60 protein-coding genes and 1 pseudogene (1 of these 61 cut by a window edge) are annotated in these 54,301 nt (G+C 53.7%); 38 read left to right on the top strand and 23 right to left on the bottom strand.

Annotated elements, in window-relative coordinates; genetic code table 11:
* The first annotated feature begins 76 nt into the window (after positions 1-76).
* Positions 77-1,129, top strand: a complete 1,053-nt coding sequence (locus ACFQ0F_RS09525) for a helix-turn-helix domain-containing protein (protein ID WP_379071509.1) — start codon at positions 77-79, stop codon at positions 1,127-1,129.
* Positions 1,130-1,612, top strand: coding sequence for a PIN domain-containing protein (locus ACFQ0F_RS09520; protein WP_379071506.1), 483 nt, complete (start codon positions 1,130-1,132; stop codon positions 1,610-1,612).
* 3 nt (positions 1,613-1,615) lie between these two features.
* Here ACFQ0F_RS09520 and ACFQ0F_RS09515 read toward each other — a convergent pair whose 3' ends face one another.
* Complete coding sequence (locus ACFQ0F_RS09515) at positions 1,616-2,494, bottom strand: YicC/YloC family endoribonuclease (RefSeq protein WP_379071503.1); 879 nt, start codon at positions 2,492-2,494, stop codon at positions 1,616-1,618.
* A 58-nt stretch (positions 2,495-2,552) separates the two neighbouring features.
* On the opposite strand from ACFQ0F_RS09515, the gene rph reads away from it, so the two are divergent.
* Positions 2,553-3,269: a ribonuclease PH gene (gene rph, locus ACFQ0F_RS09510; protein ID WP_340675925.1), complete on the top strand. Its 717-nt coding sequence runs from the start codon at positions 2,553-2,555 to the stop codon at positions 3,267-3,269.
* Positions 3,270-3,352: 83 nt separating this feature from the next.
* Positions 3,353-3,736, top strand: a complete 384-nt coding sequence (locus tag ACFQ0F_RS09505; RefSeq protein WP_340675926.1) for an MAPEG family protein — start codon at positions 3,353-3,355, stop codon at positions 3,734-3,736.
* 30 nt (positions 3,737-3,766) lie between these two features.
* Here ACFQ0F_RS09505 and ACFQ0F_RS09500 read toward each other — a convergent pair whose 3' ends face one another.
* Complete coding sequence (locus ACFQ0F_RS09500; RefSeq protein ID WP_340675927.1) at positions 3,767-4,363, bottom strand: class I SAM-dependent methyltransferase; 597 nt, start codon at positions 4,361-4,363, stop codon at positions 3,767-3,769.
* 7 nt (positions 4,364-4,370) lie between these two features.
* Complete coding sequence (locus tag ACFQ0F_RS09495; RefSeq protein ID WP_379071498.1) at positions 4,371-5,141, bottom strand: exodeoxyribonuclease III; 771 nt, start codon at positions 5,139-5,141, stop codon at positions 4,371-4,373.
* 101 nt (positions 5,142-5,242) lie between these two features.
* Here ACFQ0F_RS09495 and ACFQ0F_RS09490 point away from each other — a divergent pair, with 101 nt between their 5' ends.
* Positions 5,243-6,139, top strand: coding sequence for a haloalkane dehalogenase (locus ACFQ0F_RS09490; protein WP_379071495.1), 897 nt, complete (start codon positions 5,243-5,245; stop codon positions 6,137-6,139).
* 4 nt (positions 6,140-6,143) lie between these two features.
* On the opposite strand, the gene ACFQ0F_RS09485 is transcribed toward ACFQ0F_RS09490, so the two are convergent.
* The gene (locus ACFQ0F_RS09485) at positions 6,144-7,409 is read right to left on the bottom strand and encodes an MFS transporter (protein WP_379071492.1); all 1,266 of its coding nucleotides are present in this window, start codon (positions 7,407-7,409) and stop codon (positions 6,144-6,146) included.
* Between the two features lie 72 nt (positions 7,410-7,481).
* Between ACFQ0F_RS09485 and pyrE the strand changes: the two genes are divergently transcribed.
* From pyrE to ACFQ0F_RS09455, 6 genes are all read left to right on the top strand, one after another.
* Positions 7,482-8,129, top strand: coding sequence for an orotate phosphoribosyltransferase (gene pyrE / locus ACFQ0F_RS09480; protein ID WP_379071489.1), 648 nt, complete (start codon positions 7,482-7,484; stop codon positions 8,127-8,129).
* A gap of 61 nt (positions 8,130-8,190) precedes the next feature.
* Positions 8,191-9,171, top strand: a complete 981-nt coding sequence (gshB, locus tag ACFQ0F_RS09475; RefSeq protein WP_379071486.1) for a glutathione synthase — start codon at positions 8,191-8,193, stop codon at positions 9,169-9,171.
* Positions 9,168-10,028, top strand: a complete 861-nt coding sequence (locus ACFQ0F_RS09470) for an energy transducer TonB (RefSeq protein WP_379071484.1) — start codon at positions 9,168-9,170, stop codon at positions 10,026-10,028. Before gshB ends, ACFQ0F_RS09470 begins: the two co-directional genes overlap by 4 nt.
* A gap of 43 nt (positions 10,029-10,071) precedes the next feature.
* On the top strand, positions 10,072-10,641 hold the full coding sequence (locus ACFQ0F_RS09465) for a YqgE/AlgH family protein (RefSeq protein WP_379071481.1): 570 nt from the start codon (positions 10,072-10,074) through the stop codon (positions 10,639-10,641).
* The gene (ruvX, locus tag ACFQ0F_RS09460) at positions 10,634-11,122 is read left to right on the top strand and encodes a Holliday junction resolvase RuvX (RefSeq protein WP_379071478.1); all 489 of its coding nucleotides are present in this window, start codon (positions 10,634-10,636) and stop codon (positions 11,120-11,122) included. The genes ACFQ0F_RS09465 and ruvX overlap by 8 nt, the downstream gene beginning before the upstream one ends.
* The gene (locus ACFQ0F_RS09455; RefSeq protein ID WP_379071475.1) at positions 11,119-11,508 is read left to right on the top strand and encodes a hypothetical protein; all 390 of its coding nucleotides are present in this window, start codon (positions 11,119-11,121) and stop codon (positions 11,506-11,508) included. The genes ruvX and ACFQ0F_RS09455 overlap by 4 nt, the downstream gene beginning before the upstream one ends.
* 30 nt (positions 11,509-11,538) lie before the next feature.
* On the opposite strand, the gene ACFQ0F_RS09450 is transcribed toward ACFQ0F_RS09455, so the two are convergent.
* A complete protein-coding gene (locus ACFQ0F_RS09450) occupies positions 11,539-13,143 on the bottom strand; it encodes a hypothetical protein (RefSeq protein ID WP_379071472.1) in 1,605 nt (534 codons plus the stop codon).
* A 106-nt stretch (positions 13,144-13,249) separates the two neighbouring features.
* Positions 13,250-14,020 (bottom strand): helix-turn-helix transcriptional regulator, encoded by a 771-nt coding sequence (locus ACFQ0F_RS09445; protein ID WP_379071469.1) that lies wholly within the window; start codon positions 14,018-14,020, stop codon positions 13,250-13,252.
* A gap of 233 nt (positions 14,021-14,253) precedes the next feature.
* On the opposite strand from ACFQ0F_RS09445, the gene ACFQ0F_RS09440 reads away from it, so the two are divergent.
* The 5 genes from ACFQ0F_RS09440 (at position 14,254) to ACFQ0F_RS09420 (ending at position 21,468) form a co-directional block, all read left to right on the top strand.
* Positions 14,254-14,877, top strand: a complete 624-nt coding sequence (locus ACFQ0F_RS09440; RefSeq protein ID WP_379071466.1) for an OmpW/AlkL family protein — start codon at positions 14,254-14,256, stop codon at positions 14,875-14,877.
* Between the two features lie 93 nt (positions 14,878-14,970).
* Entirely contained in the window at positions 14,971-15,972 is a 1,002-nt protein-coding gene (locus tag ACFQ0F_RS09435; protein ID WP_379071463.1) for an aspartate carbamoyltransferase catalytic subunit, read from the top strand.
* Entirely contained in the window at positions 15,969-17,213 is a 1,245-nt protein-coding gene (locus ACFQ0F_RS09430) for a dihydroorotase (RefSeq protein ID WP_379071460.1), read from the top strand. The genes ACFQ0F_RS09435 and ACFQ0F_RS09430 overlap by 4 nt, the downstream gene beginning before the upstream one ends.
* Positions 17,214-17,305: 92 nt before the next feature.
* Positions 17,306-19,147: an alkaline phosphatase D family protein gene (locus ACFQ0F_RS09425; RefSeq protein WP_379071457.1), complete on the top strand. Its 1,842-nt coding sequence runs from the start codon at positions 17,306-17,308 to the stop codon at positions 19,145-19,147.
* The gene (locus ACFQ0F_RS09420) at positions 19,147-21,468 is read left to right on the top strand and encodes a metallophosphoesterase (protein ID WP_379071454.1); all 2,322 of its coding nucleotides are present in this window, start codon (positions 19,147-19,149) and stop codon (positions 21,466-21,468) included. The genes ACFQ0F_RS09425 and ACFQ0F_RS09420 overlap by 1 nt, the downstream gene beginning before the upstream one ends.
* Here ACFQ0F_RS09420 and ACFQ0F_RS09415 read toward each other — a convergent pair.
* Positions 21,457-22,497 carry a type IV pilus twitching motility protein PilT gene (locus tag ACFQ0F_RS09415; RefSeq protein ID WP_379071451.1) on the bottom strand — a complete coding sequence of 347 codons (1,041 nt, stop codon included), beginning with the start codon at positions 22,495-22,497 and terminating at the stop codon, positions 21,457-21,459. The two genes, ACFQ0F_RS09420 and ACFQ0F_RS09415, sit on opposite strands and share 12 nt — an antisense overlap.
* 57 nt (positions 22,498-22,554) lie before the next feature.
* Between ACFQ0F_RS09415 and ACFQ0F_RS09410 the strand changes: the two genes are divergently transcribed.
* The 10 genes from ACFQ0F_RS09410 (at position 22,555) to ACFQ0F_RS09365 (ending at position 30,404) form a co-directional block, all read left to right on the top strand.
* Positions 22,555-23,289 carry a YggS family pyridoxal phosphate-dependent enzyme gene (locus ACFQ0F_RS09410; RefSeq protein ID WP_379071448.1) on the top strand — a complete coding sequence of 245 codons (735 nt, stop codon included), beginning with the start codon at positions 22,555-22,557 and terminating at the stop codon, positions 23,287-23,289.
* Positions 23,286-24,110 (top strand): pyrroline-5-carboxylate reductase, encoded by an 825-nt coding sequence (gene proC, locus ACFQ0F_RS09405; RefSeq protein ID WP_340675946.1) that lies wholly within the window; start codon positions 23,286-23,288, stop codon positions 24,108-24,110. Before ACFQ0F_RS09410 ends, proC begins: the two co-directional genes overlap by 4 nt.
* Before the next feature lie 65 nt (positions 24,111-24,175).
* Entirely contained in the window at positions 24,176-24,754 is a 579-nt protein-coding gene (locus ACFQ0F_RS09400; RefSeq protein ID WP_340675947.1) for a YggT family protein, read from the top strand.
* An 11-nt stretch (positions 24,755-24,765) separates the two neighbouring features.
* Entirely contained in the window at positions 24,766-25,944 is a 1,179-nt protein-coding gene (gene metX, locus ACFQ0F_RS09395) for a homoserine O-succinyltransferase MetX (protein WP_340675948.1), read from the top strand.
* Positions 25,934-26,533, top strand: a complete 600-nt coding sequence (metW, locus tag ACFQ0F_RS09390) for a methionine biosynthesis protein MetW (protein ID WP_340675949.1) — start codon at positions 25,934-25,936, stop codon at positions 26,531-26,533. Before metX ends, metW begins: the two co-directional genes overlap by 11 nt.
* On the top strand, positions 26,533-27,189 hold the full coding sequence (rdgB, locus tag ACFQ0F_RS09385) for an RdgB/HAM1 family non-canonical purine NTP pyrophosphatase (protein WP_379071442.1): 657 nt from the start codon (positions 26,533-26,535) through the stop codon (positions 27,187-27,189). The genes metW and rdgB overlap by 1 nt, the downstream gene beginning before the upstream one ends.
* Positions 27,186-28,448, top strand: a complete 1,263-nt coding sequence (gene hemW / locus ACFQ0F_RS09380) for a radical SAM family heme chaperone HemW (protein ID WP_379071439.1) — start codon at positions 27,186-27,188, stop codon at positions 28,446-28,448. The genes rdgB and hemW overlap by 4 nt, the downstream gene beginning before the upstream one ends.
* 34 nt (positions 28,449-28,482) lie before the next feature.
* A complete protein-coding gene (locus tag ACFQ0F_RS09375; RefSeq protein WP_340675952.1) occupies positions 28,483-28,944 on the top strand; it encodes a YaiI/YqxD family protein in 462 nt (153 codons plus the stop codon).
* 3 nt (positions 28,945-28,947) lie between these two features.
* Complete coding sequence (locus ACFQ0F_RS09370) at positions 28,948-29,220, top strand: hypothetical protein (protein WP_340675953.1); 273 nt, start codon at positions 28,948-28,950, stop codon at positions 29,218-29,220.
* A complete protein-coding gene (locus ACFQ0F_RS09365) occupies positions 29,217-30,404 on the top strand; it encodes a hypothetical protein (protein WP_379071435.1) in 1,188 nt (395 codons plus the stop codon). Before ACFQ0F_RS09370 ends, ACFQ0F_RS09365 begins: the two co-directional genes overlap by 4 nt.
* Before the next feature lie 18 nt (positions 30,405-30,422).
* On the opposite strand, the gene ACFQ0F_RS09360 is transcribed toward ACFQ0F_RS09365, so the two are convergent.
* From ACFQ0F_RS09360 to trmB, 3 genes are read right to left on the bottom strand one after another with little or no spacing between them, the layout of a single operon-like run.
* Entirely contained in the window at positions 30,423-32,216 is a 1,794-nt protein-coding gene (locus ACFQ0F_RS09360) for a patatin-like phospholipase family protein (RefSeq protein ID WP_379071432.1), read from the bottom strand.
* A complete protein-coding gene (locus tag ACFQ0F_RS09355) occupies positions 32,213-32,998 on the bottom strand; it encodes an ion transporter (RefSeq protein WP_379071429.1) in 786 nt (261 codons plus the stop codon). Before ACFQ0F_RS09355 ends, ACFQ0F_RS09360 begins: the two co-directional genes overlap by 4 nt.
* Positions 32,982-33,680, bottom strand: coding sequence for a tRNA (guanosine(46)-N7)-methyltransferase TrmB (gene trmB, locus ACFQ0F_RS09350; protein ID WP_340675957.1), 699 nt, complete (start codon positions 33,678-33,680; stop codon positions 32,982-32,984). Before trmB ends, ACFQ0F_RS09355 begins: the two co-directional genes overlap by 17 nt.
* Before the next feature lie 94 nt (positions 33,681-33,774).
* Here trmB and ACFQ0F_RS09345 point away from each other — a divergent pair, with 94 nt between their 5' ends.
* Together ACFQ0F_RS09345 and ACFQ0F_RS09340 are read left to right on the top strand one after the other, a co-directional pair.
* Positions 33,775-34,425, top strand: coding sequence for a YoaK family protein (locus ACFQ0F_RS09345; RefSeq protein ID WP_379071426.1), 651 nt, complete (start codon positions 33,775-33,777; stop codon positions 34,423-34,425).
* A gap of 17 nt (positions 34,426-34,442) precedes the next feature.
* Positions 34,443-35,363 carry a glutathione S-transferase family protein gene (locus tag ACFQ0F_RS09340; protein WP_379071423.1) on the top strand — a complete coding sequence of 307 codons (921 nt, stop codon included), beginning with the start codon at positions 34,443-34,445 and terminating at the stop codon, positions 35,361-35,363.
* A gap of 13 nt (positions 35,364-35,376) precedes the next feature.
* On the opposite strand, the gene ACFQ0F_RS09335 is transcribed toward ACFQ0F_RS09340, so the two are convergent.
* Positions 35,377-36,159 (bottom strand): thiazole synthase, encoded by a 783-nt coding sequence (locus ACFQ0F_RS09335; protein ID WP_379071420.1) that lies wholly within the window; start codon positions 36,157-36,159, stop codon positions 35,377-35,379.
* Between the two features lie 143 nt (positions 36,160-36,302).
* On the opposite strand from ACFQ0F_RS09335, the gene ACFQ0F_RS09330 reads away from it, so the two are divergent.
* Entirely contained in the window at positions 36,303-36,842 is a 540-nt protein-coding gene (locus ACFQ0F_RS09330) for a lipocalin family protein (protein ID WP_379071418.1), read from the top strand.
* 21 nt (positions 36,843-36,863) lie between these two features.
* Here the strand turns inward: ACFQ0F_RS09330 and ACFQ0F_RS09325 are convergent, their stop codons facing one another.
* The 7 genes and pseudogenes from ACFQ0F_RS09325 to ftsY form a co-directional block, all read right to left on the bottom strand.
* Positions 36,864-37,373, bottom strand: a complete 510-nt coding sequence (locus tag ACFQ0F_RS09325) for a DUF456 domain-containing protein (RefSeq protein WP_340675962.1) — start codon at positions 37,371-37,373, stop codon at positions 36,864-36,866.
* The gene (gene thiS, locus ACFQ0F_RS09320; RefSeq protein ID WP_340675963.1) at positions 37,373-37,573 is read right to left on the bottom strand and encodes a sulfur carrier protein ThiS; all 201 of its coding nucleotides are present in this window, start codon (positions 37,571-37,573) and stop codon (positions 37,373-37,375) included. The genes ACFQ0F_RS09325 and thiS overlap by 1 nt, the downstream gene beginning before the upstream one ends.
* Positions 37,570-37,950: a DUF423 domain-containing protein gene (locus tag ACFQ0F_RS09315; RefSeq protein WP_340675964.1), complete on the bottom strand. Its 381-nt coding sequence runs from the start codon at positions 37,948-37,950 to the stop codon at positions 37,570-37,572. Before ACFQ0F_RS09315 ends, thiS begins: the two co-directional genes overlap by 4 nt.
* A gap of 9 nt (positions 37,951-37,959) precedes the next feature.
* A complete protein-coding gene (gene rpoH, locus ACFQ0F_RS09310) occupies positions 37,960-38,820 on the bottom strand; it encodes an RNA polymerase sigma factor RpoH (protein WP_379071413.1) in 861 nt (286 codons plus the stop codon).
* Positions 38,821-38,894: 74 nt separating this feature from the next.
* Positions 38,895-39,890 (bottom strand): permease-like cell division protein FtsX, encoded by a 996-nt coding sequence (gene ftsX / locus ACFQ0F_RS09305; protein ID WP_379071409.1) that lies wholly within the window; start codon positions 39,888-39,890, stop codon positions 38,895-38,897.
* The gene (gene ftsE / locus ACFQ0F_RS09300) at positions 39,887-40,558 is read right to left on the bottom strand and encodes a cell division ATP-binding protein FtsE (protein ID WP_340675967.1); all 672 of its coding nucleotides are present in this window, start codon (positions 40,556-40,558) and stop codon (positions 39,887-39,889) included. Before ftsE ends, ftsX begins: the two co-directional genes overlap by 4 nt.
* 16 nt (positions 40,559-40,574) lie before the next feature.
* Positions 40,575-41,507, bottom strand: a pseudogene (ftsY, locus tag ACFQ0F_RS09295) (signal recognition particle-docking protein FtsY); the annotation flags it as partial.
* Between the two features lie 116 nt (positions 41,508-41,623).
* On the opposite strand from ftsY, the gene ACFQ0F_RS09290 reads away from it, so the two are divergent.
* Genes ACFQ0F_RS09290 through ACFQ0F_RS09275 form a run of 4 tightly spaced genes read left to right on the top strand, consistent with a single transcriptional unit; the run spans position 41,624 to position 46,113 of the window.
* Complete coding sequence (locus ACFQ0F_RS09290) at positions 41,624-42,955, top strand: M16 family metallopeptidase (protein WP_379071404.1); 1,332 nt, start codon at positions 41,624-41,626, stop codon at positions 42,953-42,955.
* Entirely contained in the window at positions 42,952-44,406 is a 1,455-nt protein-coding gene (locus ACFQ0F_RS09285; RefSeq protein WP_340675969.1) for a M16 family metallopeptidase, read from the top strand. The genes ACFQ0F_RS09290 and ACFQ0F_RS09285 overlap by 4 nt, the downstream gene beginning before the upstream one ends.
* Positions 44,403-45,011, top strand: coding sequence for a 16S rRNA (guanine(966)-N(2))-methyltransferase RsmD (rsmD, locus tag ACFQ0F_RS09280; protein ID WP_340675970.1), 609 nt, complete (start codon positions 44,403-44,405; stop codon positions 45,009-45,011). The genes ACFQ0F_RS09285 and rsmD overlap by 4 nt, the downstream gene beginning before the upstream one ends.
* Positions 44,995-46,113 carry a hydrolase gene (locus ACFQ0F_RS09275; protein ID WP_379071401.1) on the top strand — a complete coding sequence of 373 codons (1,119 nt, stop codon included), beginning with the start codon at positions 44,995-44,997 and terminating at the stop codon, positions 46,111-46,113. Before rsmD ends, ACFQ0F_RS09275 begins: the two co-directional genes overlap by 17 nt.
* Here the strand turns inward: ACFQ0F_RS09275 and ACFQ0F_RS09270 are convergent.
* The gene (locus ACFQ0F_RS09270; RefSeq protein ID WP_379071398.1) at positions 46,083-46,775 is read right to left on the bottom strand and encodes a TetR/AcrR family transcriptional regulator; all 693 of its coding nucleotides are present in this window, start codon (positions 46,773-46,775) and stop codon (positions 46,083-46,085) included. The two genes, ACFQ0F_RS09275 and ACFQ0F_RS09270, sit on opposite strands and share 31 nt — an antisense overlap.
* A gap of 103 nt (positions 46,776-46,878) precedes the next feature.
* Between ACFQ0F_RS09270 and ACFQ0F_RS09265 the strand changes: the two genes are divergently transcribed.
* From ACFQ0F_RS09265 to ACFQ0F_RS09255, 3 genes are all read left to right on the top strand, one after another.
* The gene (locus ACFQ0F_RS09265; RefSeq protein WP_379071395.1) at positions 46,879-48,324 is read left to right on the top strand and encodes a coniferyl aldehyde dehydrogenase; all 1,446 of its coding nucleotides are present in this window, start codon (positions 46,879-46,881) and stop codon (positions 48,322-48,324) included.
* Between the two features lie 118 nt (positions 48,325-48,442).
* Complete coding sequence (locus ACFQ0F_RS09260; protein WP_379071392.1) at positions 48,443-49,000, top strand: hypothetical protein; 558 nt, start codon at positions 48,443-48,445, stop codon at positions 48,998-49,000.
* Positions 49,001-49,015: 15 nt separating this feature from the next.
* Positions 49,016-50,671, top strand: a complete 1,656-nt coding sequence (locus tag ACFQ0F_RS09255) for a GMC family oxidoreductase (RefSeq protein WP_379071389.1) — start codon at positions 49,016-49,018, stop codon at positions 50,669-50,671.
* Between the two features lie 25 nt (positions 50,672-50,696).
* Here the strand turns inward: ACFQ0F_RS09255 and ACFQ0F_RS09250 are convergent, their stop codons facing one another.
* The gene (locus tag ACFQ0F_RS09250) at positions 50,697-50,957 is read right to left on the bottom strand and encodes a YfhL family 4Fe-4S dicluster ferredoxin (protein WP_340675976.1); all 261 of its coding nucleotides are present in this window, start codon (positions 50,955-50,957) and stop codon (positions 50,697-50,699) included.
* Between the two features lie 2 nt (positions 50,958-50,959).
* Positions 50,960-51,457, bottom strand: coding sequence for a pantetheine-phosphate adenylyltransferase (gene coaD, locus ACFQ0F_RS09245; RefSeq protein ID WP_340675977.1), 498 nt, complete (start codon positions 51,455-51,457; stop codon positions 50,960-50,962).
* Between the two features lie 323 nt (positions 51,458-51,780).
* On the opposite strand from coaD, the gene ACFQ0F_RS09240 reads away from it, so the two are divergent.
* Positions 51,781-52,398 (top strand): LysE family translocator, encoded by a 618-nt coding sequence (locus ACFQ0F_RS09240; RefSeq protein ID WP_379071385.1) that lies wholly within the window; start codon positions 51,781-51,783, stop codon positions 52,396-52,398.
* A 130-nt stretch (positions 52,399-52,528) separates the two neighbouring features.
* On the opposite strand, the gene ACFQ0F_RS09235 is transcribed toward ACFQ0F_RS09240, so the two are convergent.
* On the bottom strand, positions 52,529-53,029 hold the full coding sequence (locus ACFQ0F_RS09235) for a lactoylglutathione lyase family protein (RefSeq protein ID WP_340675978.1): 501 nt from the start codon (positions 53,027-53,029) through the stop codon (positions 52,529-52,531).
* A 94-nt stretch (positions 53,030-53,123) separates the two neighbouring features.
* Here ACFQ0F_RS09235 and ACFQ0F_RS09230 point away from each other — a divergent pair, with 94 nt between their 5' ends.
* On the top strand, positions 53,124-53,993 hold the full coding sequence (locus ACFQ0F_RS09230; protein WP_379071382.1) for a LysR family transcriptional regulator: 870 nt from the start codon (positions 53,124-53,126) through the stop codon (positions 53,991-53,993).
* A 37-nt stretch (positions 53,994-54,030) separates the two neighbouring features.
* Here ACFQ0F_RS09230 and mutM read toward each other — a convergent pair whose 3' ends face one another.
* Positions 54,031-54,301 carry the final stretch of a bifunctional DNA-formamidopyrimidine glycosylase/DNA-(apurinic or apyrimidinic site) lyase gene (mutM, locus tag ACFQ0F_RS09225; protein WP_340676145.1) on the bottom strand. It continues 590 nt past the right edge of the window, so the window shows 271 of its 861 coding nt (coding positions 591-861); its start codon lies beyond the right edge, outside the window; its stop codon occupies positions 54,031-54,033.

The raw sequence follows: 54,301 nt of genomic DNA, 5'->3' as shown, positions 1-54,301 counted from the left end.
TGAGGCCAGTCGACAAAATGGCCATGTCGGTTTATATTTATAAAGTAATTTTTATTTTTATAAACCGGAGGCCGGCATGATTGGAGAGCGGATAAAGCGAGCACGCGCTGCTGCTGGCCTGTCTATGCAGGCCTTAGGTGATCAGGTTGGTATTAGTGCCAACATGGTTAAAAAATATGAGCACGACCAAAGCATGCCTTCGTCAGGTGTATTACTTAAATTGGCGACGGCTTTGTCAGTTCGTACGGAGTACTTCTTTCGCCCAGCACAAGTCATATTGGGGGAGGTGGAGTATCGTAAGAAAGCCTCAGCTTCAGCTAAGCTGTTGAAAAAAATTGAATCTGATGTGGTTGACCAAGCAGAGCGTTGGTTAGCGCTAAAAAATTTGTGGCCAAACTTCCCTATTGCTGGGTTTGACTATCGTCCTGATGTGCCCGTGGTGAATACATTAGAAGAGATTGAGTTGGTTGCCGCTAAAGTCCGCAATGACTGGCAGCTAGGCATGAATCCGCTTCCTGATTTGATTGATTTACTCGAGTCTAAGGGTATTTTGGTTATCGTCAGTAACGTACCCCAAGCCGATAAATTTGATGGTTTACAAGCTAAAATTTCAGGGCAGCCTATTGTAGTAGTGTCTTCCCATTGGCCTGGTTGTCGTCAGCGATTTACCTTGGCACACGAGCTTGGGCATCTTGTCTTACATGACTTGTTAGATGAGTCTGTTAACGAAGAGATGGCCTCCAATCGCTTTGCTTCTGCGTTTTTATTGCCTGATATTGGTCTTTATCAGCACTTAGGTGAGCGCCGGTCAAATATAGATCCGAAAGAGCTTTATTTTTTGAAGCATGAGTACGGCTTAAGCATGGCTGCTTGTTTGTATCGTAGTGCCGATCTTGGTGTGATCACCGAAGAGAAGAAACGCCAAATATTCATCCAGTTTTCAAAAAACGGCTGGCGCAAGCAAGAGCCAAGTAATCCTTATCCACAGGAGCAGACGCAGCTGTTTGAGCAGTTAGTCTATCGTGCACTGGCTGAGGGGATTCTCAGTGAATCGAAGGCCGCTGAGCTGTTGCAGATGTCGGTAATGACACTGCATAAGCAGCGTCAAATGCTGACTGAGACGATGTAAGTGTATCTGTTGATCAGTGATGCCAATATTCTCATTGACCTGGAAGAAGGGCAGTTACTTGGGCTCTTTTTCAAATTACCTTACCAATTCAAAGTTCCTGACGTGTTATTTCATGAGGAACTTAGTGAGCGGCATGGTTATTTGATTGATTTAGGTTTGCTGCTAGGCGAGCTCACCTCTGACTCTATGATGTACTCCTTTGAGCTTCGACAGAAATACAGTGGACCTAGTATGAATGACTGCTTTGCTCTTGCACTCGCTAGGCAAGAGCAGTGCCCACTATTAACTGGAGATATGGCGCTCAGAAAGGCCGCTGAAAGAGAAGCGATATTGGTTCAAGGTACGATATGGGTCGTAGAGCAGCTTGTAACTCATCGAGTTTTATCTATTGAAGATGCGCTAGTGGCATACGATAGGATGGCTAAAGCGGGGCGTCGCTTGCCTTGGGCACTTGCTAAGCAGCGCTTAGCCCAACCCAAATGAAGACTATTCGACGTTCTGAACCTGCTCCCGCATCTGCTCCACCAACACCTTCAATTCAACGCTAGACCATGCACTATCGGCGGTGCTGGCCTTGCTGCCGAGGGTGTTGGCCTCGCGGTTTAACTCCTGCATCAGAAAGTCCAGACGGCGGCCAATAGCGCCACCGCTATTCAGCACGCGGCGAATTTCAGCGACATGCGCGGTGAGGCGATCTAGCTCTTCGGAGACATCTATCTTTTGCGCAAATAGCACCAGTTCTTGCTCTAGGCGTTCGGGCACTAGCGCCGCTTCGAGCTCGCTTAGGCGCTCGGCGAGCTTGCTGCGGTAGTGCTGCATGATTACTGGCAGGCGAGTTTGCACGGTAGCAATTTCGTTTTCGATGCCCACCAGTCTTGCCTCAATCATTGCTTTTAAAGCCGCACCTTCACGGGCGCGCATGGCCAAAAAGTCCGATAGCGCGGCATTAATTAGCTCGCCGACAATCACGGGAAGCTCACTCAGATCAGGCATGTCGCGCACGATGACGCCGGGCAGGGCAAGAATGTCGGTGGGATTTATCGGGGAGCTGTGACGCGTGAGACCGTCGATGTGCTCGGCGGCGGCGATCAGCTGCTCGGCTAGGGCGGTATTGATGCGAATGCTCGCGGGCGCATCCAAGCCGGCATCGAGGCGCACGGTGAGTTCGACTTTACCACGGCTGATGGTTTTGCGCAGGCGTTCGCGCCAGGCAAATTCATGCTCACGTAGGCTATCGGGCAGCCGCAATGTGGCCTCTAAATGCCGGCTATTGACCGAGCGCAGCTCCACGCTGACTTGGCCAAATGAGCCATTGGCGTCGCCACGGGCAAAGGCGGTCATGCTGAATACGGGCAGATCGGACATGGTAAGGCTCTCGGCAGGTATACTGTGCGCCATCTTATCATCCACTCAGGAATAGCCCATGCGCTCTAGCGGTCGTTTGCCCAACCAACTTCGCCCCATCACCATCACTCGCGATTACACCTGCCATGCTGAAGGTTCGGTGCTGATCGAGTTTGGCAACACCAAAGTGTTGTGCACTGCGTCGGTGGAAACTGGTGTACCGCGCTTTCTGAAAGGCAAAGGTGAGGGCTGGATTACTGCTGAATACAGCATGTTGCCGCGCGCCACACATACCCGTAATGGTCGTGAAGCCAGTCGCGGCAAACAGGGTGGTCGCACACTGGAAATTCAGCGCCTAATTGGCCGCTCGCTGCGCGCCATGGTCGATATGAAGAAACTCGGCGAGCACACCATCACTGTTGATTGCGATGTGATTCAGGCGGATGGCGGCACGCGCACCGCTGCAATTACCGGTGGTGCAGTGGCTTTGGTCGATGCTCTGAGCTGGTTGCTGCGTGAGAAGAAAATTAAGCAAGACCCGCTACAGCATTTGGTTGCCGCGATTTCGGTGGGCATTGTCGACGGCGTGCCATTGCTTGATTTGGAATACACCGAAGACTTTGCCTGCGACACCGATATGAATGTGGTGATGACGCAGCATGGTGGCCTAATCGAGATTCAAGGCACTGCCGAAGGCAAATCATTCAGCCGTGATGAGACGATTGCGCTGCTTGATTTGGCCGATGCTGGTGTGAAAGATTTGTTGGCGGCACAGCAAAAAGCATTGGGCTGGTAAGCACTTTGCGCGGCAGTATGACTACTGGCGCGCAACACTAGCTCTGGCATACTCAAGCAACTTTTCCTGCTTGAGTATGTGCCATGGATAATTTCATCTGGTTTTACGCTTTTGTTGCTTTCAATGCTGCGCTGTTATTACTGCTGGCGATGAACGTCTCGCGCGTGCGTATGCGTGAGCGAGTGGCTCACGGCGATGGTGGCAATATCACCATGAAAGCCGCCATTCGCGCCCATGGCAACGGCATTGAGTTCGTGCCCATTTTTGGCTTGGTGATATTGGCTCTGTGCATGAATCAGACGCCAAATAACTGGGTTGCCGGCCTAGTCATTGCCTTCAGTGTCGGCCGCGTTTTGCATGCGATTGGCATGTTAACGACGGCGATGCAGGCGCGCCGCATGGGCGCTGGCCTGACGTTCTCGCTAATGCTAGCGGCGACGGTGCTGTTGATCGTCGAGCTAGTTTAACTTCTGCTTGATGCGCTAAGCCGCGATGGCTTAGCGCTTTTCCGACACCGCGACGGTGTAGACCTTGCCCTGTTTGAGCTTGTCGTAATCGCCGAAAACTTCTTTCATGGTGCGCGCCATAAACTCGCGTAAGCCATTGATGGTGACAACATAAAAGCGGCCGCCCGGCTTCAGGCGAGCAAGGCTGTCGAAAAGAAATAAGTAGTGCTGCTCTTTGCTGGCTTTGGCCGGTAAGTTCGACACGATGATGTCGAACTTCATGCCTTCGGGCACATGCTGCAAGCCATTCGACAACATGGCTTTAGCGTTGTTGATGCCATTGAGCGCACAGTTTTTATTGGCGTATTCGACCGCCATAAAGTCTTTATCGACCATCAGCGTTTGGCCTTGTGGCGCTAGCTTGGCTAATGTCATGCCGATTGGGCCATAGCCGCAGCCGATATCTAAGCAGTCGGCGTCCGCAGGTACTTCCATATAATCGAGTAATAGCTGCGTGCCAGCGTCGATGCTCTCGGGCGAGAAAATGCCCCAGGTCGTGGTGTAAGTCAGCGTGTGTTCGCGCAACAGGGCATTGAAGCGAATGTCTTGGCGCCAGCGGTTAAGCGTGGTTTTGTCGGGTGCGGGCATGATGAGCTCAGTCGGCGTAGTCGATGATTAGGGGCGCATGATCGGAGAACTTCTCATCCGTGTAAATGTCTACTGCCTGCACGCAGTCGCGCAGGTTTTCACTAATGATGTGATAGTCGATGCGCCATCCTACGTTATTAGCATAGGCTTGGCCGCGATTGCTCCACCAGGTGTAGCGATCGGCGCGTTCGTCGATGAGGCGGAAAGCGTCAACAAAGCCGGTGTCATCAAATAATGTGGTGAGCCAGGCGCGCTCATGCGGCAAAAAGCCCGAATTTTTCAGATTTCCCTTCCAGTTTTTTAAGTCGATCTCTTTGTGCGCAATATTCCAGTCGCCACAAATAATCAGCTTTTCGCCAGCTGACTGGCGAGCTTTCAGCATGGGCATTAGCTCGCCTAAAAAGATGTCTTTGCGCGCTTGCGCATCTTCATTGGCCGAGCCAGAGGGTAAGTACAGCGAAACTACGGTGAGGTCGCCAAACTGCGCCTCGATCCAACGGCCTTGAGTATCGCAAATCTCAAAGCCCAAACCTGTGCGTACGGAATCTGGCTCGCGGCGGCTATAAATAGCGGTGCCGGAGTAGCCTGGCTTCACGGCATCGAAAAAGTAACGGTGCCAGCCATCGGGGTTAAACACAGCGTCATCGAGCTGATGGATTTGTGCTTTAGTTTCTTGAATGCACAAAATATCTGCCCCACTTTTTTCAGTGAGCCAGTCGAAAAAGCCTTTTTTCGCGGCAGAGCGTATGCCATTGAGGTTGGCGGAAATGATGCGCATGCAAACGTCCTACAGGTGAATTCTGCTAAGGTCGGCCATTATGCCGTGCATTGCCGTTGCTTTCACACACACCTTTAATGCTTGAACCTCAGGAGCCACCTATGGCTGCGCTACGTACCCCCGAATCTCGTTTTGCCAATTTGCCTGATTATCCTTTTGCCGAGAATTATTGTGAGCTTAGCCCTGGCGGCTTGCGCATGCATTATGTCGATGAAGGCCCTCGCGAAGCTAATCCTGTGCTAATGCTGCACGGCGAGCCAACCTGGAGCTATCTCTACCGCCACATGATTCCACTCGTGGCCGCTGCTGGCAGCCGTGTGATTGCACCAGACTTGATTGGTTTTGGTAAGTCCGACAAGCCCAGCGAGCTCAACGATTACAGCTATGCTAATCACATGGCGTGGCTGACCAATCTTATTGTTCAGCTCGATCTGCGCAACATCACTCTGTTTTGCCAAGACTGGGGCTCCTTGCTTGGCCTGCGCTTGGCTGCAGAGCATCCGGATCGTTTCGCCGCCATTGTCGTGGGCAATGGCATGTTGCCAACTGGCGATCAGGCGATGCCGAAGGCGTTTAAAATCTGGAAGAACTTTGCACTTTACAGCCCATGGTTTCCGATAAGTCGCATCGTCGCATCAGGCTGCTTCAATGCGCTGTCATCTGATGAGCGTGCGGCCTATGACGCACCATTTCCCAGCAGCCGCTTCAAGGCTGGCGCTCGTGCATTCCCTCGTTTAGTACCGACCACGCCAAATGACCCAGCAACAGGCGCTAATCGCGCGGCATGGCAAGTGTTGGAGCAATGGCAGAAACCATTCCTGACCTGCTTTAGCAAAGGCGACCCGATCACTCGTGGTGGTGATGTCTATATGCGGGCTCGTATTCCAGGCGCCAATGGCCAGCCGCATATCACCGTGCGCGGCGGCCATTTCTTGCAGGAAAACTCGCCAAAGGAGTTAAGCGAAGTCATTAATGCCCTAGTAAAAACTTTGCGCTAAGGCTTTAGCGATCCGCATTCATGCGGCTAGCAGAAAACAGCGCTAAGGCCGCTAGGCTGAGCAAATACAGCACAACGTAATGCGGATCGCCGCCGCCATAAGCTAATAAGGCAGTGGCGATCATCGGAGCAAAGCCGCCGCCGAGCACGCCTGCCGCTTGCACGCCGAGAGAGATGCCGCTGTAGCGTACTTCAGGCGGAAACTGTCTAGCGAATAGCAGTGATTCGGGCGCGTACATCAGTGGGAAAACGACGCCGATGGCGATGACCATTGCCCACCACATGGCGGTTAAATCGCGCAGGCCAAGCAAAGCAAAAAATGGCCAAACAAAACCGGCCAAGCACAGTAGACCAATAGTATATAAGCGTTTTTGGCCGATTATGTCCGATAGCCATCCTGCCAAAGGCATTGTGATGAGCGACAGTACGGCGCCGGCGGTAATGGCGGAAAGCACGTCGCTGCGTGGCAGCCCGCCTTCGCCTGTTGCGTAGGCGAGGGCAAAAGTGGCGGCTAAATAAAACCACGCATTTTCTGCCATGCGCGCGCCAACAATATTGAGCACCGCCGCTCTATGTGAGCGCCAGACCACTTTTAATGGTGCTTTTACGGGCTCGGCTTTCGCGAGCTGCGCTGCAAATTCGGGTGATTCCGGCACTTTTGCGCGAATGATCCAACCCACGCCAAGAAGCACTACGCTCGCCAAAAATGGTAGGCGCCAACCCCAACTCATCAGATCTTCCTCGGGCAGCAATGACACTGCACCCATGGCTAAACTAGATAGCACTAAGCCTGCGCCCACGCCAGTTTGCGGCAAGCTGCCATAGAAGCCTTTGCGGCCTTCTGGCGCATGCTCCACGGCCATTAATACGGCGCCGCCCCATTCGCCACCGACGGCCACGCCCTGCATAAAACGCAGTAAAACCAGCAGGCCGGCCGCCCAGTAGCCAATCATCTCGTGAGTGGGAATTAGGCCAATGGCAATGGTCGGGATGCCCATCATTAGCAAGGTCAGGATGAGCATGGACTTACGCCCAACTCGATCGCCAAAGTGCCCAAAAATGACGCCGCCGAGTGGGCGACCAATAAAGCCTACGGCATAGGTGGCAAAGGCCGCGAAGAGGCCGCTGAGCGGATCCATTTCGGGAAAAAATAGCTTATTGAAAACCAGTGCGGCAGCAGTGCCATAAAGGAAAAAGTCATACCACTCAATGGTGGTGCCAGCGAGACTGGCAAGGCCTGCGAGTCGATGTGCTTGTGGCTTTGTTGTCATTGTTTGTGCCCATTTTGCTTGCTCTCACGCTATCATGGCGCACTTTCAAGCGACAAATGCAGCAGGCTTTCTATGCGCGAGTATCAACGTGAGTTTATCGAATTTGCCCTTAATCAAGGGGTATTACGTTTTGGCAGTTTTACACTGAAATCTGGTCGGCAGTCGCCGTATTTCTTCAATGCCGGGCTGTTTAACACCGGCAAACGCTTAGCGGCTCTGGGTCAATTTTATGCCGCCGCTATCGTAGATAACCAGCTCGATGCCGATGTGCTGTTTGGCCCAGCCTACAAAGGCATTCCTATTGCATCGGCCACTGCCGTGCAGCTGTCCGAGCATTTCGGCCGCGATATGCCCTGGTGCTTTAATCGCAAAGAAGCCAAAGCACACGGTGAGGGCGGCACGATTGTTGGCTCAGCATTGGCCGGTCGCGTGCTCATTATTGATGATGTGATCACTGCCGGCACAGCCATTCGCGAAGTCATGACATTGGTAAAAGAAATGCGCGCAACTGCGGTTGGCGTGTTGGTCGCGGTTGATCGGCAAGAGCGTGGCAATGGCCTGCTATCGGCCATTCAAGAGGTCGAGCGTGACTTCGATATCCCTGTGGTATCGATTATTAAGTTTGAAGAAATCATCGCTTACATTGAGCAAACAGGACAGTACGCTGAGCATCTCGATGCCATGCGCACCTACCGTGAGCAATATGGCGTGGTGGCATAAGCGCACAATTACTGCAGCGTAACTCGCCTGTCGAGGCGCACTAAATTTCTAGGAGTACGCCATGCAATTAGCCGTATTGATGGACCCGATCGCGAACGTCACCTATAAAAAAGACTCAACGCTGGCCATGCTGTGGGCAGCGGCTAAACGTGGCCACAGCCTTTGGTATATCGAGCCCGATGGCCTGTCGCTGCGTGCTGGCGAAACATGGGCGCGCATGGCGCCATTGCAGGTGTTTGAAGATCCTGAACATTGGTTCGAACTAGGCGAATGGGTTGAGCAACCGTTGGCAGGTGTCGATGCATTGCTGATGCGTAAAGACCCGCCATTCGATATGAACTTTATTTACGCCACGTATTTGCTCGAGCGTGCCGAGCAGGCTGGTGTGGTGGTAATTAACCGCCCACAAGCTTTGCGTGACTGTAATGAAAAGCTCTTTGCCACCACCTTTGCCGATTGCATGGTGTCGACCGTGGTGAGCTCGCGCGCTAGCGAGTTGCGCGCGTTCATTGCGGCAGAAAAAGATGTGATCGTGAAGCCGCTCGATGGCATGGGCGGCTCTGGCATTTTTCGTCTCACCGCTGGCGGCTCCAATATCGGCTCGACGTTGGAGATGCTCACTGACTTGGGCCAGCGTCCCATCATGGCGCAGCGCTATATCCCTGAAATCAAAGATGGCGACAAGCGCGTGCTGATGATCGATGGCGAACCCGTGCCGTTTGTCCTCGCGCGCATCCCGCAAGGCGATGAAATTCGCGGCAACTTAGCGGCTGGTGGGCGTGGTGAAGCGCGCCCGATCAACGAGCACGAGCTACGCATCGCTAAGCGCGTTGGCCCTGAGCTGAAGAAACGCGGCCTGCTTTTTGTCGGCCTCGATGTCATCGGCGAATACCTCACCGAGGTCAATGTCACCAGCCCAACCTGCATTCGCGAAATCGATGCTGCCTATGGCTATGGCATTGCCGATAAGCTCATCGAGGCAGTGGAAGTGCGCGTGGAGCAATACTCATCATCTCAACACCAGGTGCACTGCGGCCTATGAGTGCAGCGGTTGTCACCCCGGCCGATAGGCTGACCTTTACAGTCGTTTTGGCTTTACTGCTGCATGCCTTATTGCTTTTTGGCATTCGTTTTGTGCCGCCAAAAGCACAGGCTGCGACATCGTTAGAGGTCACGCTTGTGCCGGCGCAAAGCATTGAGGCGCCCAAAGAGGCTGACTTTATTGCTCAAGCCGATCAGCAGGGCAGTGGCACCGAAATGACCGCGCAATTACTCAGCACGCGCGAGCGCACGCTGCTGCCGGGCGAGGCCGATGCTAAGCGTAAGAAAGCAGAGCAAGAGGCTGCGCTATTAACGCCTGAAGCCATGATTGTGAGCAGCATTACCTCGCCAGAGAAAATGCAAAGGCCTTTAGCGGATGCTGCCAAGCCAGCGCTAGCTAAGCCGCAAGTTGCCGAAGATGACGCCCAAAGTCAGCGCGATAGCGAAATTGCCGCATTGGAGGCGCGTTTATCGGCTAGACGTCAGGCTTATGCCAAGCGCCCGCGCGTGGAGACGATAACGGCGGTGAGCGCGAAGGCCAATGTCTGGGCGGCGTATCTGGAAAGCTTCCGAATCAAAATTGAAGCAGCGGGTAATGCCAATTACCCCGCTCAAGCGCGTGCCAAGAAGCTGGAGGGCGAGGTACGTTTGTTGGTCGCACTCTTACCCAATGGCCGCGTGCAACGCGTGGATGTGCTGAAGTCTTCCGATATTCGCGTGCTCGATGCGGCAGCGAAAGATTCTGTGCGCCAAGCTCAACCATTTGAGGCTTTTCCTGCTGCGCAGCAAGGTCAGGTCGATGTGCTACAGGTTATTCGCACATGGCGCTTCGCTGGCGGTCTGAAAACGACGCAATAGTTTGCCTCTTGTAAGCGTCGACGAGCGACCCCATAGTTAAGGCATGAAGTCAGAAAGTGTCGATCTCACCAATCAGTTTTTAGTCGCCATGCCCGAGCTCGACGACGGCATGTTTGGCCGCGCCGTCATTTATATTTTTCGCCACGATGAAGATGGTGCCGCTGGCCTTATCGTTAATCATCCCAGCGATGTGCTTTTCGACAGCCTGCTCAGCGAAATTCGCTTGCCGGCGTTAAAGCCATTATCGCGCCCTGAGCAACCTGTGTTGGTGGGCGGGCCAGTGCATCCCGAACTCGGCTTTGTGCTGCATCACGGTCACGGCCCGTGGACCTCAACTTTGCACAGCAGTGACTCTATTGCCGTTACTCATTCGCGCGATGTGCTCGATGCCATTTCGCAAGGTCACGGCCCGACAGACTATATTGTGTCCTTGGGTTATGCCGGTTGGCAGCCTGGCCAGCTTGAAGAGGAGCTGGCAAACAATATGTGGCTAACTTCGAAAGCATCGACCGATGTGTTGTTTGAGCTGCCCTATGAAGCGCGCTGGGAAGCAGCGATTAACGCGCTTGGGCTAGATTGGCGCTTGCTGTCGAATGAGGTTGGTCATGCCTGATATGGGTACGTCTGCTGATGGCTCTGAGGTGCGCGCTAAATCCAAAACTTTACCGGAGCGCCTGCTCGCTTTCGACTTTGGCACCAAGCGCATTGGCGTTGCTGGCGGGCTTGCGCTTACTGGCACAGGGTCGCCGCAAGAGCCTATTTCCGCGCGAGATGGCATACCTGATTGGGCAGTGATCGATGCCTTAATCAGTGATTGGCGGCCGGTCGCTTTATTAGTCGGCAATCCATTAAACATGGATGGCACGGCGTCAGAAATTGGCCATCGCGCATTGAAATTTGCTCGGCGCTTAGCTGCACGCTATCCGGCGTTGCCGGTGTATCGTCAAGATGAGCGCCTAACCACGCGCGCCGCCCGTGAAACGCTTAGCGATGTCCATGAGCGTCGTGGCGGCCGATTGCCCTCACTAGACTCTACCGCTGCCTGCCTTATTGTGGCGTCATGGTTTGAGTCACCAAATTGGTTGCGCGTATGAAGCTGAGTGTCGTGGATGAAGCATTGGTCATTAAGCCCGGCGGTTTGCGTGCAGAAACCTCTGTGCCGCTAGCTGAAGTTACGCGTTGGGATATGCTGTATGAAGTCACTGGCCGGCGCTATTTAGCCTTTCATTTGGGCGATAAAACCGCCTATGCGCAATTGCCTCGCCTAGCGCCTGAGGCGCGCGAAGCTCTAGCGGCGCAACTTTCTGAAATACTTGGTGCTCCACCAGATATTAGCCTGCTCGATAGCGAGCGCGACAATGAGCATTGGCTGAAAGTTTGGGAGTACATCAAGTGGGTCGGGCGCTATCTGCGCCTGTTCATCAACCCGATGCGACCACCGACTCCGCCGCCAAAGCGTCAAGCACCTAGGCAGCCCTAACTCTGTATTTAATGCGCAGCACTAGCATTATTAAAGCGCCGGTAGCGGCAGAGCACCTAGGACAGCACTGTCTCCTGCCTTGAGTAGCAGGGCAGGGATAGTCTCTATGCGATGCAGCATATCTAGCGCCAAATCCATTTCCTCTTCCATGCGGACGGCATCAAAGCGTGCCATTCCGTCATCTGGCTCAATGGCCAGCAGGTAATGCGGTCCTGTGATGTAGGCAAGGCAAGGAATGCCCGCCAAATGGAATGGTGCGCCGACGCCAAAAAAAATCACGCCAATTGGTCGACATAGCAGTAGTCGTTGCAGCTTTGTTGCTCGCATGGATTGAATGGCCGCAAGGCCTATTGGCGTTGTTGAATGAAATAAGGCGGCGATTTCTGGGCGTCCTGTGGCGTGATAGCCGGAGGCATCGTCCATCCATTCGCGCGCTCCAAGATGTTCAAGTGTCACGGCAGCGGTAGCTTTTGCCATGATGTCAGGGTGAGACTCGATGAAGCCATTAGCCTGAGGCATGTGAGGTGCCATGTGGCCAGTAACTAAGCTAAACACCAATGTTCTAGGGCGCATGGACAGAGGAAGGCTGGCGTAGTGACGAGCCACCTCGAGGCAGGCGACGGCACCATTTTCCTCAAAGGCATTTTGTCCATCGGTATGAGTATTGACGATGATGTTCTCATCGCTGACGCCGGGCAATATGGCAACTAATGTGTCAGTTTGGACATTTTCACGCACAGAGGCTGTTAACGTCAGTGTGGCTTCTGCCTTCCCAGCGAGGGCTCTGAGTTGGTTGCTAGTATCGCGATTGACTATCAGTGCTGGGATTTCGCTAGGGCCAGAAAGAAAAGGCAAGTATTGTCCGGCCGTATTTTCTGCCGAGCTATCGAAGGCAAAAATAACGCCTTTAGCACCAGCTGCTTTCATGGCCTCAACAATAGGAGCCATAGTCGCTAGGCTAGTTAGCCAGGCGCGCTTGTAGTCGGTGAGCGGGTTAATGCTAAAGTCATCATCGTTTTTATACGTTAAGAAGGGGTAAAAAATGCCCGCAACAGTGGGTAGTAGTGGTAGCTCAATTAACGCGATGGCATCTTTAACACCACCGCTACCGAGACTAGCAAGCAAGCCGCTAATGGTAGACGGTAGTTGCGTTAAGAGTGAGCTCAACATGGCTTGCTGCGATGCTAAGTCGGTGAGATCTAAGCTCAAATATTGCAGCGGTGCGCCAACATATACGAGGGGGCCAGTGACTCCTTCCTCGTCGGTAGGGCCTGAGCGTGGGTAATACGCATCTACAGGAATGTCGATATCACCGTTAGATGTTTTAAGGCTTAGCGCTTTCCTCTGAGCTTCCCATAGAGTTAAGAAGTATGGGTCACGCTGAGTGCTTAGCCCAAGCGCTTGAAATTCTTGTTCAAGGTAGTCAATAAAGCGCTTGTGACTGTCTGATCCAGTTAAGCGAGGCCCAAATGAGACCATTTTCTCAACTAGGCTTTGTAGTCTAGCTGCTTTTGGCTGATAGCCTGTGCGACTGCTTGGGCTGTTGCTGATGCTTTTTTGATCATCACTGCACCCACCTAAAATAGGACCTACAGCGAGACCAGCTCCGGCTTGAATAAAGGTTCGACGTTGCATAGGGCAGCCTTTTATTTTTATTGTTTGCTAATGCCTAGCAGTTTGCCTCCTGCACGTTATTTAACAATCACCCATACAGGGGTAATTTTTTACCCAAATGGGTGTGTTATGAGTGGTTGATGAGGCCGAGGCGAGCAGCCGTAGCGACAACTTCGGCACGACGGCGGGCACCGAGGCATTGCATCAGCTTTTTAAGGCGATCTTTAACTGTATTTTCGCTGCGAAAAATGGCGCTAGCTATTTCGCGATTAGAGAGGCCCTTTGCTAATAAAGCCACGATCTCCAAGTCGCTTTCCGATAGACCCAAGCGTTCTGCTTCAGCATGCTGAAGTGCTTTTTGGCTTTGCTCTAAAGCTTGTACGTCGGCCTCGGATTCGAGTGCAAATGTGGTGAGCCGGGTATAGAGCGTCATCGCGATACGCGCTTGATTTTCTAATAAGGAGATGCGTTGTGAGCGCTCAGATAGGCTTGCTTGTAGGGTTTTGAGCTCGCCAATATCACGGGCAATGCCTTGTCGCCCTATTAGCTGAGCTCCTTTATATAAGCTTGCTGCGCGTATTTCTAAAAACCTGCTGGTACCAGTGCTGGTAATCGCCTCCACTTCAAAAAATGGATATCGATTATCTCCAGCAATTCCACGGCTAAAATGGCCGCGTGCAATAAGTTTGCTTGCTTTAGTTAATAAAGTATCAAAGTGGCGACCAATTAATGATTCTGGTGAGTGCCCTAGAATGTTATGGCTAGCGGTATTTACATATGTAAAACGACCGTCCAAATCGAGGGTGTAAATTAAATCTCCTGCTGCTTCGATCAGCCCTCGATAGTCTGGCTCAGCCAAAGCGTTGGGTGCTGAGAAAGGAGCAGATATATTGATCATGGCAAGCTTCCGAAAGCATAGTTAAAGATCGATGCGCTAGTGATACCAGAAAATTAGCAATTAGCCCTCCCGTAATGCCGGAGTGACCAAGTTTAGCTAACACTAGAAAATTTGATGTACGACAAAAACTGCAACTTAAATAAAGCTAACAATGCCTCGTGCTGTGAATAAAGCAGCATTCAACTTACTCCGCTAGCACCAAGTTGCTGGCGTGAGCTGCATAGAGGTAGGGCATGAAAGCTCAAAATACTCGTGGGAATTTCTTACCAGCGCTTAAGTGTTTGCTGGCATTTAGTGCGGGCTCGTTAGCGTACATGCCAACAGCTCAAGCCGCTGTCGATAGCCCTTGGCTAGTACGCGCAGGCATTAGCCAAGTTGAGCCAAAGTCCGATAATGGCTCGCTCGGTGGTGGTGTGAACGTGGATAGGCAAGTTGGCCCGAGCGTGAATGTGGCGTATTTCTTTAGCCCGAATATCGCCGTGGACGTGCTGGGCGCCTTACCTTTTGAGCATGATATTTCGATAGGCGGTGTGCATGCGGGGAGCGCCAAGCACTTGCCACCAACGGTATCTTTGCAATACCACTTCTTGCCCGATGCTGCGATTCAGCCATTTGTCGGTGTTGGCGCGAACTACACCTTTTTCATGGATGAGAAGTTAGGCGGCGTTAAGCTTAAAGATTCTTTTGGTGTTGCCGCTCAAATAGGTGTTGATATTCCACTAAACAAACAGTGGCTAGTAGGCTTTGATGCTCGCTATATCGACATCGATACCACAGCAAAGTTAGGTGGTGTTGATATTGGTGATGTTCATATCGACCCAATGGTTTACAGCTTAAACATGGGCTATCGCTTCTAAGCTGAATCATCTCGACGATGGTGCTTGGGTCAAGTGCGGCTGCGCGTTACAATGCGCAACTCCTTGGCCAACGCCACTTCGGGAACCGCGCATATGCATCAGTCTCACGCTCATCAGGCCAGTCGCCTTCAGCTCAATAGCCAAGGCGATTTAAAGCATTTTTTGAGCACGGAAGGGCTCTCGCGTGAAATCCTCACCGCCATTTTAGATCGCGCTGATAGCTTCCTCGATGGCAGCGGCGGCATTCGCAACGAGCCGCTACTCGCTGGCCGCACGGTGATGAACCTATTTTTTGAGCCTTCGACGCGTACCCGCACCACCTTTGAGGTGGCGGCAAAACGGCTTTCTGCCGATGTTCTTAATATCGATATTTCAAAAAGCTCGACCAGCAAAGGCGAAACCCTGCGCGACATGCTGTGGAATTTAGAGGCGATGACCGCCGATATTTTCGTGGTGCGTCACGGCGCATCAGGCGCGGCGCACTTTGTTGCCAGCCAAGTCACGCCGCGCATCGCGATCATTAACGCGGGCGATGGCCGTCATGCGCATCCGACGCAGGCGATGCTCGATATGCTCACGATTCGCCGCCACGCCGGTGATTTTTCCGGCCTCACCGTGGCCATCATTGGTGACATTCGTCACTCGCGTGTGGCGCGCTCGGAGATTCACGCTCTGCAAACCTTGGGCGCGAAAGAGATTCGAGTGATTGGCCCGCGCACTTTGCTGCCGCGCGACTTTGAAGAGCTTGATGTGAAGGTGTTTGAAGATCTCAGCGCAGGCCTGAAAGATGTCGATGTCGCCATCGCGCTTCGAGTTCAAAACGAGCGCATGGAGTCGGCCTTGCTGCCCGGCAGTAGTGAGTTTTACAGCATGTATGGTCTAACCCGCGAGCGCTTGAAAGTGGCCAAGCCAAATGTGTTGGTGATGCATCCAGGCCCGATAAATCGCGGCGTAGAAATTGAATCTGAGTTGGCCGATGGCCCGCAATCGCTGATTCTTAAGCAAGTTAATTACGGCATCGCGGTGCGTATGGCGGTGTTAGCAATGGCAATGGACGGCCAAGATGCCGACCGTGCAGCGGAGGTTGCGCCATGAGCACAGCAATTGTGTATCGCGGCATTCGCGTTATTGATCCGGCTCAAGGCTTGGATCTCGTTACTGATGCTCGCATCTGTGCCGGTGAGCCGACCATTTTAGGCGAGGCGGCATTAAGTGACTCATCCATTGAGATTCGTGATGGCAAAGGCCTGTGGCTGACACCTGCGTTTGTCGACCTTTGTGCGCGATTACGCGAGCCTGGCCCGAAAAAGCACGGCACTATCGCCAGCGAAACGCGCGCGGCGCGTGCTGGCGGCTTTGGTCATGTGGTGATGCCGCCAGACACTAATCCTGTGATTGATCATGGCGCTTTAGCGGCACAAGTTATTGAAAAGGCTCAGGCTGCTGGCTTTGCCAAAGTCTATCCGCTCGGCGCCATGACGCGTGGCCTCGAAGGCAGTGCGCTCGCAGGCATGGGCGGCTTGAAAGCGGCGGGATGCGTTGGCGTCAGCCAAGCGCGCAATCCATTGGCCAGCACAGAGACTTTGCTACGCTGCTTGGAATACGCCAGCAGCATGGACATGACGGTGTTTTTCTCACTCGAAGAACCGTCATTAGCCAAAGGCAGTGCTCACGATGGCTTTATGGCCTCGCGCATGGGCTTAACGGGCATTCCTGATACGGCTGAGACTGTTGCTTTAGCGACAGCCATCTTGCTAGTTGAGCAAACGGGTGTGCGCGCGCACATCGGCCAGCTCTCTTGCGCAGCCTCGGTCGAACTGATTCGTTACGCCAAAGCCAAAGGCTTGCCAGTAACCGCCGATGTTTCTATGCACCAGCTGCATCTGACCGAGATGGCTATCGATGGTTTCAATGCCATGGCGCATGTGCGGCCGCCATTGCGCCGCGAAAGCGATCGTTTGGCGCTTATTGCTGGTGTGCGTGATGGTGTGATTGATGCCATTTGCTCTGATCACCAGCCACTAAATGCTTCGGCGAAACTAGCACCGTTTGCCGAGGCTTTGCCCGGCATGTCGACGCTGGAGACGGTGTTGCCGCTGGGCCTGCGTTTAGTGACCAATGGCGATTTGACCGAGCAGCGTTTGATTGAGGCACTGACCAGTGCACCGGCAGGCGTTATTGCTCAGCCAATTGGTAGCTTGAGCTTGGCCAGCGGAGCTGTGGTTATTGATCCTTTACTCAGTTGGCAAGCCTGCGATGCCAACTGGCAGTCGGTAGGCCGCAATAGCCTATTTGCTGGGCAAACACTCAGTGGTCGAGTAATAGAGAGCGTTTAAGCAAGTACTCAGCGCTCTTTTCATCTGCTTTAGTCAAAGTGTCATGATGTCACGCTAGCCTCTCTCGCCTATTAGCTGGAGAGGGTTTAGGTATGCGTCGTCGTCAATTTATTGGTCGTAGTGTGGCCGTTGGGGTCAGTCTCTCAAGCTTGGTTGCTTGTGGTGGCGGAAGCTCAGGAATAGGTACTGCCAAAACGACTGCGGAGTACTTGAGCAGTGTTGAGACAGACACTTTGCTGATGCCCGAGCGAGCCTTCGAGCATGGCGTTGCAAGTGGCGACCCAACCGCAGATAGCTTGATTGTATGGACTGCGATTACGCCTTCATCTGATGCCGTGGAATGGGTGCCAGTAACACTGGCCTATATCATTTCGGCTAAGCGCTTGGCTGATGCTGATGTCGCAGAGGCCTTTGCTGATGAAATGCGTGTGCAGCGCTTGGGCACATTTCTAGCGCATCGCGCACGAGACTTCACGGTTAAGGTCGATCTAGGTAATGCCGCTGCCTATGCCGACGCGGTGTTCACCGAAGGTCAATTGCACCGCTTGCCAGCTGGGCAATTTATTTACTATCGCTTCTACGCCGGTAGCCAGGCGTCACGCATCGGTCGTGGCCGCACAATGCCGCTTGCGCCAGTGTCACAGGCTCGCTTTGCCGTGACGAGCTGTGCCAATTTGCCAGCTGGTTTTTTTAGCGTTTATGAGCTGATTAATAAGCAAGATGATCTCGATTTTGTTGTGCATCTTGGCGATTATCTCTACGAATATGGTGAAGGTGAGTACGGAGATGGCTCTGCACTCACGCGCAATGGTATTTCGCGTACTCCTGAGCCTGCGACAGAAATGCTGACGCAAAAAGACTATGTCTTGCGTCATGCGCAATATAAGCGCGATCCGGAATTGCAGAAGCTGCATGCATCATTTGCAATGATTCCAGTTTGGGATGACCACGAAATCGCTAACGATAGTTATCGCTCTGGCGCAGAAAATCACACGGAAGGCTCCGAAGGTGTTTACGAAGAGCGTAAAGGCCATGCGATTCGAGCCTATTTTAACTGGATGCCTTTACGTGAGCAGTTTGATCGCTTACCAGAAAGCCTGCGTCCTGACCCGCGTGAGGTGATTTATCGTCGTCTGCGTGTTGGCGACTTGCTCGACATTATTATGTTGGATACGCGAATTATTGGGCGTGATAAACAAGCGGCCATTCCGGCAGTTGACCCTTCTCGTTTCGATGCAAACCGCTCACTTTTAGGCGACAACCAAAGGCAATGGCTTCAGTTGCAGCTATTAGAAGCGAAAAACCAAGGTGCGCGCTGGACCTTCTTAGGTCAGCAAATCATGTTTGGTCAGCTGAATTTAGTGGAGCTGCCTCAGATTCAGCTGCTTGGTCAAAAAGTCTTGGGCAACTTAATCGCTGTCAATCTAGATCAGTGGGATGGTTATGTCGCTGAGCGAGATCGCCTTCGCAACTTTATTCGTGCTATCGGCATGGAAAATCTAGTCGTATTAACAGGTGATATCCATACCAGCTGGGCCATGGAGTTATATGAAAATCCTGCGCTGCTTATTGGCGGTGGCTTTGAGAAGCCCTTTGGCGTTGAGCTAGTGGCGCCATCGGTAACGTCCCCTGGTTTCCCTGAGGGTGTGGCGGAGGTCGTGAGTGTGGCCTTGCCCTTGGCTAATCCTCATATCAAATATACCGAGCTAAAAAGTAAGGGCTTTATCATGGTAGATGTTACGCCCGAGCGCATGGTGGCTGAATGGCGTTATGCGAAAAGTATTACTGATGAGGCGTTGATTGGCGAAGAAAATACAGCTAAGCGTCGGCAATTTCAGGTGTTATCAGGTACTAATAGGTTAATTTCATCAAACACGGGCCCGCGCCCTGTGGCAGGTACTCAGCATCTGCCGAGTCAAGTGGAGGCAATATAATGAATAAGCAATTTCAACTCGTGAGCATGGGTTTGCTAGTTGCGACTCTGGTGGCTTGTGGCGGTTCATCGGGTGGTCGTTCGGCGCAGTTGGCAGGGCCAGGCACCACGCCACCAGATATCAATAATCCAGATACTACGCCCGAGGTGCAGCCGGAAACGCTAGATGCTAATCGCGTACGGTTTTTAGTGGTGGGCGATGCTGGCTCAGGCTCTGATGGCCAGATGGCTGTAGGCGCCGCGATGGCAGATGTTTGCGAGGCTAAGGGTCGTTCGACTGGGAAAGCATCGCTTACTCGTGCCGCGGCGATTCGCCAAGGTTGTCAGTTTGTTCTTGGCCTAGGCGACAATATTTATGAGGAAGGTACGCGTTCTGCTAGTGATCCACAATTCTTTGATAAGTTTGAGCGCGCTTACCTTAACTTCCCTAATGATCTGCCGTTTTTCATGGTCTCGGGTAATCATGACAACAGCGCTTTTTTCGGCGGAGATGGCGCTGGTAATGCGCGTGGCGAAAACCAGGTTGACTACACCTATGCGCCTATCGATGTGACAGGCATAGATGCTAGTAATCCACGCAAAACACCACGTTGGCAAATGCCTTCTCGCTATTACGACTTCACTGCTGGCGGTACCAAGGCCAAGCCTCTGCTGCACTTTTTCGCTATTGACTCAAATCAAGTGGCGGGCGGCTTTCCCGATGCCTCACCAGAGTACAGCTACAGCACTTATGGTTTACGCCAGCTTAATTGGCTGAAGCAGGGGATGCGAAAGAGCAATGCTCGGATGAAATTTGCCTTCGCTCATCACCCTTACTTATCAAACGGCGAGCATGGCAACGCCGGTAACTACGATGACCTGCTGTTTGGGCAAGCAGGGCAGTCTACGGCGAGCCCACTGGCGCCCTCTTTGCAGGCCGCGCTATTGCCGGTGTTGGCAGGTCAGCGCTACAAAGACTTCATGGAAGAGGCTGTCTGCGATCAGGCCGATGTGTATTTCAATGGCCATGATCATGACCTGCAGTGGCTTACGAGTGTGCCCAGCTGTGGCAAAACTGAGTTCATTGTTTCCGGTGCCGGTGGTAAAACGCGCTCAGCTAGTGATGAGTCACGCAATCTCGCACGCCTGCAGCGCTATGAGCAATATGGCTTTTTCTGGGTGGAGGTGAGTGCTGCTTCAGATTCGGCTAAACCTATCTTACGCGCTGAGATGTACAACGTTGTAGCCGGTGAGGGTGATCGCGAAACGGCTATTGTGAAGATTGATGGCACAGCAGATAAAACCGTGAGCTATCGTTATGTGCGCGTGCAGGATGAAGTTGCATCGGATGGCCTAAGCAGTTATTTGGCAGGCCATAATGACAGCGCAGACACGATTACTCGTCGTGACCCCGTGGGCTTACCTGAGTCGGCAGGCTTTAGTGGTCTGCCCGCAAATAATTGCCAAGCTACGGTCGTGCCTAGCGATTTAGCGCCCACGGCTAACCAGCCGGCGGCCAATCGATCTTCGGCATTAATAGCTGCGCCAGGGCCTTTTGACCCCATGCAGACAGCACTGAGTCAAGGGCTAGCTCCTTGGACTAAGGGCAATAACTCTTCCGCAACCCTTATGGCCGCAATGACACAGGTGACATTGGCTAGCCTAGACATTGCCGACGTAGTGCTCAGCGCCAGTGCTGATTCTGCGCGCCAACCGCAGTCGGCAGCTGCCTTACAGCAAGCTGCTGGGCGCGATGTTTTAGCGCGCATGCAAGCGTTAGGCGATCGCTTGGCCACCACATTTCCAGCTAATGCCACCTTACCTGCGGCATTTAAAGATATGCCTACAGTGACGGCGCAATATCGTAGTGCCGTCGCAAGTCCGAGGCAGGCCAGTGCCTGCGAGCGCCAAGACTTAAGTGCGGTGGTGGCTCCCTTGGTGACTCTGGCACGCAGTTTGGCTGCCGCTGCTGAGGCAGCTGAGCAAGGCGTAGGCGATATTCCGGTTCTGGGTGGTGGCGCACGATTAGCCGCCAATGCGTTAGTGGATACATCCTCACTAATTGCCGCACTGGGTACGGTACAAACAAGTGCTATTAATGATGCCGCGCTAGGCGCGGTTAATCGCTTGCTGCGCAACCTAACCACTGGCGTACTGCCTTTTGATCAAGCTTCCCCCGAAATTGCTGAGGGTGCAGCGCTGCCAGGCAACGCAGTGAGCGCGCTACTGATGACGGCAACACGCGAAGTTACTTTCCGTGTCGATCAGTTACTCGAGCCAATCTTGTCGCCAGTACAGCAAGTGCTTCATACCGTTTTTGCGGCACTTGGACTATCGCGATAAGGCAGCTTTAGTGGGTAATGCGGCCATGGCTTGTGCCATGGTTTGCATGCCCAATGACGCATGGGTTTGCATTATGTGCTCGATGTCACCTAGACGATGTTCACGAATTAAATGACGAATGGCTGGCGTAGCGATGAGCACTTCGCGACAAGCATGTGCTCGGGGTGCTGAAGCCTTAGCCGATGCAAGCTGGTCAGTTGTTTCAGCCGACCAAATCAGCTGCTGCGCCATGACTGCGCGCAAAGTATCGGCCAATTGCGCTTGAGCCAGCTCGCGCTCATCCGCTGGAAATAAGCTGAGTAGGCGATCAATCGCACCAACGGCGCTGGCCGTGTGCAGCGTTGCCATCACTAAATGCCCAGTTTCAGCGGCCATCAACGCCAAGCGCGCACTTTCGCTATCGCGTAACTCGCCAACCAAGAGCACATCGGGGTCTTGCCGCAACGCGGCGCGCAGGCCATCGGCAAAGCTTGCGCAGTCGCGGCCGATTTCGCGCTGATTGACTAGGCCCAGCGCGGGGCTATTGCTGTGCACAAACTCAATGGGATCTTCGAGGCTAATGACATGACCACGCCGTTGCTCGCGCCAATGCCCCAGCCATGCCGCGAGTGTGCTGGACTTGCCTGAGCCAGTTGCACCAGTGACTAGCAGCAGGCCGTGATTGGCGAGTGCGAGGTCGGCATGTTGGCGGCTGAGCTGTACATCAGCAAGGCTTGGAATATGTTCGGCAATCAGGCGCATGACTAGCATCCAGCCGCCTTGATGTGCCGCTAGACTGGCCCGCGCTCGGCCCAGCTCTGAGTGAGTCAGGCTGCTTTCAGCGCTAGTCAGCGCGCCACAAAAAGAGCCAAAAAGTGGCAGGACCTCAGGCCAAGGTGTTGGCGGGCAGAATGGCAAATCATCTATGCAGCGCAATTCACCATGCAGGCGAAAACGCAGCCGCTCGCCACTCACGGCATGTAAGTCGGCCGCGCCAAGGCTTTTCGCTAAAGCCCATGCCTGCGCAAGCCAGTTCGGTATCTCGGCCATTGGCATCTCCCGCAGCGCTAGGCCACAATAAACCTCTCTCAATATTTAGTTAGGCTCATGAACTCAGCTCGCGCTAGCGCATCCGACGAATTAATTTCACGCTGGCGGCAGGTCTTAATAGAAATGCGCCGAGCGAGTGCAGTGGCAGGCCATGAAGCAGAAGCTGTGCAACTGCTGGCAGTCAGCAAATTTCATGCTGCCGAGGCTATTGCCGCGCTTAATGACGCAGGCCAGCGTGATTTTGGCGAAAACTATGTGCAAGAAGCTTTGGAGAAAATGCAGCAGTTGCGTGGCCACGATATTTGCTGGCATTTAATCGGGCCATTACAAAGTAATAAAACTGCCGAGGTCGCCGCCAATTTCGACTGGGTGCACAGTATTGACCGCCTGAAAATCGCTCGTCGTTTGAATGATCAGCGCCCAGATGAGCTGCCGCCCTTGAATATTTGCCTACAAGTTAATATTGATGATGAAGACAGCAAGTCGGGCTGTAGCTTGGCGGAATTGCCGGCCTTGGTAGAGGCAGTAATGGCGCTGCCAAGGCTGCGGTTGCGCGGGCTGATGGTCATTCCTAAAGCGGGCGAAACCAGCGCTTTTGCTACGCTAGCCAAGACACATGCCGCGATACTCGCTAGACTGCCAAGGCTCGCCGATGCACCATTTGACAGCTTATCCATGGGCATGAGCGCAGACCTTGCTGAGGCCATCGCGGCCGGTAGCACTTGGGTGCGCATTGGCACCGCCATTTTTGGCGCGCGACCTACCATTTCTTCAGTTGGAACCACCGCATGACACAGTTTCCCCGCATTGGTTTTATTGGCGCTGGCAATATGGCCTCGGCCTTAGTCGGCGGTCTATTAGCAAAAGGTTGGCCCACCACGGCACTGATGCTCACCGATGTTTCAGAAGCAGCGCTCAGCGTTCATGCGGCGCGGGGCTTGAGCACCGGCACCGATAACGCCGCTCTGGTCGCCAATGTCGATATCGTCGTGCTTGCAGTTAAACCGCAGGCCATGAAAGCCGTTACGCAAGCCTTGGCCACGACCGCTCAGCAGGCCAAGCCGCTATTTATTTCTATCGCTGCTGGCATCCCAGCCGAGAGCTTGTCGCAATGGTTGGGTGGTGATGCGGCCATCGTTCGCGCCATGCCAAACACGCCGGCGCTGGTGCAAGCGGGTGCTACGGGCTTGTATGCCAATGCCGCCGTTAGCCATGAGCAGCGCGAGCAAGCCGAACAAGTGTTGGCGGCTGTCGGTATCGCCTTATGGGTCGATACTGAAGCCAAAATTGATGCCGTCACCGCCGTTTCTGGTTCTGGCCCAGCGTATTTTTTCTATCTTATGGAAGCGATGATTAATGCCGGGGTAAAGCTCGGCTTAGATCCGCAAGATGCCCGTGATTTGGCCTTGCAAACCGCATTAGGTGCAGCGCAAATAGCGATTACTGCCGATGTTGGTCCAGCAGAGTTACGCCGCCGCGTGACTTCGCCCAATGGCACCACAGAGCAAGCTGTCGCCGTCTTTGATCGTGCTGGCTTGGCCGATATTGTCGAGCAAGCTATGCGTGCCTGTGCCGAGCGCGGTGAAAGTTTGGCTATAGAATTAAGCCATTAGGTTTTGGCTCACGAACGAAACGCATGAGCGGCAAGCAATTAATTAACGAATTAGGAGTGCGGTAAATGGATGCGATGAACCAAATCGGCTTATTGTTGGCAAACACGGTGTTCAGTGTGCTGATTTTATTGGTCTGGCTACGCTTATTGCTACAGGTTGCTGGCGCCGACTTCTTCAATCCCATGTCGCAGTTTGTGGTGAAAGTAACCTCGCCATTGCTGCATCCGCTGCGTCGCATTATCCCCAGTATTTTTGGTCTCGATACGGCAGCGATTGTGCTCATCGTCATCATAAAGCTGGTACAGCTCAGTGCTATTGCACATTTGACCGACCAAGCGGTGACACCGAGCTTGCTCTTGGTTACAGCGATTTTCAGCCTACTTTTAGCCGCCGCTGACTTCTTCTTCTGGGTCATTTTGGGCATGGTGATTTTAAGCTGGGTAGCGATGGCTTCGGGCGGTATGAGTCCAGCGATGATGCCGCTAATGCAGATTGCAGAAATTATACTCGGCCCATGCCGTCGCCTAATGCCGAGCCTGGGCGGCTTAGATTTGTCGCCAATCATTGCTTTTTTAGGCATTCAAATTATAGAAATTCTTTTGAAGTCAGCGTATCCGCAGGCTCTTATGCTGCTAGCAGGCTAATGGATGACGCCATGAGTACAGAGGCTTTTATTTACCCAGAAGGCAGTGTCGGTGTTGCGACGCCGCAGTATTTGCACGTCACCGAGCCCCTAGATTTGGCCTGTGGCCGTACTCTCAATACCTATGATGTGGTCTATGAAACGTATGGCACGCTGAATGCCGACGCCAGTAATGCGGTGCTGATTTGCCACGCACTGTCGGGGCATCATCACGCCGCTGGTTTTCACGAGGGCGAAGACCCAGCTACGGCCAAAACTGGCTGGTGGGATAGCGCCATTGGCCCGGGCAAGGTCATCGACACCGATCGCTTTTTTGTCGTCGCGCTTAATAACCTTGGCGGCTGTCATGGCACGACTGGGCCATCGTCAATTAATCCCGAGACCGGCGAGCCTTGGGGCCCTGACTTTCCCATTGTCGCAGTGCGCGACTGGGTGAAGCAGCAAGTACGTTTAATGGATTATTTGGGCATTGAACAATGGGCGGCTGTTGTCGGTGGCTCGCTCGGTGGCATGCAGGTGTTGCGCTGGAGTATCGATCAGCCGCATCGCATCGCCAATGCGGTCATCATCGCCAGTGCGCCCAAGCTTACCGCGCAAAATATCGCGTTCAATGAAGTCGCCCGCCAAGCCATTCGCCGCGATCCGGACTTCCATGCCGGCCGTTATTTTCAGCACGGTGTCATTCCCGAGGTTGGCTTGTCGTTGGCACGCATGGTAGGCCACATCACTTATTTATCCGATGACGCGATGCGGCAAAAGTTCGGCCGCGACCTGCGTAAAGCTACCTACCAATATGGCTTCGATGCCGAGTTTCAGGTCGAATCGTATTTGCGCTATCAGGGTGAGGTGTTTTCCAAACGATTCGATGCCAACACCTATTTGCTGATGACGCGCGTGCTGGATTATTTCGACCCCGCCCGCGATTACGATCACGACCTAGCGAAGACTTTTGCTAAGGCGCAATGTCGCTTTTTGGTGGTGTCGTTTACCACCGACTGGCGCTTTGCTCCAGCGCGTTCGCGTGAAATCGTTGATGCTTTGGTGAAGGCCGGCAAAGAAGTGAGTTACGCAGAGGTGGATGCTCCGCAAGGGCATGATTCTTTCCTGTTAAATAACCCGCGCTATATGGATATTTTCAGGGCGTTTATGACGCGTATTGCCAATGAGCGGGAGGCAGCCCATGCGTCTTGATTTAGCGTTGGCGCGGCAATGGATCGCGCCAGAGTCACGCGTGATTGACTTAGGCTGTGGCGATGGCGAGCTGCTAGCGCATTTGCGCGATACCTTAAATGTGCGCGGCTATGGTCTCGAAATCGATGCCGATAAAATCACCACGGCCATCGCGCGTGGCGTAAATGTTATTGAGCAAGACCTTAACCATGGTTTGGCGAATATTGAGAACGATAGCTTCGACACTTTACTGATGGCGCAGGCGCTGCAGGCAGTGCAGCGGCCCGATATTTTACTCGATGAAATGGTGCGCGTGGCGCGCGAAGTTATCGTCACATTTCCAAATTTTGCGCACTGGCAAACCCGCTGGTATTTGTTCTATAAGGGCCGCATGCCAGTGTCGCGCGCCTTGCCATATGGCTGGTTCGACACTCCGAATATTCATCTTTGCACCATGCATGACTTTGAAGCGCTCTGCCGCAGCAAGGGTTTAAAAGTGCTAGATAAACTTGCGGTTGATCAAGATCAGCAGGGCAGCATTTTGGCGCGATGGTTTCCCAATATGTTCGGTGAGATCGGTATTTTCCGCGTTAGTCGGGGCGATGATTGATGAGTGAAGTCGAGACGAATGGCGGTAATAGGCTTACGGCCTCGCGTGAGTTTGTTCTAGCCACCGGCAATGAAGGCAAGCTCAAAGAGTTGCGCGCTTTGCTTGCGGATGTTGATGTCAGCGTGCGCTCACAGAAGGAATTTGCTGTGCCCGATGCCATCGAGGATGGCTTGAGCTTTGTTGAAAATGCGCTGATAAAAGCTCGCCACGCCAGTCGCTTAACCGGCCTGCCAGCACTAGCCGATGACTCTGGCCTCGCCGTTGATGCACTCGGTGGTGCGCCGGGCATCTACTCTGCGCGCTATGCCCTCAATGAGGTTGGCGCGCCCGCTGGCGATGCCGCAAACAATGCCAAGCTTTTGGCCACACTCGCGGCTATGCCAGCCGATACTTCACGGCGTGCGCAATTTGTTTGCGTACTGGCCTTTGTTCGCCACGCCGATGATCCGCTGCCTATCATCTGCCAAGCTTTATGGGCCGGAGAAATTACGCATCAGCCTTCGGGTGAGCAGGGCTTTGGCTATGATCCGGTATTTTATCTGGCCGATGAAGGTATGACATCGGCTGAATTGCCGCGCGAGCGGAAAGCGGCGCTAAGCCATCGCGGCCAAGCCTTGCAGCAGCTGCGCGCGCGCTGGAACGAAACCGGGCTGTGAGTGCGCCATTGGTCAATGTGCGCGCTCAAAAAGTGCCGCCGTTAAGCCTTTATGTGCACATGCCTTGGTGCGTTCGTAAATGTCCTTATTGCGACTTTAACTCGCATGCAGTGAGCGCCGACGGTGTGCCCGAGGCCGCCTATATCGATGCCTTGCTCAATGACCTCGACGCCGACTTAGCGCATTTTTCCCAAGACTGGTCGCAGCGACCATTGCAGTCGATTTTTATCGGTGGTGGTACGCCGTCATTGATCTCACCGAATGGCTATGTGCGCCTGTTTGCTGGCATTCGCGCGCGGCTGTCATGGGCTGATGACATCGAAATCACACTAGAAGCTAACCCCGGCACAGTCGAGCAGGGCTTGTTTGAAGGTTATCGCGCGGCCGGTATCAATCGCCTGTCCATTGGTGTGCAAACCTTTCAGGGCGAGCAGCTCAAAGCCTTAGGCCGCATTCATTCCGGCGATGAGGCTTTGCGAGCGGCAAGCACTGCGCGCGCGGCCGGTTTCGAGCGTATCAATCTCGACCTAATGCACGGCTTGCCCGGCCAAAGCGTTGCCGCCGCTTGCGATGATCTCGCTCAGGCCATCGCGCTCGGCGTTACACATCTGTCGTGGTACCAGCTCACGCTCGAGCCCAACACCGTGTTTTATCGCCAGCAACCCATCCTGCCCGATGAGGATGTGCTCGCCGATATTCAGGAGCAGGGCGAGGTGCTGCTGGCGCAAGCGGGCTTTCAGCGCTATGAGGTGTCGGCGTTTGCGCAGGCTGATCAGGCGTGTCGGCACAACCTGAACTATTGGCAGTTTGGTGATTATCTGGGTATCGGAGCAGGTGCTCATGGCAAGCTGACTTTAGCAAATAGCGCGGACATCACCACAGCCTCGGCCGAGATTTGGCGGAGCACGAAAACGCGAATGCCAAAAGATTATTTGGCTGCCTATAGCGCGGCGCAGAGTACGGGAATACCAAGCGTGGCCGCCTATCAAGCCAAATTAGAGCGCATCGCGAGCATCGACCTACCCTTCGAGTTCATGCTCAATGCCCTGCGCCTGACCAACGGCGTGCCCAGCGCTTATTGGTCAGAGCGCACCGGACTTTCACTCAACACCATTGCCAGCACGCTCGCCGAGTTACGCCGCCAAGGCCTGCTCGAACACACGCCAGATCGCCTTCAAGCCAGCGCGCTTGGCTTACGCTTTCTAAATCGCGCTATTGATGCTTTTTTGCCCGAACACAGCGAGCCCGCATCGCGGTAGAATCGCTCCACAGATATTTCGAGATACCCGTGCCATGACGCAGATTTGGGTCGACGCCGACGCCTGCCCCGTGCCCGTGAAAGACATGCTCATTCGCGCCGCTGAGCGCACCCGCGTGCAGATTACCTTTGTCGCCAATCAACCCATTCGTCTGCCAGCCGGCTTGCCGATGAATGCCGTGCAAGTGCCACCTGGCTTTGATGTCGCCGACAACTACATCGTGCAGCATGCTAAGGCCAAAGATTTAGTCATCACGCAAGATATTCCGCTCGCCTTCGAGGTTGTGAAGCTCGGCGTAGTGGCGGTAAGCCCGCGTGGCCAGCTGCACACGCCGGAAAGCATTGGTCAGCGTTTAGCTATTCGTGACTTGATGAGCGACCTGCGTGACGCCGGCATGGTTCGCGGTGGGCCGCCACCATTTTCATCCAGCGATAAGCAGCAATTTGCTAAGCAGCTCGACTCTTGGCTGGCACATCGACCCAAGGCGGTGGTTTAAGCCATGTCCGAATCATTGACTCAGCTCGCTCTGCGCTTGCGCCGTCCGCAAGCCAGCTTAAGCGGCCTCGATGCCTTGAGTGATGCGCAATTAACGCAGCTGCATGAGCTGATTGATGCTGCCAGTGAGCGCGAACGTCAGCGCGTTCAAAGTCAGCTGCGTCGCGGCATTTTCTGGCCATTGCGTTGGCTCTTGCAGCGTCGGCATATTGCGCGTGATGCATCATCGCGCACTAGTAAGCGTTCGCTCGCAAACAGCCGCAGGTCGCGCAAATGAGCCGCTTAGCTAATCGTGCCGAAGTCATCAAGCTGGCGCGCTTTTTGTCAGTCAAGGCCGGCTCGCTGAGCTATCTACACGACTTACCTTCCGATGCCGTAGCGACATTACGCTCGGCCATTTCCGATGTATTGCATGATGAGTTGCGTGAGCCCTTGGGCCTGCTTGCAGCAGTCGCACGCTGGCTGCCGGCATGGGTGTCGGCGCTATGTGCTCGCTCGTGGTTTGGCGCACCAATGACAGCACGCTTAGCAAGCGAGCTGCCAGCATGGCGCGTGGCCAATATTGCCAAGTATTTAGACACTGAATTTCTAGCCGATGTCGCGATTGATCTTGACCCTCGTAGCGCCCGAGAGGTTCTGCATTTGTTAGCAGCGAAAAAAGTCATGGCCATTAGTCATGTGCTGCTGTTGCGCCGAGATTTCGTCACACTCGGTCGTTTCGTGGCCTTATTGCCCGATGACGTGCTGCAGCAAGTTGCTGTAAGTATTGAAGATGAAGGTGATTTGCTGCAGATACTGTTTTTTATCGAAGCCCGATACCGCATCGATCACATCGTGCGCCTAATTCCTACTGAGCGTATGCGGCGCGCAGTTTTGCTAGTCTGCGATGAGTCGCGCCGAGACCTCTGGCCCAGTTTATTGGCCTTGCTGACGCATGCCGGCTACGGCCTTAAGTGTGAACTTGGTGATTTAGCGGCAGAGCAGGGCGAGCGCGTACTAACGGCTATTATCGAGACCGTTCAGGCAGAAGACCTTTGGGAGGATGTGCTGCCGGTGGTGGTGTGCTTATCGCCCGAAGTGCAAAAACAAGTGGTGAATCTAGCCGCGCTGCAACGGCCAGAAGTGTTGCAGCAGATTATCAAAGCCACAAGCTACCGCCAGCTCTGGTCGGCCATATTGTGTTTGGCAGAAGTAATGAATAGCGCAGGCCGTGACAATTTGGCAGAGGTCATGGAGCAGGCCGATGACGAGTTCTTGGCGCAGGCGGCCTACGCGGCCTTGCTGCGCTCACAATGGCATACGCTATTGGATATCGTGCGGCGCTTAACGCCGGCGCGACAACAAGATTGTCATGAGATTCTGGCGCATTATCTGCCCAGTCTCGACAGCGAAACCGCAACATATTTGCAGGGCCTATTGAATGAGTATGGAATTAAACCGCGCCCATCTGCGCCTGCTTAAATACGCCGAGTCCCCGTTTTAACGCAGTAGCTTTTCACGGAGTGGTGTCAGCACTTCCAGGCCATGTTCATAGCCGCGCTGCACCAGCTCATCCATGCGTAACCACTCAAACATACCAATATCATCGATGGGCATGCGCAAATAGGTATCGGCGCGATCTATCGATGCTTGTAGCGTAATCGTGTCGCTGGTCAGTGTTGCTGTGCGCATCAAAATCTCACTCAAGCTCGGCGGCTGGCCTTCGCTTTTCCAATGCAATAAGGCACTTTGATCTGGCTCATTCATGCCGGCACCAGGTGCGGCCATATCGCCAACACTACCAACATTGCAGGCAATGATGACGCCGCGCTCGAGCTGCGCCATGACATCAGTGGGTAGATTATTGACCACGCCGCCATCACACAAAAGTTCGCCCTCGAAGGCAATGGGCGGCGCGACGCCGGGCACACACATGCTGGTGCCGACCCAGCTACCTAGCGGCCCGCTGTCATGAATGCCAGGCATACCAGTAGTGAGGTTGGTGGAAATGCAGTAGTAGGTGCGGCGCAATTCTTCAATGCGGCGTTCGCCAAAAATGGTCATTAGCCGCTGATGAAAACGCTCGCCACGGATAAGCGAAACCTTCGGCAGGGTGTAGTCGTTGAGGTAGTTTCGCGCGACAAAGGTTTCGTGGGCGATGTGAATCATTTCGGTGCTATCGAAGCCGCAAGCTAGGAGCGCGGCAACAAAGGCGCCCATGCTAGTGCCGCCGACGACATCGACTGGGATGCCAAGTTGCTCTAGTGCTTTTATCAAGCCGATATGCGCGAAGCCACGAGCGCCGCCACCGCCTAATACCAAGCCTATGCCGCGCCCAGATATTTGCCGGGCGAGGGCGGCTATTTCATGTTTGGCCCATGGGTGTAAAAAATAATGTGCGCGTGCGCCAGTGGCCTCAAGCCACTCTAATGTGTGCGGTGCGGCATCGCCCATTGGCCGTAATAATACTAGCTCGATCGGGGCTACCAAGCCACCGGCGCGCAATGTTTCCAGCACGGGTGTGGCTTGCGGTTTTTGCCCAGACTCGGCCACTAGCAAGATGCGATCGGCTTGGCGCAAGCAGCGTAAAGACCAAGTATCGGTGCCATTATCGGCAACATACATCACGAAGCGATGCTGGTGTTCTAGGCTGGCGAGCCAAGCGCAAAGTGCGACATCGGCGCCGCTACCATCTTGGGGTGTGTGCGAAAAGCCCGCACCAAATACGCTGTCGATATGCGCGGCGCTGACTAAGCGAGTTTCGGGCCAACCACTCATGTGTCCGGTCAGTGCTTCAGCTAGCAACATCGCCGGGATGCCGCGGATTGCAGGCACAACAGCTAGCGTGCCGCCATCGGCATTCGCTTGTTTTTGGCGAGGATTAAGCGCATCACGCCCGCGTGAAATAATCAGTCGCGATAGTGCGACCAGTGTATCTGGATGGCTGCGGATCAACGCCATAAAAGCGCTGGCAGGCAAGTTTAAAAGTAGGCAATCGCGTTGAGCATAAATTGTGCTATTGCGTGCTTCAGCGGCAATCACGCCCATTTCGCCCAAAAGCTCGTAGCGGTTCACATAGCCCAATATGCGCTGCTCTTTGCGCACCTGCAGGCGGCCATGAACCAGCACATGCAGGAAGCGTGGCGGATCGCCTGCGCGATATAGGCGCTGACCACTCATGAGCCGCTGCGGTTGCGCCATGATCGCTAAAGCATGCAGCGCCTCATCGGGCAAGGCGCTAAACGCTTCTACTTTCTTTAGGCTCGCAACATAGTCGGGCTCATGCGCGGTCATTGGTTTTTATTAGCCTCTCGGGCGGCAACAGCAAGACGAATTTGATTAATATTTTCGCGCAGCATATCGGCAACTAGTTCATCGGTACGCGGGTCGAGCAGCACTTGTTCAATCACTCGCAGCGCCGTTTCAGTCGTGCCTTCAATGATTTCGTTGTAATACGGCATGCGTTTAAAGCGACCGGTTTGTGGGTCTTCGCGGAGCTTTTCGCGAATCATATCGCGCAGTTCGCTTTGGTTTTCTTCTAATGCCCGTGCGATATTTTGCGTGTAAGTACCTTTCACAAGCACGTCGGCGACTTCATTTAATACAGCAACAGTGACAGTGCCGCTGATGGCTTGCACGATGCCTTGCTTGAAGCGATTGACCAGTCGATAAGTGAAGTCTTCACCAATGACTCGGTCAGCGGCGACGCCCATCCGAGCCAATAAAATCACCACGCGAATTAAACGGAAGCTACGCAGGGCGGGGTCGGAGACTGGGATCATGCCGAGCACGTCGTACCAATTACGACCGACAAAACCGAGCGCCCATTTTTCTTCACGCCAGCGCCACATGAAGTTTAAAAAGAACAGCCCACAGATGCTGTAGTCAGCCAAGATGATGGCTTCACTTTGCTCTGGTGTCACTGGGCCCCAGCTTTCCCAGGCTAGCAGTGCTACCGAGAACAAGGCTAAAACAAGCAGTAGCCAATCGGCCCAGTTGCCGCCAGTGAGTGGTTTTTGTGCGGCAGCCTCGCTGGCGCTAAGCGGAATGTATGGTGTGTTAGTCGACTCGGACATAAATGAGATCCCAGACACCGTGGCCTTGATCATGGCCACGCTGCTCAAACTTCGTCAGTGGGCGCCACGCTGGTCGCGGCATGTATTCACCAGGTGCATGGGCATTGTTAAAGCCTGCTGCAGCCTCCATGTGTTCAAGCATCCATTCGGCATAAGGTGCCCAGTCGGTGGCCATATGAAAGCGACCGCCAACGCTCAAAGTTTGACGCACCAGCTCAATGAGGTCTGGTCGTACAAAGCGGCGCTTATGATGCCGTGCTTTTTGCCACGGGTCAGGGAAAAACAGCTGAACGGTATCTACGCTTCCCGGCTCGATGGCCTGCTCCAGCACTGATACGGCATCTTCGCTGTAATAACGGAGATTAGTCACGCCTTGAGTGCCGGCATCGAAGCAGAGCTGAGCGACGCCAGGCTTGTGAATTTCTATACCAATAAAGTCGCGCTCAGGAGCGGCCTGAGCCATTTCAATCAGCGTCTGGCCCATGCCAAAACCAATCTCGATAGTGAGTGGTGCTCGGCGACCAAAGATGGCTTCCGGATTGAGCTTTCCTTGCGCCAACGTGAGTTGCATTTTTGGCGCAAAATCGCTCATCCCTTGCTTTTGCGAGGTGTTAAGCGGCGATGTGCGCGGCATAAAGGTTTTGATGCGATCAGTAAAAGGTCGCGCTGGAGACTCGCTCATGCCATACACTCGATGAATAATAACTGTGCGTGATTGTACGGAACTTAGACTAGCCACACCAAGGGTTTGCGTGCGCTGTAGTAGGAGATGATGTGTGAAGCGATTGCCGCGATGGATTGAGTACGGTGCATTTTCCTTGGCCTTGTTGGCGGGTATCGTCAATGCCGTAGGGGTGATGGGCGTGGCGCCGCATGCGTTATCACATTTATCAGGCACTGCCTCCTGGCTAGGCGTAAGCGTTTGGCAGTCAGGCGCTGAAGTCCTGCATTTAACCTTTGTGATAATCAGCTTTGTCTGTGGCTCAGCACTATCTGGCGTGGTGCTGAGTGGTCGCGATGTACGTGCAGGGCGCCACTATGACGAGCTGCTGATCGTCGAAGGTATTTTTCTGCTTGTAGCATTCATGGCGCTTAGCAAAGGCTATAACTTTGGTGTGTATTTTGCTTCGGCTGCCTGCGGCTTACAGAACGCGCTCGCCACGCATTACAGCAACGCCATCGTTCGTACTACGCATGTCACCGGCATCTTCACCGACCTCGGCTTAATGCTTGGTGGCTGGCTGCGCGGAAAGCGCTTTGATGCCCGTAAAGCGCGCTTGTTTGGCCTCATCATCGCGGGCTTTATTAGTGGCGGTATTATTGGTGCCAAACTATATTTAAGCGTGGGTCTGCTCACCTTGCTGCTGCCTGCGCTGCTGTGTTTTTGTTTGGCCGCGATGTATCGTGTGCTGCTCCGACCCTCTTAACATTGCCCGAGTTTTTTATGCCCACACTCATTTTGCACCACTACTTTCTGTCGCCATTTTCACAAAAAGTGCGCAGCATGCTGGGTTATTCAGGGCTTGAGTGGCAGTCGGTGCGCGTTGAGTCGGCACCGCCACGGCCTGAGCTTGAGCTGCTCACAGGCGGCTATCGAAAAGTGCCTGTGATGCAAGTTGGTGCAGACATCTTCTGCGATACAGCGATCATTTCCCATGAAATTGCGCGATTGTCGGGGAAACCAGATATTAACTTGGCGCGTGCGGGCGAGGATGAGCAAGCCTATGCTCGTCATACTGATGTGAAGATTTTTTTTGCGGTCTTGTTTGCTGCTGGCTCATGGGCATTGGCGAAAACTGTTTGGCGCGAAATGACGCTGAAGGCCATCGTACGATTTTTTGCTGACCGTATTCAGATCGGCCGCACTAGCAGTGTTCGCAGTGCGCCACCTAGCGCGGCAAAGTCGGTGGTGCGCAAGCATTTAGTGGCCACCGAGGCACGTTTGCAAAATCAGGACTTTTTGTTTGGTGATGCGCCGCATCATGCTGACTTTTCCACGTATCACAGCTTGTGGTTTCTGCGCGATATCGGTCAGTCATCCTTGCTAAATGACTTTCCGAAAGCTAATGCTTGGATGGATCGCATGGGTGCATTTGGTGAGGGCGTGAGTGTGGAAATCTCGGGTGATGCTGCGCTGCTAGCTGCCAAAAACGCCGAGCCTCGTGCTATTGCCGCTGATCAAAAAGTAGATGCGCGAATTGGCCAGCGCGTGCGCATCAGCCCAGCCGATTACGCGAAAGACCCCACCGAAGGTGTGTTGGTTGGAGTAAGTGATGAGCGCTTTATCATTGCTCGCGAGACGCCAGCCTTAGGCGTTGTGCATGTGCATTTACCGCAGGCTGGCTATCGCATAGATATTTGCTGAGGCGGTTTGAGGCTTAGCGAAACGCCATGCCATCAAGTGGGCTAGACGCGCTGGCGTAAAGCTTGCGCGGCATACGTTCGGCTAAAAATGCCTCACGTCCGGCTTCGACCGCTTTTTTCATTGCCGAAGCCATCAGCACCGGTTTGCCTGCTGCGGCAATGGCGGTGTTCATGAGTACACCGGCAGCGCCTAGCTCCATCGCGACAGCGGCATCCGATGCTGTACCAACGCCAGCATCAATGAGCACGGGCACCGTTGCCTCTTCCAGAATAATGCGCAGATTGTACGGATTGACAATGCCCAGTCCTGAGCCGATCAACGAGCCTAAAGGCATCACCGCGACACAACCCATTTCAGCTAGAAGTCGCGCCGCAATGGGGTCGTCATTGCAATAAACCATGACTTCAAAGCCTTCTTTAATCAATGTTTCTGCGGCTTTTAAGGTTTCAGGCATGTTTGGGTAAAGAGTTTTCTGGTCGCCCAAAACCTCTAGCTTCACGAGTTTATGATCGTCGAGTAATTCACGTGCCAAGCGACAGGTTCGCACGGCTTCTTCGGCGCTGTAGCAGCCAGCGGTATTGGGCAAAATGGTGTAGCGGTCGGGCGAAATGACATCGAGCAAGTTTGGTTCGCCAGGCGTTTGGCCGATATTCGTGCGCCGTACAGCCACGGTGACTATTTCAGCACCACTGGCGGCAATGGCCTCGGCGGTCTCGGTCATGTCTTTATATTTGCCAGTGCCGACCAGTAAGCGTGAGTGAAACGTGCGGCCAGCGAGTAAAAAAGCATCCGACATGATCAAGCTCCAGCGTAGAAAGCGCTATTGTACGTCTCGAGCCTAAGTGCGGCCACTACAAAGCTATGGCATGTTTAGTTGCTGAGCAATCGCGTATATATAAGCCTTGTCTGAGCCGAAAACATTATGAAAAAGAGAAAGATATGAGCATTATTTCCGTATGGGTAAGGCCAGTTGTAACCGCATTGGCAGTCATTGCACTTAGCGCATGCAGCAATCATCCGCCATTAGCCACTGTGGCTGCGGTAGATCTCGAGCGCTACAGCGGCGATTGGTATGAGGTCGCGCGCTTACCCAATCGTTTCCAAACCGACTGTGCCGGCGATGTCATGGCGCGGTATAGCGAAAAGGGTGACGATATTGCTGTGCTAAACCGCTGCCGCCAAGCTAATGGCGAGATCATATCTGCCGAAGGCACGGCCAAGGTAGTGGCGAATTCCGGTAATGCGCGTTTGCGTGTGAGCTTCTTTTGGCCATTTTACGGTGACTACTACGTGCTTGCGCTCGACTCAGATTATCAATGGGCTTTAGTTGGCGCACCCGACCGTGGCTATTTGTGGATGCTCTCGCGCACGCCTGAGCTACCTGAAGCGACTTTCAATGAACTAGTTCAGAAAGCACAAAGCCTCGGATTTAACACCGAGGCTTTGCAAAAAACGCTACAAACTCAGCCGCTGCCTTGAGGCTTGAGGCTGAGCATCGGCTTAATTGAGCACGCGCATAGAGATAAATAGCGTAATCATTATTAGGCCAATGACGAGTTTGGCGACGATGCCAATGAGCATGCCGATAGTCGCGCCCCAGCCAGCGCGACTGGCTTGTTGCCACGGCCGACCGGTAGATAACTCACCAATCATCGCGCCCACAAAGGGCCCGAAAATCAGCCCTAGCGGGAATAAAAACAAACCCAAAATCGCGCCAAGTAAGGCGCCGATGACTGCGGCTCGAGAAGCGCCACTGCGTTTAGCTCCGAGCGCCCCGGCAATGAAGTCGAGCGCGACAGCAGCAACACATAGCAGCGCCAGAATAATCAGCGTGCCGCTACCAACATAGTGAAAGTTTTCGGCCCAAGCGGCGGTAAATAAACCCATGAGCAGGATGGGTGGCCCCGGAATTGCGGGCAGTACCATGCCGATCATGCCGGCAATAATCAGCAGCAATGAGAGCACAATCAGACTAGGCGTTAACCAATCTACGCCGACTAGAACATCCATCAACCGCCGCCGATGGCGTGGACAATTTCGATGGCATCATTCGGCTGCAAGGTATGGTTGGAGTGCTGGCTGCGGGGCACGATTTCGCCGTTACATTCTACGGCGATACGCTTGCCAACTAGGTCTTGTGCGGCTAGCAGGTCGCTAATCGTGCTGCCAGCAGACATGGTAAGCGACTCACCATTAAGACGAATATTCATTTGCTTACTGCCCAAGCTAGCCAGAGCCAGCCGGCCATAAAGGCTAAACCGCCAATGGGTGTGATGGCACCAAACCAGCGTGGTGCGCCCAATGCCATGGCGTAAAGCGAGCCAGAAAAAATCACAATGCCTAGTTGCAGCAATAGAGCTGAAGTATTGAGGCCGGCAGCGGGCAGGCTAGGGCTTAGCGAAGGGCTAAAGCGCAATAGAATGCCGATGGCTAACAGGCCGAGCGCGTGTGTGGTGTGATAACCAACAGCGGTTTGCCACCAAGCCATTTGCTCCACGCTCAGGCGAGCTTTCAGGCCATGTGCGGCAAACGCGCCAGTGGCGATACACAGGGTGAGATTGATTGCCGCGAGCGAGAGCCAGTTCATTTGCTGTGCTTAAGCCATAAGCACGGCGCGAACTTTATCCATGGCATTTTTTTCTAGCTGGCGGATGCGCTCAGCAGAGATGCCAAATTCAGCGGCCAGTTCATGTAGTGTGGCTTTTTTCTCGCTCAACCAACGGCGCGCCAAAATGGCTTTGCTGCGGTCATCGAGCGTGTCTAGCGCGGCCATTAAACGCTCGCTGTTATTGCTCTCAAAGTCTGACGCCTCGATTTGCATCGCTGGGTCGTAGCGCTTGTCTTCAAGATAATGAATTGGCGCACGGCTCGCGCGTTCGTCGTCATCGTCTGGACTGCCATCGATAGGCGCATCGAAAGACAGCAAACGGCCTTCCATCTCAATCACATCGCGTGTGCTGACGTTGAGGTCGGTCGCGATGGCTTCAGCTTCGGCCAGCGTCAGGTTGGCTGAGGACTTTTTCATCGAGCGCAGGTTGAAAAATAATTTGCGCTGCGCTTTTGTGGTGGCGATTTTCACGATACGCCAGTTTTTGATCACGTATTCGTGAATCTCAGCTTTGATCCAATGCACTGCAAACGACACCAGTCGCACGCCCATAGTGGGGTCGAAGCGCTTCACTGCCTTCATCAGGCCGATATTGCCTTCTTGAATCAAGTCGGCCTGCGGCAAGCCATAGCCAGAGTAGCTTTTGGCTATGTGCACAACAAAGCGTAGATGTGCCAACACCAGCTGGCGGGCGGCGTCGAGGTCTTGCTCGTCATGAAAGCGCTCGGCGAGCGTGCGCTCTTCATCCGCCGACAGCACCGCAACGCGGTTAGCAGCTTGAATATACGAACCCAGGTTTACGCCTGGAACGGTCACTGCGATAGGCGCTAGCGCCTGACAGTCACTCATGGTTTGTCATGCCTCCATTGGCAGAATATACAATACCCTTAACTATAAGCAGCGACGGTGGCCGCTGCAAGTAATCAGGGCTCAAGCTCGCGTAAATGGCGGCCTACTGCAATCCAGGCGCCGATTAAGCCGAGCAAACTGGCGCCAACTATCACGCCGAAGCCAACTGACAGTGAGGGGTAGCTCAAAGCAAATTGGCTGCCATATAAACGCGCCAAGGTCAGTACTGGTTCACTTAGCCAAGCAATGAGCCCGCTGACGGTGACTAAAGTGAACGCACCAGCGCTAAGGCCGCACCAAAAGCCCATATAGACAAAGGGGCGGCGGACAAAGGCGTGGGTGCCGCCGAGTAGCGAGGTGACACGAATTTCGTCACGACGCGACTCAATGCTCAGGCGAATGGTGTTGCCGACCACGAGCAGTGCGCCCAAAATTAACGTGCCAGCAATGGCCATGAGCAATCGCTCACCAATGTCGAGAGCCGTACGCAAACGTTGCACCCAAGCGATATCGACCTCGGCCAAGGAAACTTCAGGCCATTGTGCAAATTGATCACGCAGAGCAGTCATGGACTTGGTGTCGCTAGTGTCTTTGGGGAAGACTTCAAGCACGGCGGGCAATGGATTGCTGCCGAGCTGCTCTAGTGCCGGGCCATAATTAGATTTGGCTTTGAACTCTTCGAGTGCGGCTTCGGGCGTGATCAAGTTGGCACGGTTAACGCCGGACAGTGCCTGCGCCTGCGCCAAGACCGTGCGCTGCGTTTCAGCGTCGGTACCTTCTTTTAAGTAGACCGATAAGCGTGCGTCCGCATCCCAGGTAGCAACGGCTTGGCGCGTGTCATTTAGTAATAGGCCTAATGCTAGCGGTAAGCTGAGGGCAATTGTCATGACGGTAACCGTCATCAGTGTAGAAAGCGGTACGCGAGCGAGACGGCTGAAGCTGTCATTGGCTTCGCGGCGATGATGCGCCAACCAGTGTTGAAAGCGTGAGCCTGCAGTACTTTTTGAGCTGCGAGCGCCGCTGGGCTTTTTCGATTTTGGCGATTGGGCGCCGGCGATAGGCTGATTCATGTCGCGGCTCCTGTGTCGGCGACCAGTTGACCGGCCTGCAGCGTCAATAGGCGATGGCGGAAGCGGGCAATCAAGGCGAGGTCGTGAGTCGCGACTAAGATACTGACGCCAACGCGCGATAGGTCTTCAAAAATATTCATTACTTCCACGGCAAGTTGTGGGTCGAGGTTGCCGGTGGGCTCATCGGCCAAAATGACTGAAGGCTTGCCGACTACGGCGCGAGCGATGCCGACGCGTTGCTGCTCACCACCAGAAAGCTCTAGCGGCATGGCTTTGGCACGATGCTTGAGGCCAACCAAATCCAGCGCTGCATAAACCCGATTTGGAATGTCGCGTGGTGGCATGCCGGAGATGATCAGTGGCAAGGCGACGTTGTCGAATACGCTGCGGTCATCGAGCAAGTTGTGATCTTGATACACCATGCCGATGTCCCGACGTGCAAAGGCAACTTGCTTGCCTTTGAGCAGGCCTTGATCGCGGCCATTGACGATAACTTGGCCACTGCTGGCTTTTTCAATGCGCATGATGAGCTTAAGCAGCGTTGATTTGCCGGCGCCTGAATGGCCGGTTAAAAAAGCCATTTCACCTGTGGGCAAATCAAAGCTGAGTTCACGTAGGGCGTCAAACTGTGGCGGGTAGCGCTTGCTGACGGATTTAAAACTGATCATTCCGGGCTCCTGTTAGTTACTGGCGGCTGTCGTCAAACAGGGCGCTGACAAATTCTTCTGCTTCAAATGGGCGTAGGTCATCGATGCCTTCACCGACACCAACAAAACGAATGGGCAGGTGAGTGCGGCTGGCGATATTAAACAACACGCCGCCTTTGGCGGTGCCATCGAGCTTGGTCACGGTGAGGCCAGTGAGCTTTACCGCTTGGTCAAAATCACGCACTTGGTTGAGCGCGTTTTGGCCAGTGCCGGCATCGACCACCAACATGATTTCGTGCGGCGCTGTGGCATCGATCTTTTTCAATACGCGCACGACTTTACTGAGTTCGTCCATCAAATGCGATTTGTTATTTAAACGTCCTGCGGTGTCGGCAATTAGCACATCCATGCCGCGTGCTTTTGCGCTTTGGTAAGCATCGAATAATACCGAGGCGGAGTCGGCACCAGTGCCTTGCGCGACTACGGGCACATCATTGCGTTCGCCCCAAGCCTGTAGTTGCTCAACGGCGGCAGCGCGGAATGTGTCGCCAGCCGCTAACATCACTGCACGACCTTCACGCTTATAGCGCTGCGCGAGTTTACCGATGGTGGTGGTTTTACCGACACCATTTACACCAACGACCAAAATGACAAACGGTTTTTGCAGCTCGCCAATGCGCAAATGCTGTTGGCGTGGGCTGAGAATTGCGGCAAGTTCGCTGCGCAGAGCATCGAATAATGCGTGCGAGTGCAGCAGCTCTTGCCGTGAAACGCGCTCAGTTAGTGCATCAACGACGCGGCGTGTGGCCTCGACACCAACATCGGCGCTAAGTAATTGCGTTTCAATATCTTCTAATAATTCATCGTCAATTTCTTTGGCGCCGATGAGCAAAGTTGCCATGCCCGAACTAAACGACTTGCGGGTTTTGCTTAAGCCCGACTTCATGCGACTAAAAAAACCGCCGTCTTCAGAGCTTTCGTGTGAACTCATGCTGGTATCCAGTCGTAGTACAAGTGTCGCGGCTAGCGGCCCGCGAGGGATGCGCTATGCTACCACCCTTGTTATTGACCCTAAAGGATGAACCTATGCGCGGTGCGAAGCGATTGGCCTGGATTCTACTCGGTGTATTGGTGAGTCCGGCGCTGTGGGCGCAAGCAGAGGCTGTGCAATTTCGTCTCGATAATGGCTTGCGTGTGGTTGTGCAGCCTGATGATCGTGCGCCTGTGGTGGTCACGCAGGTTTGGTATCAGGTTGGCTCAGCAGATGAGCCGCCGGGCTTAACGGGCATTTCGCATGTGCTCGAACATATGATGTTTAAAGGCACGCCGACAGTGCCGGCCGGCGAATTTTCGCGCGTTGTTTCGCATATGGGCGGTGACGATAACGCTTTCACCACCGATAACTACACGGTGTATTACCAAAATCATGTGGCCGACCGACTCGCGCTAGCGCTGGAAATGGAAGCCGATCGCATGCAGCACGCGATCATCGATCCCGCAGCGTTTGCCAGCGAGCTTCAGGTCGTGATGGAAGAGCGCCGCTTGCGCACCGACGACAATCCGCAAGCCTTGGCCTACGAGCGCTTTCAGCTCATGGCCTATCCCAGCAGCTCGCAGCGTAATCCCACTGTGGGCTGGATGGATGATTTAAAACAACTGACTGCGGCTGATGCTAAAGACTGGTATCAGCGCTGGTACGCGCCAAATAATGCAGTGCTTGTCGTGGTTGGTGATGTACAGCCGGAGCAAGTAAAAGCGCTAGCTCAAAAATACTTCGGTGACATTACCGCGCGTGATTTACCTCGCCGCGCCAGCAGCCGTGAGCTGGCATCGCCGGGTGAGCGGCGCATGACGCTAACGCTGCCGGGGCAAGTGCCAGCAGTATTCATTGCCTATAACTGGCCAAGTTTAAGCAGCGCTGTTGGCGCGCAAGATGCCTATGCGTTGCGTCTACTTGCCGGCGTGCTAGACGAGGGCATTAGCGCACGCCTAGAGCGCAAAGTAGTGCGTGCCGGCAAGGCTGCGGCCGTGCGTTCGGGCTACGATATTTTGTCGCGCGGCGATACGCTGTTTACCATTACCGCTGTTCCGGCACAGGAGCAATCATTGGCAGCATTGGAGGAAGCGGTTTTGGCGCCCGTGCTGGCTTTGCGTGAAGAGTTAGTGACACAGGCCGAGATAGATAGAGTGCAGGCCAATGTCATTGCGCAGTCAGTATTTGTTCGCGATGAAGTCGATGATCAGGCGCAACTTTTGGGACGTTTGGCGAGTAATCATTTGGCGCTAGATTGGGCCGATGGCTATGCCGATCAGCTCAAACGCATCACGCCCGAGCAGCTGCGCGAAGTCGCTAAGCGCTATCTAACTAATGACCGTTTGAGTGTTTTGCATATGCACGTTAAAGGAGCGCAGCAATGAGTCTGCGCCTAGTTGTTTTGAGCTTTTCGCTATGCCTAATGAGTGTCGCTTGGGCCGGCCCTGAACATGGTGGCGTTAGTCCTGGGCCATTAACCGCTTTAGAGAAGTTGCAGAGTGCTCCGGCCTTAGTTGCCGAGCGCAACAACACACCAGCGGTTCATGTTGCGCTAGAGCGTTGGACTACCGACGAAGGTCTGCGCGTGATGTGGTCGCGCAATACCCAGCTGCCATTGCTCGATATCCGTTTGGTGTTCGATGCCGGCGCGGCTCGCGAAGGCGACTTTCCGGGCGCAGCAGCAGCGGTTTCTAGCCTGCTTAATGAGGGCACCCGCGAGCGTACGGCACAGCAAGTAGCTGAAGGCTTTGAGCAGATAGGCGCGAGCTTTTCCGCCGCAAGCTATCGCGACATGGCCTTGGTGTCATTGCGCGTGATGAGCGATGCTGAACGCCGTAATGCGGCTGCTGCATTGCTCAGCGAAGTGGTCAGCGAGCCACGTTTCGCACTCGATGACTGGCATCGTTTGCAAGAGTCGATGCGGCTGAGCTTGCTACGCCGGCTGCAATCACCAGCTGGCCGTGCGGGGCCTACGTTTTATCAATCGCTCTATGGCAATCACCCGTATTCGCGTACGCCGGGTGGCGATGTCGACAGTATTAAACGGATGATCCCGGCAGATATTGCCGCATTTCATCAGCGCTATTACACCGCAAAAAATGGCGTGTTGGTGCTAGTTGGCGACATTACGCGAGCAGATGCTGAGGCCCTGGCAAAGCAACTTTCTCAGGCCTTGCCCGCTGGTGAAAAGGCTGCTGCTCTGCCCGCAGTGAAGCCCTTGGCCAAGCCTGAGCGCGTGCATCAAGTATTTCCTTCTGAGCAAGTGCATATCGTGCTCGGTGAAGTTGGCATTAGTCGCAGCGACCCCGATTATTTCGCCTTAATGGTGGGCAATGAACTGCTAGGCGGTAGCGGGTTTGGCACTTTGCTCACGCGCGAGTTACGCGAAAAGCGCGGCCTTACTTACAGCGTCACCAGCCAGTTCATCCCCATGCGCGCGGCCGGCCCGTTCCAAATCAGCTTCTCTACGCGCCATGACCAAGCGGCTGAAGCCTTAGCGTTAACACGTCAACTACTCTCTGATTTTGTTCGCCAAGGCCCGAGTGAGGCTGATGTGAGTGCTGCCAAGGCGAATCTATCGCAGGCCTTTCCGCGCAGTGTGGCGAGTAATGATCAGGTCGCTAGCTTCTTAGCCATGATCGGTTTTTATGAGCTGCCAGATAGCTTTATCGATGACTATATTGGCCAATTGGCGGCCGTGGATTTGGCGCAAGTACGTGCCGCCATGAGCCGACATATTCATCCTGAGCGCTTGTTGGTAGTGACGGTCGGCCGTCTTGATGAAAAGCCTGCGACTAAAGCTGGTGCAAAAAACCGTTGGCGCTTAATAAAATGAAAGCCGCAAAATCTAGTCGTGGCGGCACCCGCACATTACGCATTATCGGTGGCCGCTGGCGCAGTCGATTATTAACCTTTGTCGATGCGCCAGGACTGCGCCCAACGCCCGATCGTGTTCGTGAAACTGTGTTTAATTGGCTGCAATTTAATGTCCCCGGCCGTCATGTTTTGGATATGTATGCCGGCAGCGGCGCCATGGCCTTTGAGGCGCTGTCACGCGGCGCTGCCAGTGCCACGATGATTGAGTTCGATCAAGCGCAAGCGCGCGCCTTGCAAGCGACGGCGCAGAGCTTAGCGGCGACAGAGGCACGAATCATTCGCGACGATAGTCTGCGCTGGCTGGCCTCCGCTACATTGCCTGAAGGTGGCTATGGCTTGATCGTGCTCGATCCGCCATTTCACCTTGGCCATGTCGATAAAACATTGGCGGCGTTAGAGGCCAAAGGTTGGCTACAAGCCAATACCTGGATCTATGTTGAAACTGAATTAGCACCTGAAGAACTCACGCTACCATCATCTTTAGACTTGCATCGACACACGCGTGCAGGCATGGTTTGGGCCTTGTTATTTCGCGTGGAGACCGAGGGTGACGCAGCAAGCTGAAATAAACGCCTTTACCCCCGGACTAAGCCGTAGCCCATTTAAGCCGGCTTGGTGGCTGCATAACGCGCATTTACAAACCTTATATCCAGCGCTGTTTCGCAAACTTAGCGTGCCTTCCCGGGTGCGCGAAAAAGTCGCTTTGAGCGATGGCGATTGGCTGTATCTCGATTGGCGCCTGCCAAAAACCTGGAAAGACTCGGGCATGCCCTTGGTGGTTATTGTTCATGGCCTTAGCGGTTGTAGCAGTTCGTCATACGTTGTTGGTCTGCAAAAAGCGCTGGAATTACGCGGCTGGGCTAGCGTCGCAATGAATTGCCGAGGTGCCACCGGCGAGGCCAATGATTTACCGCGCGCTTATCATGCCGGCGCTCACGATGATTTGGCGCAGGTTATGAACTTGGTGGCCGAACGTTATGCTGGCGTGCCACTCAGCGTGGTGGGTTACTCCCTCGGCGGCGCGATGACATTGAACTATCTCGCCACCATGCCGTTGCCCGCGTATTTGTTTGCTGCCACAGCCGTGTCGGTGCCGCTCGATTTAGCTTCTTGCGCCGATCGCTTAGATCAAGGTTTGTCGCAAATCTATCGCAAGCACTTACTCGATAATTTGATGAATGCTTGGCAGCGAAAAGTGCTGAAGCTACGCAGTCTAGGCCTTGAAGCCGATGCAGAGCGTATTGAGCACTTGCTGGCACTTGGGCCATTTAACTCATTTCGAGCTTTCGATGATGCAGTGGTGGCGCCATTGCACGGCTTCCATAGCGCTGAAGACTATTATGCGCGCTGCAGCCCGCTGCAAAATCTGGCTCGTATCCATTGCCCGACCCTGATTATTCAGGCCGCTGATGACCCGTTCCTGACGCCTAAATGCTTCCCAGAGGCGAGCGCATTGTCATCGTCGCTGTATTTGGATGTGTCGCCGCAGGGCGGGCATGTCGGATTTGTTGCCGCGGGAGAGCATTGGCGTGAGCCGATATATTTCTTGGAGCAGCGCATTCCTGCATTTTTGGATAGTCAGGTGCCCGAGAGCGTACGTCGAGCTGAAATGGTTAAGCGGCTACCTCCGGCGTATCAGTCTTCGCTCGCCAAGACTGCTCCGTAATAAGCTTTTAAGGCCGCTAAACCGGCCTTGGCCTCGCCGCGCAAATACGGTGCCTCTAAGCAAATTACATGCAAAATTCCACGCCGCAACATGGCTTCAGTGATGTCGCCCGTGCTCGTGTCGCTTATAAGACTATCGTCAATAAATAGACCGGTGGTGTGTAAAAAGTTGACCCAGTTGGTGGCTGTAATCCAAATAGTAATGGCTAGGGTGTCAATGTCTGAATCATCAGCCTCGATCATGCCGGCAGCTATTTGCGCACGATAAAGTTCGCGCAGCTGAGCCAGTACCTGCAATGAAAATGCGCGATATTGTGTGCTGAGCTCAGCATTTTCGAGCAAATGCGTCATATCTCGATGCAGAAAGCGAAAGTCCCAGAGGCTGGTGAGCACGCGCTCGAAAAGATTAGCTTTATCAGCCTGAGTGAGCGGGTGCACATCTGGAAAAGTTAGAGCAGCGGCCATGCGCTCGGCATAGCGAGTGAACAGCTCAATGATGATCGCGTCTTTATTTTTGAAATGATAATAAAGATTGCCAGGACTCATGCCCATCGCCGCCGCCAAATGATTGGTCGTGACTTGGCGCTCACCTTGCGTGTTAAACAGCTGAAGGCTGGCGGCCAAAATACGGTCGCGGGTCTTGAGGGGGGCAGCAGAAGTCATCGGGTTCTCAGTCGCATCATTGACAGCTTAGAGTAAATGCTCTAAAAAATTGGCACAAGTCGCTCTACTGTCTTCAGCGCATATACTTTTAATTGAGGTTGCCATGGTTGCTCACGTTGCGGCATTAGCCGAACAAAATCTGCAAGTCGCTGATATGCAGCGAATTTTTAACTCACAACGAGCAGCGTATGGCCTCCGTCCGATGCCCTCGGCCGAGGAGCGCATTGCGAGCCTGAAGCGTCTGCGTGAAGTCATCATCAAATATCAAGATGATTTAGCCGATGCGGTTAGCCAAGATTTCGGCCATCGCTCCACCCATGAAACAAAAATTGCTGAAGTGCTGACCTCGCTTGAGGCGGTTAAGTACGCCAGCAAAAATGTGAAAAACTGGATGAAGCCACAGAAGCGCCACTCTGGCATCTTGGCGATGCCTGCGAAAGCGCGCTTGCACCCGCAGCCGTTAGGCGTTGTTGGTGTCGTGGTGCCGTGGAACTATCCGATTTTCCTCGCCATTGGCCCGCTAGTGGGTGCACTTAGCGCTGGCAACCGAGTGATGATCAAATCATCGAGCTTCACGCCGCGCTTAGGTGAAACGCTGAAGCGCATGTTGGCCGAAGCATTCAGCGAAGATACTGTGGCGGTGATCACTGGTCGTGGTGAGGTCTCGGAAGCATTCAGCCACATGCCATTTGACCAAATTACCTTCACTGGCTCGACCAATGTTGGCCGTACCATCATGCAAAATGCGGCGGCAAACTTAACGCCAGTGCTGCTTGAGTTGGGTGGAAAGTCGCCGACTATCGTGCACGAATCTTACCCAATGACCGATGCCGCTGAGCGCATCGCATTCGGTAAATGCTGGAACGCTGGTCAGACCTGTGTTGCGCCAGACTATTTGTTGCTACCACGCGGCAAGACCGACGAATTCGTCATCGCTTTCACTGCGCAAGTTAGCAAAATGTACCCAACGCTAGTGACCAATGCTGATTACACCAGCGTTGTGAACGACAAGCAGTACAGCCGCATTCAAAGCTATTTAGCCGATGCCCGTGAGCAGGGCGCTCGTGTGATTGAAATCAATCCTGCCAATGAGCGTTTTGAAAACACCCGCAAGATCCCGCCGACAATTATCATCGGTGCTAAGCCTGAAATGCTGATTATGCAGAATGAAATCTTCGGGCCAATCCTGCCAATTTTGGAAATTGAATCGCTGTCGCAGGCGTTAGAGTTTGTTAATTCACGCCCGCGTCCATTGGCGCTGTACTACTTCGATAATGACAGTGCGCGTGCCGACTATGTCGTTACCCATACTCACTCAGGTGCGACAGGCATTAATGATGTGGTTACCCATGTTGGTGTCGATGATCTGCCATTTGGCGGCGTTGGCCCATCTGGCATGGGTCGCTATCACGCTTACGAAGGCTTCCAAACTTACTCAAATATGAAAGCGGTGCTGGTGCGGTCATCGATTTATTCAGTGCGCTACATTCTGCCTCCGTTCAATAAGGCCTCGCATACGCTGATCAAAAAGCTATTTCTCGGCCAATAAAATGAGTTAAAACGGAGTCTTAGGGCTCCGTTTTGCTTTCTAAATAGCCTTTTTATGTGCGCTAAAACTGCGGTAATAAACACGAACACCCCTCAATAAAAACAATACCGAGGATGCGATGACTTCAACCCCAATTAGCAAAATAAGCTCGGGCGTAAGCCGCCGAAACTTTTTGCGCACAGGTGCCATTGGCGGCTTTTTGCTTGCCACGGGTTCCGCTACTGCGATGCTAACCGGCTGTGCCAAATCAGTTCCTGCGAGTGATCGGCTATTTTTGCGTGAGCAAGATGTTGTGGTGCTAACTGCACTCATTCCTATTGTGTTGGCTGATGCCTTACCCACTGGCGAGGCGCGAGCTGCGGCGGTAACACGCACGCTGGCCGCTATTGATGGCTTTGTTGGCAACACCAGCCCAGCAGTGATGGATCAGCTCTATCAACTATTTGATTTGCTCAGTCTGCCTCCAGCACGTGTGGCAGCGGCTGGCCTATGGTCGGATTGGCCAAATGCGAGTGAAAAAGACTTATTAGCCTTTCTCACTCGCTGGCAGCACAGCAGCGTTGGTTTGTTTCGCGCGGGCTATGCCGGTTTGGTCAAAATCATCACCGCCGGCTGGTATTTATTACCTGAAAGCTGGCCTGCCATCGGCTATGTCGCGCCAGTGCGCGTGGTTTAGGAATAGGAGCAAATCATGAGCATAACTGTCGCAGGAATTATTGATCCTATTCGCCGTGGCATCGCCAATGGCTGGAAAGTACATCACGCCGGTGAAATGGCGACTGACCAAAGCATCGAGTGTGATGTGGTGATTGTTGGCACCGGCGCTGGTGGTGGCACCGCTGCTGAAGTGCTGACTCAAGCTGGCTTGAGAGTAGTCATGCTCGAAGAAGGCCCATTGCGCAGCAGCGATGATTTCAAAATGCAGGAGGGCGAGGCCTTTCGCGACCTCTACCAAGAAGGTGGCGGGCGCACCACAAAAGATGGCGCCTTCACTATTTTGCAGGGCCGTGCAGTCGGCGGCAGCACCACGGTGAACTGGACATCAAGCTTTCGCACACCAGCAGAAACACTGAAGCATTGGGCTGATGTAAACGGCGTTAAAGGCCTCGATGAAGCTTCTATGGCGCCGTGGTTTGAGCGCGCCGAGCAGCGCTTAAACATTAGTCCATGGATGGTTCCTGCCAATCCCAATAACGATGTTATTCGTACCGGTTGTGAGGCCCTGGGCTGGAGCTGGCATAGCATTCCGCGCAACGTTGCTGGCTGCTGGAACTTAGGCTATTGCGGCGTTGGCTGCCCGACTAATGCCAAGCAATCGATGTTGGTGACGACAATTCCTAGTGCATTAACCGGCGGTGCGGTGTTGTATCAGCGCGCTCGTGTTAGTCAGCTGATTATTGAGAAAGATCGTGTGGTTGGCGTGATGGCCGAAGGCATGCCCGAGCAAGGTTTTGCCCCGACAGGTCGTAAGCTAACCGTGCGCGCGCGCCACACTATCTTGGCCGGTGGCGCGATTAACAATCCCGGAATTTTGCTGCGCTCGAAAGCCACGGATCCACATGAATTGGTTGGCAAGCGTACTATGGTGCATCCAGTAAGCGCGAGCTTCGCCCAGTTTGAGCGTGAGATGAACGGCTGGACTGGCGCACCACAATCGCAGTACTCCGATCATTTCCAATGGAAAGATGGCGCTGCTGGCCCGATGGGCTTCAAGGTTGAAGTGTTGCCGATGTTGCCGGCATTTATCGCTGGCCTGTTGGGCAGTTTTGGCGAGACACATTTGCAGGAAATGAAAGCACTCGGCCATTTAAACGGCATGATTGCACTGATGCGCGATGGCTTCACTGAAGATTCACCTGGCGGTAGCGTCAGCCTGCGTGACGACGGCTCGCCCGTGCTCGACTATCCGATGACCGACAGCCTGGCCGATGGCCTGCGCCGTGCCTATTTGGCGATGGCCGAAATGCAATTTGCCGCAGGCGCTAAGCAAGTGCGCATGATGCAAATGGGCACCCCGGCATATAAGAGCTGGGCCGATGCAAAAGCCGCGATTGCTAACTTTAGCATTGAGAAGTTCCGCACTGGTCTAGGCTCAGCTCACTTAATGGGCGGCTGCGCCATGGGCGAAGATCCGCGCACATCGGTGGTGAATAGCCAAGGCCAGCATCATCAGCTAGAGAATTTAAGCATCATGGATGGCTCGGTGTTTCCGACCAGCATTGGCGCTAACCCGCAGCTGTCGATTTATGGCCTAGTCACGCGCAATGCCACGCTGTTGGCGCAGCAGTTAGCACCAATGACAGCGGCTCGTGCTGATGAGTGGGCGGCGCTGCGGATGCTTGGCTAAGGTTCTTTGCCAAGCCAGAGGCTGCTTATGCCTCGGGTTTCTCGGCAGTTAGCTTTTCAAATTTAGCCTGCAATTCCTCACGACTCTCAGTGTGGTTTGGGTCGATGGGGATGCAGGCGACGGGGCAGAGCTCCACACATTGCGGCACGTCGAAATGCCCCACGCACTCAGTGCAGAGTGCGGGATTAATCTCGTAAATTTCCGGGCCCATATAAATCGCCAGATTTGGGCAGGCCGGCTCACAGACATCGCAGTTAATGCATTCGTCGGTGATGAGTAGCGCCATATCTAGCTCTTGCGCGGGCCATGCCCGAGTTTTTCAGCGAAGGCCGCGAGCACAACAGGTGATACGAACTGCTGCACATCGCCACCAAGAATGGCGATCTCGCGTACCAAACTCGATGAGATAAACGACAAATGCTCAGACGGCGTTAAAAACACCGTTTCGAACTCGCTATTGAGCTGGCGATTCATATTGGCAAGCTGGAACTCATACTCAAAGTCTGACACCGCGCGCAGGCCACGCAGCACCACATTGGCATGCATTTCGGTGACAAAAAACGACAGTAGCTTATCGAAGCCGACCACTCGCACATTGGGCAGGTGAGCAATCACCTCTTGCGCCATGCTCACGCGTTCCTCTAGCGAAAATAGTGGTTTCTTCTTTTCGCTGGCGGCGACCGAAACAACGACTTCATCAAACAGGCGCGAAGCGCGCTCAATGAGGTCCTTATGACCGTTGGTGATGGGGTCGAAGGTGCCGGGATAGACGACGCGTGTGGACATGGGCATTCCTTGTTCAGTGTTTTGTCAGGTGGTGATGGTACTACTGTTGCAAATCGTGCGCGCAGAAATGCACTACCTGCGCACCATACAATAAAAGCTTGGATGATTTCGCAGGAAAAGTATCACGCCTTGCGATGGTTTTACGTCCATCGGAATGGTTCTGTTGCGAGATTGTCGGGTGCAATCCGGCGTGGCATGCTCGATGACAAAGGATGTGCGGTATAAACTAGGTTGGGCGACAAAGCGAAAAACACCCTTGGAGCTGGTGCAGGTACTCTTATCCTTTTTATACTCGGTACTTAGTAGAGGTATTTACATCGGCCATGGGTACATTTGAAGCATTTACGCTTTTCTTGGTAATGCTGCCATTGGCCGCAATGCCAAGCTCAAGTGTCGCGCTCGTGGTGACTAGGTCTGTTTTTTTCGGAAGAGCCAGTGGAGTGGTTTCTGCATTGGGCATCGTGGCAGGTGACTTAATCTTTGTCGCAATGGCTTTGGTCGGTGTGAGCGTGTTGGCTGAGTGGCTTGGTGCGTTATTTTCCGTTGCGAAATATTGCGGTGGCATTTACCTGATTTGGTTAGGGGTTGGAATCCTCAAATCTAAATCATCACTGGAATTTCAACTTGCCTCGACAAGCAAGTCCTCCTATTTGTCTGACTTCGTGGCGGGGTTATTCCTGACGCTTGGCGACGTCAAGGCAATACTGTTTTATGCCAGTCTTTTTCCCGCTTTGATTGATATGAAACAAGTCGGTCTAGGTGAGGTCGTGGCCATCAGTGTAATTACCATTGTCACAGTTGGCGGCGTGAAGTTGATCTATGCAATATTTGCTTCAAGGATTGTTGAAAGCTTAAGGCACAGGGTGTCGTCAGACTTGCCAAGAAAGCTGGGCGGCACACTTATGATTGGGTGTGGTTCAGTCTTGGTTACAAAAGCATGAGAGTCCAACAGTCTTTTAACTGCGCGCGCGTGCCGTTGTCATTCAACAAATCATTGCAGAGGCGTTTGAGGCGTTAAGCCCTGCGGGCTCGCCTTTGCAATAAGTCCATCGGAATGCACTCACCGATGATTCAGTAGGCTCCCTCACTGTATATCAGCTCGTAGCTGTGACTGTAGATTTCCACGATGTTCCCGAATGGATCTTCCATGTAAATCATTCGATAGGGCTTCTCGCCTGGGTAGTAGTAGCGCGGCTTTTTCATGCGCTGCTTGCCACCAGCGGCCACAATGCGCTCAGCAAGCTCTTCGACGTTGGGGTCTTGCACGCAGAAGTGAAAGACCCCAGTTTTCCAGTATTCAAAGTTGTCTTCTGGGTTTATCTGGTTTTTGAATTGAAACAGCTCCACACCAACCCGATCGCCGGTGGATAGATGGGCTATTCGGAAGCTTCCCCATCCTGCTCCGAACACCTCGGTGCACATTTCGCCTATAGCGCTGTCGTCTTCTTCGATCTCGGTGGGTTTCATTATCAGATACCAGCCCATGACCTCTGTATAGAAATGGACAGCCCGCTCTAGATCAGGGACGGAAATACCGATGTGTGAGAAGTTTCTTGGGTAAACGTTGCTCATTGCGCGTCCTCCTCTAACTGAATGGAGAGAAGGTTACCGATCGCATTTAATTATGTAAAATAATCATATCTAATCAAATATATTACATTACGTTATGATAAATCCTGCTTGGTTACGCAGCTTTTGCACCCTTGTCGACGTTGGTCACTTTACTCACACGGCTGAGCGGCTCCACATGACGCAGTCGGGAGTGAGTCAGCATATGCGCAAATTGGAGGAGGCTCTAGGTGTCGAGTTGCTTGTACGGGACGGGAAGAAATTCTCGCTCTCGGATGCCGGAGAGCGACTTTATGCTAAGGCACAGGACATTCTGCAGGCTCTGTCGAATCTAGAGCAGAGCGTTGGAGAGGACCCGCCCTATGAAGGCATGGTACGGGTGATGTCTCCGGGGAGCGTCGGACTTAAACTATATCCACACTTATTAGCGCTGCAAAAAAAACATCCAAAACTCATAATAGATTATCGCTTTGCACCCAATTCCGACGTCGAGAATGCAATCGCAGAATCCACCGTGGATATTGGCTTTATGACATCAAAATCCACCCTAGCTGATGTCAGTTGTACGCCTGTCGCAGAAGAGTCGCTATTGTTAGTAACGCCTGCGACGGTCGAAATGCTGGACTGGGAAACCTTGATGGCCATCGGTTTTATCGACCATCCTGACGGAAGCCATCATGCCAATCTGCTGATGGGCGCCAATTTTCCGGAGTTCCAGCACATTCATCAGTTTTCTAGGAAGGGATGGTCGAATCAAATTGGTTTGATTCTGGAGCCGGTCAGTTTGGGCATGGGTTTTACGGTCTTGCCGGCTTATGCGGTTGAGGCATTTCACAAGCCTAAGCAAATCAAAGCTCACCGACTTTCCAATCCAGTGAGTGAAACGCTATTTCTTTGTGGCCGGCGTCAGAGGGCTATGCAAAAGCGAATGGAAACGGTAATAGCGGAAGCTAGGCGATGGCTATGAGTTCGACGTTAGATTTCATAGGATATTTTGTTGTGAACTAGCGCTGGCAACGCGCGCAAAACACGGTGCTGCGTGCGCTTAAACGAACCTCAGTAAGCGGTTTATTGCAGCGCACGCATGGCTCGCCAGCGCGACCATAAACACTTAATTCCTGCTGAAAATAACCCGGTTCACCTTTGCCATTTACAAAGTCGCGCAGCGTTGTGCCGCCACGCTCAATGGCCTGCGCGAGGATCTCTCGGACGGCCGCGCTGAGCGCCTTATAGCGCGCCTGGCTAATGCCCCCAGCTTCGCGTAGCGGGTGGATG

The organism is Paraperlucidibaca wandonensis (genome assembly GCF_042677145.1).
Classification (GTDB): Bacteria; Pseudomonadota; Gammaproteobacteria; order Pseudomonadales; family Moraxellaceae; genus Perlucidibaca; species Perlucidibaca wandonensis.
The sequence above is the reverse complement of the archived record's forward strand: the minus strand, read 5'-3'. Positions and strand labels throughout refer to the sequence as shown.

Coding starts and splice junctions, on each gene's coding strand:
- ftsX (WP_379071409.1), bottom strand. CDS start 39,890: ATGAATCAGCCTATCGCCGGCGCCCAATCGCCAAAATCGAAAAAGCCC.
- ftsE (WP_340675967.1), bottom strand. CDS start 40,558: ATGATCAGTTTTAAATCCGTCAGCAAGCGCTACCCGCCACAGTTTGAC.
- ACFQ0F_RS09435 (WP_379071463.1), top strand. CDS start 14,971: ATGCATCAGTCTCACGCTCATCAGGCCAGTCGCCTTCAGCTCAATAGC.
- ACFQ0F_RS09235 (WP_340675978.1), bottom strand. CDS start 53,029: ATGAGCAACGTTTACCCAAGAAACTTCTCACACATCGGTATTTCCGTC.
- ACFQ0F_RS09250 (WP_340675976.1), bottom strand. CDS start 50,957: ATGGCGCTACTCATCACCGACGAATGCATTAACTGCGATGTCTGTGAG.
- ACFQ0F_RS09255 (WP_379071389.1), top strand. CDS start 49,016: ATGAGCATAACTGTCGCAGGAATTATTGATCCTATTCGCCGTGGCATC.
- ACFQ0F_RS09315 (WP_340675964.1), bottom strand. CDS start 37,950: ATGAACTGGCTCTCGCTCGCGGCAATCAATCTCACCCTGTGTATCGCC.
- ACFQ0F_RS09495 (WP_379071498.1), bottom strand. CDS start 5,141: ATGCGCATCATTTCCGCCAACCTCAATGGCATACGCTCTGCCGCGAAA.
- ACFQ0F_RS09270 (WP_379071398.1), bottom strand. CDS start 46,775: ATGACTTCTGCTGCCCCCCTCAAGACCCGCGACCGTATTTTGGCCGCC.
- ACFQ0F_RS09450 (WP_379071472.1), bottom strand. CDS start 13,143: ATGCAACGTCGAACCTTTATTCAAGCCGGAGCTGGTCTCGCTGTAGGT.
- ACFQ0F_RS09290 (WP_379071404.1), top strand. CDS start 41,624: ATGCGCGGTGCGAAGCGATTGGCCTGGATTCTACTCGGTGTATTGGTG.
- proC (WP_340675946.1), top strand. CDS start 23,286: ATGACACAGTTTCCCCGCATTGGTTTTATTGGCGCTGGCAATATGGCC.
- trmB (WP_340675957.1), bottom strand. CDS start 33,680: ATGAGCGAGTCTCCAGCGCGACCTTTTACTGATCGCATCAAAACCTTT.
- ACFQ0F_RS09335 (WP_379071420.1), bottom strand. CDS start 36,159: ATGTCGGATGCTTTTTTACTCGCTGGCCGCACGTTTCACTCACGCTTA.
- rph (WP_340675925.1), top strand. CDS start 2,553: ATGCGCTCTAGCGGTCGTTTGCCCAACCAACTTCGCCCCATCACCATC.
- pyrE (WP_379071489.1), top strand. CDS start 7,482: ATGCGCGAGTATCAACGTGAGTTTATCGAATTTGCCCTTAATCAAGGG.
- metX (WP_340675948.1), top strand. CDS start 24,766: ATGAGTACAGAGGCTTTTATTTACCCAGAAGGCAGTGTCGGTGTTGCG.
- ACFQ0F_RS09240 (WP_379071385.1), top strand. CDS start 51,781: ATGGGTACATTTGAAGCATTTACGCTTTTCTTGGTAATGCTGCCATTG.
- ACFQ0F_RS09340 (WP_379071423.1), top strand. CDS start 34,443: ATGCCCACACTCATTTTGCACCACTACTTTCTGTCGCCATTTTCACAA.
- ACFQ0F_RS09375 (WP_340675952.1), top strand. CDS start 28,483: ATGACGCAGATTTGGGTCGACGCCGACGCCTGCCCCGTGCCCGTGAAA.
- ACFQ0F_RS09410 (WP_379071448.1), top strand. CDS start 22,555: ATGAACTCAGCTCGCGCTAGCGCATCCGACGAATTAATTTCACGCTGG.
- ACFQ0F_RS09230 (WP_379071382.1), top strand. CDS start 53,124: ATGATAAATCCTGCTTGGTTACGCAGCTTTTGCACCCTTGTCGACGTT.
- ACFQ0F_RS09260 (WP_379071392.1), top strand. CDS start 48,443: ATGACTTCAACCCCAATTAGCAAAATAAGCTCGGGCGTAAGCCGCCGA.
- ACFQ0F_RS09365 (WP_379071435.1), top strand. CDS start 29,217: ATGAGCCGCTTAGCTAATCGTGCCGAAGTCATCAAGCTGGCGCGCTTT.
- thiS (WP_340675963.1), bottom strand. CDS start 37,573: ATGAATATTCGTCTTAATGGTGAGTCGCTTACCATGTCTGCTGGCAGC.
- ACFQ0F_RS09470 (WP_379071484.1), top strand. CDS start 9,168: ATGAGTGCAGCGGTTGTCACCCCGGCCGATAGGCTGACCTTTACAGTC.
- ACFQ0F_RS09485 (WP_379071492.1), bottom strand. CDS start 7,409: ATGACAACAAAGCCACAAGCACATCGACTCGCAGGCCTTGCCAGTCTC.
- ACFQ0F_RS09420 (WP_379071454.1), top strand. CDS start 19,147: ATGAATAAGCAATTTCAACTCGTGAGCATGGGTTTGCTAGTTGCGACT.
- gshB (WP_379071486.1), top strand. CDS start 8,191: ATGCAATTAGCCGTATTGATGGACCCGATCGCGAACGTCACCTATAAA.
- rsmD (WP_340675970.1), top strand. CDS start 44,403: ATGAAAGCCGCAAAATCTAGTCGTGGCGGCACCCGCACATTACGCATT.
- ACFQ0F_RS09325 (WP_340675962.1), bottom strand. CDS start 37,373: ATGGATGTTCTAGTCGGCGTAGATTGGTTAACGCCTAGTCTGATTGTG.
- ACFQ0F_RS09400 (WP_340675947.1), top strand. CDS start 24,176: ATGGATGCGATGAACCAAATCGGCTTATTGTTGGCAAACACGGTGTTC.
- ACFQ0F_RS09330 (WP_379071418.1), top strand. CDS start 36,303: ATGAGCATTATTTCCGTATGGGTAAGGCCAGTTGTAACCGCATTGGCA.
- ACFQ0F_RS09285 (WP_340675969.1), top strand. CDS start 42,952: ATGAGTCTGCGCCTAGTTGTTTTGAGCTTTTCGCTATGCCTAATGAGT.
- ruvX (WP_379071478.1), top strand. CDS start 10,634: ATGCCTGATATGGGTACGTCTGCTGATGGCTCTGAGGTGCGCGCTAAA.
- ACFQ0F_RS09425 (WP_379071457.1), top strand. CDS start 17,306: ATGCGTCGTCGTCAATTTATTGGTCGTAGTGTGGCCGTTGGGGTCAGT.
- ACFQ0F_RS09500 (WP_340675927.1), bottom strand. CDS start 4,363: ATGCCCGCACCCGACAAAACCACGCTTAACCGCTGGCGCCAAGACATT.
- ACFQ0F_RS09525 (WP_379071509.1), top strand. CDS start 77: ATGATTGGAGAGCGGATAAAGCGAGCACGCGCTGCTGCTGGCCTGTCT.
- ACFQ0F_RS09360 (WP_379071432.1), bottom strand. CDS start 32,216: ATGACCGCGCATGAGCCCGACTATGTTGCGAGCCTAAAGAAAGTAGAA.
- ACFQ0F_RS09265 (WP_379071395.1), top strand. CDS start 46,879: ATGGTTGCTCACGTTGCGGCATTAGCCGAACAAAATCTGCAAGTCGCT.
- ACFQ0F_RS09430 (WP_379071460.1), top strand. CDS start 15,969: ATGAGCACAGCAATTGTGTATCGCGGCATTCGCGTTATTGATCCGGCT.
- coaD (WP_340675977.1), bottom strand. CDS start 51,457: ATGTCCACACGCGTCGTCTATCCCGGCACCTTCGACCCCATCACCAAC.
- metW (WP_340675949.1), top strand. CDS start 25,934: ATGCGTCTTGATTTAGCGTTGGCGCGGCAATGGATCGCGCCAGAGTCA.
- ACFQ0F_RS09515 (WP_379071503.1), bottom strand. CDS start 2,494: ATGTCCGATCTGCCCGTATTCAGCATGACCGCCTTTGCCCGTGGCGAC.
- rpoH (WP_379071413.1), bottom strand. CDS start 38,820: ATGAGTGACTGTCAGGCGCTAGCGCCTATCGCAGTGACCGTTCCAGGC.
- ACFQ0F_RS09490 (WP_379071495.1), top strand. CDS start 5,243: ATGGCTGCGCTACGTACCCCCGAATCTCGTTTTGCCAATTTGCCTGAT.
- rdgB (WP_379071442.1), top strand. CDS start 26,533: ATGAGTGAAGTCGAGACGAATGGCGGTAATAGGCTTACGGCCTCGCGT.
- ACFQ0F_RS09355 (WP_379071429.1), bottom strand. CDS start 32,998: ATGTCCGAGTCGACTAACACACCATACATTCCGCTTAGCGCCAGCGAG.
- ACFQ0F_RS09445 (WP_379071469.1), bottom strand. CDS start 14,020: ATGATCAATATATCTGCTCCTTTCTCAGCACCCAACGCTTTGGCTGAG.
- ACFQ0F_RS09455 (WP_379071475.1), top strand. CDS start 11,119: ATGAAGCTGAGTGTCGTGGATGAAGCATTGGTCATTAAGCCCGGCGGT.
- ACFQ0F_RS09415 (WP_379071451.1), bottom strand. CDS start 22,497: ATGGCCGAGATACCGAACTGGCTTGCGCAGGCATGGGCTTTAGCGAAA.
- ACFQ0F_RS09505 (WP_340675926.1), top strand. CDS start 3,353: ATGGATAATTTCATCTGGTTTTACGCTTTTGTTGCTTTCAATGCTGCG.
- ACFQ0F_RS09370 (WP_340675953.1), top strand. CDS start 28,948: ATGTCCGAATCATTGACTCAGCTCGCTCTGCGCTTGCGCCGTCCGCAA.
- ACFQ0F_RS09440 (WP_379071466.1), top strand. CDS start 14,254: ATGAAAGCTCAAAATACTCGTGGGAATTTCTTACCAGCGCTTAAGTGT.
- ACFQ0F_RS09465 (WP_379071481.1), top strand. CDS start 10,072: ATGAAGTCAGAAAGTGTCGATCTCACCAATCAGTTTTTAGTCGCCATG.